This window comes from Bacillus luti (assembly GCF_001884105.1).
In the GTDB taxonomy this organism is placed as follows: domain Bacteria; phylum Bacillota; class Bacilli; order Bacillales; family Bacillaceae_G; genus Bacillus_A; species Bacillus_A luti.
Window position 1 is genome coordinate 1 of record NZ_MACI01000066.1, and the last position, 57,671, is coordinate 57,671.

The window sequence follows — 57,671 nt, forward strand, 5'->3', positions numbered from 1 at the left end:
CACATCGCAGATGCGGAACGCGTCATGACCTACCGCCTGCTTCGGTTCGCAAGAGGGGACCAGACGCCTCTGACCGGTTTCGATCAGGAATTGTTCATGCCTCCTTTCGGAAGCTGGACAACCGCGCAATTGGCCGAAGACTACCGGGCCGTACGGCAATCAACGATCACATTGCTGCGCGGACTACCGGCGGAGGCGTGGACCCGAAAGGGCACAGCCAACAACCTAAGCATTACGGCGCGCGCCCTCGCGTACGGCATCGCAGGACACGAACTTCATCACATGGGGGTCATCCGAAACCGGTACTTGAGTTAATCGTTGGCTGAGGCCTTTGGAATGGAACAAACACCGCTCATACAACCTTAGATACCGTTCTTATTGGGGTCCCGCCCCACAACGATCAACTTAAGGATTTAGACTATTTTTGAAATTAAAAGCACGTTACTATTCTCTTATGTTAATGAGAAAGGGTAACGTGCTTTTTATGAATATGCATCAAAAACAAGAGTTATATCGATTTTTCTCATTTTGTGGTATTTGTTTTTCTTAGATTGAGGGTGATGGGGCATTACTCTATAATTATCAAATTAAAATTTAAAACAGTTATAGAGACTCCATTCCTCAGAAGTATTTTGACTATTAAGTTGTAAAAAGTAACGTAGTTTTTCATTTTTGAAAAGGCTATGGTCTTTTTAATTGTAGCAAAGATATGATGCTAGGAAGTTTTTTATTAATCAAAAAAAATTGATTAATGAGTTGCATAAAGAACTAAACAGCGTATATACTATAAATATCAAAAAAAGTTGATGAAAGGAGAGTGAACTACAATGGCACAAGATTTTCAGCTCTATGAGAAAAAGTTTAAAGCGTTGGCTGATCAAAAGCGTTTAGAGATTATGTATGAACTTTGTCAGCGAGGCCAGACGTGTGTATGTGATTTAACAGAGATTTTTGAAATGACGCAATCCAAGTTGTCCTATCATTTGAAGATTTTATTAGAGGCAGGTTTAATTGTAAAAGAAACAAAAGGTACGTGGAGTTATTATGATTTAAATGATGCGGAAGTGAATAATTTATTATCAGAAGAATTGTGCTGTATCTTTAGAAAAACAGGAAAAGGTAGTTGTTGTTAAAATTTTGAGCTATTAATCAAAAAAAATTGATTAATGATATATAAAGAGGAGGAATAAGGTATGAGATATGTTCACGTCGGTATAAACGTTACGAATTTAGAGAAGTCTATTGAATTTTATGAAAAGGTATTCGGTGTATCACCAGTTAAGGTGAAAACGGATTATGCAAAATTTTTATTAGAAAACCCAGGTCTTAATTTCACGCTGAACGTGCGAGATGAAGTGAAGGGAAATCAAGTAAATCATTTTGGTTTCCAAGTGGATACAGCTGAAGAAATTACATTACATAAAGAAAGGTTAGAAAAAGAAGGTTTCTTTGCGCGTGATGAGATGGATACGACTTGTTGCTATGCGGTGCAAGATAAGTTTTGGATAACAGATCCTGATGGTAACGAGTGGGAGTTCTTTTATACGAAAGCAGATAGTGATGTTCACAAAATAGAAGAGTCATCTTGTTGCACGACTTCTAATGAGGTAGATAAAAATTCTTGTTGTTAATAGGAGATGGAAAAAAATGAAGCGTTTATCTTTTCTAGACCGATATTTAACACTATGGATTTTTCTAGCGATGGCTGTTGGGATTGGTTTAGGGTTTGTATTCCCTAGTGTAGTAGATGGACTAAATGCATTACAAGTTGGTACGACGTCTATTCCGCTCGCTGTTGGTTTAATTGTAATGATGTATCCACCATTAGCGAAAGTTCGCTATGAGGAAATGGGCCGAGTATTTAAAGATGTAAAAGTGTTAGTGCTATCTTTAGTGCAAAACTGGATTATTGGGCCGGTACTTATGTTTGTTTTAGCAATTATTTTTCTTCCTGATAAACCAGAATATATGGTCGGGCTCATTATGATTGGATTAGCACGTTGTATTGCAATGGTAATTGTTTGGAACGATCTAGCTGATGGTGATAAAGAATATGCAGCAGGTTTAGTTGCTTTTAACTCGGTATTCCAAATGTTATTTTTCTCAGTTTATGCATACGTGTTCGTAACAGTAATTCCGGAATGGTTAGGAATTGAAGGTGCTATCGTTAGTATTACAATGGCAGAAGTGGCAAAATCAGTGTTTATCTATTTAGGAATTCCTTTTATTGCAGGTATGTTGACACGATTTGTATTCGTGAAGTTAAAAGGAAGACTATGGTATGAAAAGGTATTTATACCTAAGATTAGTCCGCTTACACTCATTGCATTGCTATTTACGATCATCGTTATGTTCTCTTTAAAAGGGGAAATGATTGTGAGTGTACCACTAGATGTAGTAAGGATAGCGATTCCGTTATTCATTTATTTTATCGTGATGTTTTTCGTTTCTTTCTTTATGGGAAGAAAAATTGGTGCAAGTTATCCGGTAACAACAACGTTAGCGTTTACAGCAGGTAGTAATAACTTTGAGTTAGCGATTGCGGTAGCGGTTGGTGTGTTTGGTATTCATTCGGGCGCAGCATTCGCAGCTGTCATTGGACCGTTAGTCGAAGTACCTGTCATGATTGCACTTGTAAATGTCGCTTTTTGGTTTAAACGTAAATATTTTAATGATCAATCAACTTAAAAACAAAGGTGGAAAACAACATGGAAAACAAAAAGACAATCTACTTTTTATGCACAGGAAATTCATGCCGAAGCCAAATGGCAGAAGCTTTGGGAAAGAAATATTTAGGAGATAAGTGGAATGTATATTCTGCAGGCATTGAAGCACATGGAGTGAATCCAAATGCGATTAAAGCAATGAATGAAGTAAATATCGACATAACAAATCAAACATCAGATATAATTGATGCAAACATTTTAAATAGTGCTGACTTAGTTGTTACGCTTTGTAGTCACGCAGATTCTGTCTGTCCTTCGACACCTCCGCACGTGAATCGTGTTCACTGGGGATTTGATGATCCAGCAGGAAAAGAGTGGTCTGAGTTTCAACGTGTTCGTGATGAAATTGGTGAACGTATAAAGCGATTTTCTGAAACAGGGGAGTAAATATAAAAAAGAGTCAACTCACACGAGTAGGCTCTTTTTTTATGTACTACGAAACTTCACAATAGAACGATATTACGGCGATAGAATGTGTAATAAACGCCTATCTAATCAAGAAAATAACGGTTCCATTCACGTTTTTCAGGTTATCTGATGAATAGGTGTATTTTTGTAGAAAAAATGTTTATAAAAAGCCTTGAAATATTCTGAAAATTAAATTATTATTATCCATGTAAACTACTAAGTAATCGTTTACATGGATAGATTAAGGGTTTAAGCGAAACTGAAGTAAACGATTTCTTGAAAACTTAGAAAGAGTGATGAAATGGCAAAGTCTACAATTAAAGATGTTGCAATGGAAGCGAATGTGTCTACAGCTACAGTATCTCGTGTGTTAAACGCAAGTGGATTTGTAAGTGACGACATTAAAGATCGTGTTCATTTAGCTGTGAAAAAACTTAATTATCAACCAAATGCGATTGCTAGAAGTTTAAAGCAAGATAAAACATACACGATTGGTGTTGTGATTCCAGATATCACAAACCATTATTACATGACAATTTCAAAGGCGATTGAAGATATTGTGCAACAAAAGGGCTATAACCTTATTTTCTGTAGTAGTCACGAAAATCCTAAGAAAGAGGATAAATTATTGCAGCTACTAGTGGAACAACGGGTAGATGCTATTGTGTTGGCGACTGCTGGAGGTTGTGAAGAAAGAGTGAGAAGTATTCATCAAGCGGGTGTACCAATTGTTTTGGTTGATCGGACCGTTGAGATTGGCGGACCAAAATTAGATTCGGTTGTAGAAAGTAATTTTGAAAGTGCTTATAAATTAACGAGCTATCTTTTAAAACAAGGACATCGATCTATTGGTCTTGTGAATGGATTGTTAAACGTTAGTACAGGTAAAGAGCGATATGAAGGATATAAGAAGGCTTTGGAAGAATTCGGGGTTCAGGAAGATGAAAATTATACGTATAATAGCACTTTTACAAGAGAGGGTGGAATGAAAGCAGTTGATTATTTTCTTAATTTCACCGAGAAACCGTCAGCTATTCTATCCTTAAACAATGAAATGGCATTGGGTGTTCTTCTTGAATTAACGAGGAGAGGCTACTCAATACCAAAGGACATAGTGATAGCTTCTTTTGGTGATGTTGAAGCAGCGCAATTATTACAATCACCTGGCATTATATCAGTAGCTCACAAACCATATGAAATGGGGGAAAGGGTGGGTGATATTTTATTGAAGCGTTTAAATAATGAAGAAGGTCCCTTTCATGAAATATTTACACCTCAGTTACTAATAGATGCACAAAGTATACGTAGTTAAAATGATTCGAAATAATGATTTTCGTTAAGATAAAAATTGGAAGGGAGATAGAAATGCTAAAAGGAATACCGAAAATAATTAGTCCGGATTTAATGAAAGTTCTTTTAGAAATGGGGCATGGGGATGAGATTGTTTTAGCCGATGGAAATTTCCCTGCTGCCTCTTGCGGGGCGAGGCTAATTCGATGTGAAGGACATGGGGTTCTTGAAGTATTGCAGGCAATTTTGCAATTCTTTCCACTCGATACGTATAGTAATCATTCTGTTTCGTTAATGGAGGTTGTAGATGGGGATCCTACCATGCCCTCCATTTGGGAAACGTATGACACAGCGATTAAAAAATACGATCATCATTTTGATGGTTTTGAAATGATTGACCGCTTTGCATTTTATGAAAGAGCAAAGAAAGCTTATGCAGTTGTTGCAACGAGTGAGAGTGCTCTCTATGCCAATATGATTTTAAAAAAGGGAGTGGTTACTGATTAACGCATTATGAAATTAATATATTGTTTGAATAAAAAATTGATAAGGTAGTAGGTGATAGGATGAGTGAATTGCTACTGAAAATGGAGGGAATTAGTAAAGCATTCCCTGGCGTGCAAGCGCTTTCTGGTGTTCGGTTTGAATTAAAAGAAGGCGAAGTTCACGCACTTTTGGGGGAGAATGGAGCTGGAAAATCCACATTAATGAAAATTTTAACCGGTATCTATCAAAAAGATGCCGGAACCATTGTGTATCAGGGGAAAGAAATAGAGGTTCCAGATACAAAAGCAGCACAAAGGCTTGGAATCAGCATTATTCACCAAGAACTTAACTTAGCGCCGGATTTAACGGTTGCACAAAACATTTTTATTGGAAGAGAGCCTAAAGGTTTATTTAATCTATTTTTGGATGAAAAAGAATTGAATAAAAGGGCAACAAAACTATTTGAAAGATTAAATATTAAGCTAGATCCTAAAGAATTGGTAGGTGATTTGACAGTTGCGAAACAACAAATGGTTGAGATTTCCAAAGCTCTTTCCTTTGATTCGAAAATATTAATTATGGATGAGCCAACCGCAGCTTTAACGGATACGGAAATCGATGCATTGTTTGTTATGATTCGAAAATTACGACAAGATGGTGTGGGAATTGTATATATCTCTCACCGCATGGAGGAGCTTAAGAAAATTACTGACCGTGTATCGATTATGCGAGACGGTACATATGTAGGAACGATGAATACGAAGGACGCAACGATTGAACAAATTATTTCCATGATGGTTGGAAGAGAAATTGATAACAATCAAAAACCAGAAATAAAAGAAAAAACGCGAGAAAAAGTGCTGGAAGTAAAAAGTTTAAATAGAGGGAAAACGATAAAGGATGTAAGTTTTGAACTTTATAAAGGAGAGATCATCGGTTTCGCTGGATTGATGGGAGCTGGAAGAACGGAAGTAGCCCGTGCCATATTCGGGGCAGATTCACTTGATTCAGGTGAAATTTTTATTAAAGGGAAAAGACAGAATATTAAGAATCCTTCTGATGCAGTGCAACATGGAATTGGATATTTATCTGAGGACCGAAAACAGTTTGGTCTTTTAGTTGGGATGGATGTAAAAACAAATATTGCAATGGCATCTATGAAAGATTATGTAAATCCTTTTGGCTGGATGCGTGTATCTAAGGTGGACCAACAATCTGAAGAACTCATTCAAAGATTGCGAATAAAAACACCATCAGGTAATCAATTAGTGAAAAATCTTTCAGGAGGGAATCAGCAAAAAGTTGTTATAGGCAAGTGGTTGACTAGAGATTCAGACATTTTAATCTTTGATGAGCCTACTCGCGGGATTGATATTGGGGCAAAAGATGAAATTTATAGGTTACTCAATGATTTAGCCCGGCAAGGAAAATCTATCATTATGATTTCCTCAGAACTTCCTGAAATATTAAGAATCAGCCACCGCGTGATTGTTATGTGTGAAGGAAGGATAACTGGAGAATTGAAGAATGATGAAAAAGCATCGCAAGAAGCGATCATGACTCTTGCGACAAAACGAATTATGTAAGGGATATTAACGGATAATAAAGGAGTGAACAAGAATGGAAATACAAAAGGCAGTCGAATTTCCAGTTGAAGGGAAGATAGGGAAAAGGATTAACTCAAACGCTCTTCAGCAGCTTCTAGCATTTGCAAGTTTAATTGTGCTTATTGTCATTTTTTCAATTGCTTCATCTAATTTTCTACAATTTGATAACATTATAGGAATCTTTCTATCGACAGCTGTTACGGGCATCCTTGCTCTAGGTGCAACGATGATTATTGTTACAAGTGGAATTGATTTGTCGTGCGGAACGGTACTGACCTTGACTTCGGTAATGACGGGTGTTTTTGCTGTCAACTTAGGTTTACCGGTTGGGGTAGCTGTTATCTTTGGGATTTTAATAGGTGCAGCAGCAGGGTGGATTTCTGGCTCTGTCATTGCGAAGCTGAAGATTCCGCCATTTATTGCAACGTTAGCGATGATGATGATTGCGAAAGGATTGGCACTTGTTATTTCTAAAGCTACTCCGATCTATTTCACTTCTATACCAAGCTTTAACAAAATTGCTATGGGTTCTATTATTCCAGGGTTTGCTATTCCGAATGCTGTTTTAATCTTTTTTGGAATGGCCATTTTCGCAAGCTTAATTTTAAATAAAACGATAATCGGAAGATATACATTTGCACTAGGAAGCAATGAAGAAGCAACTCGTCTTTCTGGAGTGAATGTTGATAAATGGAAAATAATCATCTATATGATTGCAGGTGTTTTTACTGGTGTTGCAGGGATTATTATGGCATCTCGTCTAAATTCTGCACAGCCAGCTTTAGGTGCAGGATATGAATTAGAAGCAATCGCAGCAGTCGTTATCGGAGGAACGTCCTTAAGTGGTGGTAAAGGAACGATTCTTGGTACTGTTATCGGTGCATTGATTATGAGTGTGTTAACAAATGGTCTTCAAATTCTTTCGGTACCTCAAGAATGGCAAACCGTAGTTGTTGGAGCGGTTATCCTATTAGCAGTTTACGCGGATGTGCTGCGAAATAAAAAAGCAAAGAATTAAATGCGATACTGTGTTTTAAATAAAACAATATATAGGGGGAATTTTGGATGAAGAAAGCAAAAAAGGGCATAGTTTTATCATCAATTCTCGCAATCTCAATGTTTATGGGAGCATGTTCTTCAAACAATGCAAGCACGGGAAGTAAGGATAGTGATGCACCTGCAAAAGATGACGGCAAACGTTATGTGGCTATCATTTCAAAAGGTTTCCAGCATCAGTTCTGGCAAGCAGTTAAAAAAGGGGCTGAGCAAGCAGCAGATGAGTACAAAGTAAATATTACATTTGTAGGTCCGGAAACGGAAGCGCAGGTTGATAAACAAGTTGAAATGCTTCGTAATACACTTGATAAAAAACCAGATGCGATCGGGTTTGCGGCATTAGACTCTAAGGCAGCACTTCCTTTATTAGAACAAGCAAAAAACAAAAAAATTCCGATTGTTGCATTTGACTCAGGTGTTGAGGGCGATATACCTGTAGCAACAGCTGCAACGGATAATAAAGCAGCAGCAGCTCTTGCAGCGGAGAAAATGGCTGGATTAGTTGGTGAAAAAGGGGAAGTAGCAGTTGTTGCTCATGACCAGACAAGTAAAACAGGTGTTGAGCGCCGAGATGGCTTTGTAAATACAATCAAATCAAAGTATCCGAACATCAAGATTGTCGATATTCAATATGGTAGCGGTGATCAATTAAAATCGACTGACGCTGCTAAGGCAATTATGCAAGCGCACCCAAATGTAAAAGGCATTTTCGGTACAAATGAAGGTTCTGCAATTGGGGTAGTAAATGCTGTTAAAGAATTGAACAAGAAGAGTGTAGTAGTTGTTGGCTTCGATTCTGGTAAACTACAAATCGATGCGATTAAGAGTGGAGTAATGGCAGGCGCGATTACGCAAAATCCAATTGGAATTGGTTATGAAACGGTTAAGGCCGCTGTTGAAAATTTAGATGGTAAAAAAGTATCAAAAACAATCGACACTGGTTTCTTCTGGTATGACAAAACAAACATTGATGATCCGAAAATTAAAGAAGTTCTGTATCAATAAGCTATAAAGCAATACTAATACGATAGAAATTGAGGTGTATAACATTGTCTAACGTAATAAATGATTTGAAATTATATGCAAATAAGATTGTCCAAACTGGTCTTGTAGTAGGAGCAGGTGGAAATTTAAGTATGAGAGACGGGAATATAATGTATATCTCTCCTAGCGGTTTTGATTTGCAAGAGATAGAAGATCACCAGTGGGTACGTGTCAATATTGAAACAGGCGAGATATTGGATGATTTAAAACCATCTTCTGAAATATTAATGCATCTAGAATGTTTTCGTAAACGTCCTGATATAACATCTGTTTTACATGCTCATCCAAGTTATTCGGTAGGTGTATCGTGTACTGGTCATACCATTCCGAGCCTATTCCCAGATTTTCCGGCAATGATCAAAAGCGTGGCTTATCTTGAATATATGATTCCGACTACAGAAGTATTGGCTAATGCGGTATCAGATGTGATTGAAGAAAATGACGTAATAGTAATGAGAAATCATGGCGTATTGACGGTAGGTAAAACAATGAAAGAAGCATATTTTCTAATGCAAATTCTAGAAGAAGCGGCAAAAGTATATACGATTGCATCAACAGTAGGCGTGCCAAGAATTCTTACAGAGGAAGAATGCCAGGAGTTAAGAGATCTATCTTCAGAGAAATATAGATTACAACTACTAAAGGACGCAGAATAATTAAGAATGCTTCCAAAGGGCGTGAATGAATGGAAAAAGTTTGGGCTTTTGATTTAGGGGCATCTAATGGGCGTTTAATGGTAAGTGGGTTTGATGGGAAACGCCTGTATCTTGAAGAGGTGCATAGGTTCTCTAATCGCCCTGTTTACGCAACAGGTCATTATTATTGGGATATTTTAAGGGTATTCCAAGAAATGAAGAATGGAATTGGGAAAAGTATTAGAGACGGTCATAAGTCGATTGAAAGTTTGTCGATCGATACGTGGGGCGTTGATTTCGGACTTCTATCTGAAACAGGTGAACTGCTTAGCAATCCGTATTCTTATAGAGATCCGCATACAAATGATAGTTTAAAAGAAATAATGGAAGTCATTCCGAGGGATGTTTTGTTCTCTCGAACGGGCGTCACGCCAGCAGCAATCAATACGATTTGTCAGCTTCATGCTATAAAAAAGCATAACCCAGATTTAATGGAAAAGGCAAAAACGCTTTTATTAACGCCAAACTTGCTTAGCTATTTATTTTCAGGTGTAAAGGCGAATGAATATACGATTAGTACAACGACATCGTTATTTAACATTCACGAGCGTAATTGGGATACTGCCCTCATGACAAAGTTGAGATTGCCTACAGAAATGATGGCACATATCGTGATGCCGGGAACCACTCTTGGTCCAACACTTTCTTCGATTCACAACGAGTTTGGCATGCAACCTGTTAAGGTTATTGCTGGTACAGGGCATGATACCGCCTGTGCTCTTGCTGCATTGCCTATAAAGTCAGAAAATTCAGTGTTTACGAGTTGCGGTACGTGGATTTTAATGGGTGTCCAAGTAAAGGATCCAGTAATAAATGAACAGGCTTTGGAATGGGGCTTTACAAATGAAGGAACGGCAGATGGCGAGTTTCGGCTACTTAAAAATATTATGGGATTATGGCTCATGCAAGAATGTAAAGCGGTTTGGGAGAAAGAAGGTAAGGTTTTTACTTACGAAGAAGAAGCAGCGTTTATTCGAAATACAAAACCATTTGCACACTTCATAGACCCAGATGATCCTGCTTTCTTCAACCCGGAAAATATGCCAAAACAAATCCGGGATTTCTGTATAAAGAGCGGTCAACAGCTTCCTGAAACGGAAGGAAGCTTCCTCCGTTGCATTTTGGAGAGCCTTTCACTCAAGTATAGGTGGGTGTTAGAGAAACTTGAAATTTTAACTGGAAAATCGATAGAAGTTATCCATATGGGCGGCGGGGGTATTCAAAATGATTTATTTTGTCAATTCACCGCAAATGCGACTAACCGCCTTGTTGTAGCGGGACCAGTTGAAGCGAGTGCGATTGGAAATGCATTATCGCAATGGATCACACTAGGAAAAATAAAAGATTTAAAGGAAGGTAGAGAGATTGTTGAAAATTCGTTTACTGTTAAGCACTATCAACCTCAAAATCAATTAGAATGGCAGGAAGCATACGGACGTTTTTCTGAAATAATCGACCAAAATGTAATGAAAAAGGGGTTTTAAAATGAAAACTGTTCATAATAGATTTTACAATAAATTACCGAAAATAGGGATTAGACCAACTGTTGATGGTAGAAGAAATGGTGTACGTGAATCGCTTGAAGATATGACAATGAATCTCGCAAAATCGGTAGCAAACTTATTAACCGAAAATTTGCGTCACTATAATGGCGAGGCAGTAGAATGTGTCATCGCTGATACGTGTATTGGCGGTGTGGCCGAATCGGCTCAAGCGGCTGAAAAATTTGCGGTAGAGGGAGTCGGTGTTTCCATTACTGTTACACCGTGCTGGTGTTATGGTTCGGAAACGATGGATATGAATCCAGATATTCCAAAAGCAGTATGGGGATTTAATGGAACAGAACGTCCAGGGGCAGTTTATCTTGCGGCGGTGCTAGCAGCCCATAATCAAAAGGGCATTCCAGCTTTCGGCATATACGGGAAAGATGTACAGGATTTAAGTGATACGTCTATTCCTGAGGATGTACAAGGGAAACTACTTCAATTTGCAAAGTCTGGCCTTGTTGTTGCCTCTCTAAAAGGAAAATCGTATCTTTCGATGGGATCTGTATCTATGGGGATTGCCGGTAGTACCGTTAACCCTGAATTTTTCCAAGATTATTTAGGAATGAGAAATGAATACATTGATATGTCCGAATTTGTAAGAAGGATAGATGAAGAGATTTATGATAAGGAAGAATATGAAATGGCTTTAAATTGGGTGAAAGAGTATTGCCCAGAAGGTGAAGACAATAATCCGGAAGAAATGCAAAGATCACGGGAGCAAAAGAATAAAGACTGGGAAACGAGCGTCAAAATGACATTAATTGCAAGGGATCTTATGGCAGGAAATCCAAAACTGGCGGAACTTGGCTATGGTGAGGAAGCGTTAGGATATAATGCCATTTCCGCAGGTTTCCAAGGTCAGCGTCAATGGACGGACCATTTCCCGAATGGTGATTTTATGGAGACAATTTTAAATTCCTCCTTTGATTGGAACGGAATTCGCCCGCCATACATTATGGCTACGGAAAATGATAGCTTAAATGGAGTGACGATGCTATTTGGTCATCTATTAACAAATACAGCGCAAGTTTTTGCTGATGTAAGAACGTATTGGAGCCCGGAGGCAGTAGAACGTGTGACAGGGCATAAGCCTAAAGGATTAGCTGAAAAGGGATTTATTCATATGATTAACTCCGGTTCAGCTGCACTTGATGGGACAGGACAACAAACGAAAGATGGAAAGCCTGCTATAAAACCGTTTTGGGAAATTACAGAGGAAGAAGTTCAAAATTGTTTAGCAGCTACTTCTTGGAGACCGGCTTCAACAGGATATTTCCGCGGGGGCGGATTCTCAAGTGATTTCTTAACAAAAGGAAATATGCCTGTAACAGCAGCCCGCCTCAATCTTGTTAAAGGCTTAGGCCCTGTTTTACAAATCGCAGAAGGCTATTCAGTTGAAATCCCAGAAGAGATGCACGACATATTGGATAAGAGAACAGATCCAACTTGGCCAACAACTTGGTTCGTTCCAAATATTACGGGAGAAGGTGCTTTTAAAGATGTTTACACCGTGATGAATAATTGGGGTGCTAATCACTGTGTAATAAGCTACGGTCATATTGGTAGTGATTTAATTACGCTTGCTTCGATGCTCCGAATTCCTGTAAATATGCATAACGTCAAAGAAGAACAAATCTTTAGACCGAGTGCATGGGGCATGTTCGGAACAAACGATCCAGAAGCAGCAGATTACCGTGCCTGCCAAAACTTTGGTCCATTATACCATTAAGGAAAAAAGTTCCCCCTGATAATATGTCGGGGGGTTACTATAGAGCATATTTTTCCGCATTGGAATGAAAGTGTTTTACATGTAACAGAAGTGCAAGTAATAGCAAACTCTTGAACATACGGATACTACTATTTTAAAGAGTTTAGTATCCGAAATAATAGAACAATAAAAAATAGCGGGGGTAAAAAATATGGTGAAAAGTTTATGGGAAGATGCAAAGGCATCTCAATTATCGCAAGGATTGGAACAATTAGTGTATCGTTCAAATTTAATTGGAACAGACCGTGCTGTATGTAATTGGGGCGGCGGAAACACATCGGTAAAGACGGTTGAAAAGGATTTTCGCGGTCATGATGTAGAGGTCATGTGGGTGAAAGGAAGCGGATCTGATTTAGCGACTATGAAGGCGCAAAACTTTACTGGTTTAAAAATGGAAGACATTCGTTTATTGATGGAGCGCGAAGAAATGCCAGACGAAGAAATGGTAGAGTACTTATCTCATTGTATGATTGACAGCAAGCATCCGCGTGCATCTATTGAAACGTTATTACATGCTTTCTTACCTTTCAAACATGTGGATCATACACATCCCGATGCTATTATTAGTCTTTGCTGCGCACATAATGGAAAACAAATTGCGGAAGAAATTTACGGTAACCGTTTCGTTTGGGTTCCGTATGTACGTCCTGGATTTACATTATCTAAAATGATTGCAGAAGGCGTGAAAAATAATCCGAATGCTGAACTAGTGTTAATGGAAAAACACGGCTTAGTCGTTTGGGGAGAAACGGCGAAAGAAAGCTATGAAAAAACAATTACGTTTATTAATGAGGCAGAACAATATATTAATGAGCGAGTGAATGAAAGCACTGTATTCGGAGGTCAAAAATATGAAGCACTTTCGGCAGAAGAGCGTAGAAGCATTCTTGCAAAAGTAATGCCGAGTATTCGCGGGGCAGTTAGTGATGAAAAGAAAATGTTATTATCCTATGACGATACAGATGAAGTACTTCAATTTGTAAACAGCTACAATGCACGCGATCTTTCTCAAGTTGGAGCGGCTTGCCCTGACCATTTAGTTCACACAAAGCGCAGTCCTCTGTATATCGACTGGGATCCGCAAACGAAAGATATTGAAGAATTAATAGAGAGCATAAAAGCTGGTGTTGAAGGCTTTAAAGAAGAGTATAAAGCTTACTTTGAACGTAACAAATACGAAGGAGACAAAATGTTTGAATCTGCACCACGCGTTATTTTAATTCCTGGTATCGGCATGGTGAATACCGGTAAAAATTTGGCGATGTCAAAAGTAAGTGGGGCGCTGTATCATAGGGCGATTGCGGTAATGAAAGGTTCCACAACACTTGGACGCTTCGTTTCTTTAAATGAGTATGAATCCTACAATGTTGAGTACTGGCCATTAGAGCTATATAAATTATCGTTAGCACCAGCTGAAGCAGAATTTTCCCGCAAAGTTGCCTTTATTACAGGTGGAGCAGGCGGAATCGGAAGTGAAACGGGACGCTGCCTCGTTTCAGAAGGTGCGCATGTCGTGCTTGCTGACTTGAATTTTGAAGGAGCAGAAAAAGTTGCGGCTGAAATTAACGAGAAGTATGGCGAAGGTCGTGCCACTCCGGTGAAAATGGATGTAACAAAAGAAGGAGAAGTGAAGGCGGCATTTGAGAAGGCGGCCCTTACTTACGGAGGAATTGATTGCATCGTGAACAATGCAGGGCTTGCGACGTCTAGTCCATTCGATGAAACAACGCTTCAGGAATGGAATTTAAATATGAATGTGCTCGGAACAGGATACTTTTTAGTAGCACGTGAAGCATTCAAGCAAATGAAACAGCAAGGTATTGGCGGGAATATGGTATTTGTCGGCTCAAAAAATTCTGTGTATGCCGGGAAAAACGCTACAGCATACAGCTCTGTAAAAGCACTCGAAACGCATTTAGCAAGATGTATTGCAGCTGAAGGCGGTGAGTATGGTATTCGTGTAAATTCAGTTCTTCCCGATGCGGTTCTGCAAGGATCAGCTATTTGGGGTTCAAAATGGCGTGAAGAACGTGCCGCGGCATATGGTATTGAGCCTGATCAGTTAGAGGAGCATTACCGTAAACGCACAACATTGTTGGTCAATATTTATTCGAAAGATATCGCTGAATCGATTGCTTTCTTTGCCTCTTCAAAGGCGGAGAAAACAACGGGATGTATGATTACAGTTGATGGTGGGGTAACAGCGGCATTTACTAGATAATTATTTCGTTTTTAAAAAGGAAAAAGAGGTGTAATAGGCAAGTTTATATTTGCCTATTATGCTTCTATATAAAAGAACAGCGAATTTCAAGGGGAGAATAAAATAAGTCAATGCGTAGAAGGGGACACTTTACATTCGCTTTTCAAAAGGGGATGGAAACTTGAAACTTAAAAACCTATTAACAGGAGGATTGCTTTTTAGTACTGTATTATTCTCTTTAGGAAGTACGGGAGAGTTTAATAAGGTAAAGGCAACATCACCTATTACGATTGAAACTCCAAAACCAGAGGGAAAGAAACTATCGCTCTGGTACAATGAGCCGGCAAAAGATTGGGAAAAACAAGCATTGCCAATCGGTAATGGTTATATGGGCGGAATGGTATTTGGAGGAGTACAGCAAGAGCGTATTCAGTTTAATGAAAAAACGCTTTGGACTGGCGGACCAAGCAGTACGAGTGAGTATACGTATGGGAATCGCGAGGGAGCAGCGAGCCACTTAGGTAGCATTAGGGAAAAGTTAGAAAAAGGTGATAAATCAGGGGCAGAAAGGGAATCCACGCAATTTCTTACAGGTATTCAAAAAGGGTTTGGTTCCTATCAAAATTTTGGAGACATATATTTAGATTTTAATATGCCAGATGCATCTTCATTTTCCAATTATCGCAGGGAATTAAATATAAATGAAGGAATCGCTACTGTGTCTTATAACTATAAAGGTGTTCAATATAATAGGGAATATTTCACAAGTTATCCTGATCGCGTTATGGTTATGCGTTTAACGGCTAGTGAGTCTAAACAGCTTTCATTAGATGTTAGACCAACGAGCGCGCAGGGAGGGCAAGTAACGTCCAAAGATAATAAAATCACTATTAAAGGACAAATAGCGAATAATGGAATGAAATATGAATCAGAATTTAAAGTATTGAATGAGGGCGGTACATTAACAGCAGAGAATGGAAAAATTAAAGTAGCGAATGCAGATAGCTTAACAATTATTATGACTGCAGCTACTGATTATGAAAATAAATACCCTACTTATAAAGGGGAAGATCCACATCAAAAAGTTGAAAAAATCATGTCTGCTGTTTCTAACAAGAAATATGAGGTTTTAAAATATACGCATATTAAAGACTATCACTCTTTATTTAATCGTGTTTCTTTAAATTTAGGAGGAGAAAACCCATCTGTTCCAACAAATGAATTACTAGCATCTTACAGTAAACAAAACAGTAAGTATTTAGAAGAACTATTCTTCCAATATGGAAGATACTTGCTCATTTCTTCTTCAAGACCAGGAACGCTTCCTGCAAATCTACAAGGTGTATGGAATAATTCAAACACACCACCGTGGGAAAGTGACTATCATTTCAACATTAACCTGCAAATGAATTATTGGCCTGCAGAAGTGGCGAATCTGTCTGAAACAGCTGAGCCATTAATGGATTATGTTGATTCATTAAGAGCACCAGGAAGAGTTTCGGCGGAAAAACATTTCGGTGTTACAGGCGGTGGCTGGACTGTTAACACGATGAATAATCCATTTGGATTTACTGCGCCTGGCTGGGGATTAGGCTGGGGGTGGGCACCTAGTGCGAACGCTTTTATCGGTCAAAACCTATGGGAACATTATAAATTTACGGATGATAAACAATATTTACAAGAAAAAATCTATCCGATACTGAAAGAAGCGGCAGATTTTCATAGTAAGTTTTTAGTAGAAGATCAAAATAAGAAGTTAGTTGTTTCTCCGTGCTGGTCTCCAGAGCTTGGTGGTATCTCGAATGGATGCGCCTTTGACCAACAGTTAGTGTATGAGTTGTTCTCAAATGTAATTGAAGCTAGTGATATTTTGCAGATTGATAAAGGATTTCGAGACGAATTAAAGGCGAAAAGGGATAAATTATTCCCGCCAATTCAAATTGGTAGATATGGTCAAGTGCAAGAGTGGAAGGATGATATAGATGACCCTGGCGAAACGCATAGGCATATATCTCAGCTAGTTGCACTATATCCAGGAAGTATGATTAATCACAATACACCGGAATGGCTTGAGGCTGCTAAAGTTACTTTAAACCATCGTGGTGATGAGGGAACAGGCTGGAGTAAAGCGAACAAAATTAATTTATGGGCACGTTTATTAGATGGTGACCATGCTTATAAAATTTTGCAAGGGCAACTTACAGGAAGTACGCTTAGTAACCTGTTTGATACGCATCCACCGTTTCAAATTGATGGAAACTTTGGCGCAACATCGGGAATTGCTGAAATGTTAATTCAAAGTCATACCGACTCCATTCAATTATTGCCTGCACTTCCGAAAGCTTGGAAGGACGGTTCTTATAAAGGACTAAGAGCACGCGGTGCGTTTACAATTGATGCGAACTGGAAAAATGGTATGCCTACAGTCATTCAGGTGACTTCTGATCACGGAAACGATGTAAAGTTAAAAAGTCCAATGTTCAATACACCAGTTACTGTGACAAGAGTCGGAACGAATACACCGGTGAAATTTACGAAGGATGGCGATACGATTTCATTTAAAACGGAACAAGGTAAAAAGTATAAAATTGAGTCTATGCTCAATTTCGATTTAGAATCTCCGAATAATGTAATTGCAGGAAATACAGTTAAGGTAAAGGCACATGTATCAAACTTTGGTACATCGAAATCTTCTTCAGGAGAAGTGGTTGTAAAGGCTCCAGAGAGCTGGAATGTTACACCGATTCAAGTAGCTTTTGAAGGTGTTGAACCAGGGCAATCGAAAACAATTGAGGTAGATTTACCTGTCCCTATTGATATAGTTGCTAATAACTATTCCATTGAAGCTGAAGTAAATACAGATAGCGGGACGGTTCGTAAATCCAATCAAATAGAAGTAACGCCAGCAGTAAAGCTAATTTCAGCAAATGTTGAACCAAATCCAATTATTGTTGAAGGTGGTTCGACTACATTAAAGGTAAAGGTTCAAAATGAAATAAAGGAAAAAGTGACACCTGGTAAAATTGAATTGCAACTACCAGAAGGCTGGAATGCGCAGCCATTAGCAACAGACTTTCAATTACCGGCAGGAGGAGAGGACACATATTCGTTTGTTATTACTCCGCCAGCCCAGTTTAAAGGAGTGAAAGAAGTTGGAGTTTCTGTAAAATTGGGGAATACGGTAGTAACTTCAACGAAAGCGCAAGTTGCTTCTGGCGGCATCTACCTGAGTGATATTTCATGGGTAAAAGCAACTGCTGGCTGGGCAACGGTTCAAAAGGATAAAAGTACCGACAAAAATCCAATTTCATTACTCGGAACGACAGGACCGATTACGTACAAAAAAGGAATCGGAACGCATTCGAAGTCAGAAATTACCTATGATATATCAAATTCAACTTACAAACGATTTAATTCATACGTAGGAATCGACCAGGAGCCTGGTGGTAAAGGCGGTTCAGTCGTATTTAAAGTGCTACTTGATGGAGCTGAAGTATTTAATAGCGGCACAATGTATTATAATACGCCAGCAAAATTTGTTGATGTAGACCTTACTGGTAAAAAAGAATTAAAACTAGTCGTTGATGATGCAGGTAACGGTAACGGAAATGATCATGCGGACTGGGCAGATGCTTGGTTGAGTTTTAAATAGTGTTGATTTAGTCGTTACTCTTTGTAATTATACGGATTATATATGCCCAACTATACCCTCACAAGTTCATTGGGGATTTGATGATCCGATAGGAAAAAGGGTAGTCTGAATTGCAATGTGTGAAACAATTTTTTTGACTTGGTGAATAAAGAAAAGAGTCAATCTACTATTGCATAGGGGATTGGCTCTTTTTTTACTGTATATTTCATTTATTGTATCGCTTTAACCCGTTCTTGAATTAAATTGAGAATATTCTGTTTAAGTGATAAGGTTAGAATGGAACGGTTTAAAGAAGGTGGTGTATCGTATGATTTGTGAACTAAGCAAGAATGATTTTTATAAATGTAGTGGTTTAATAAATGAACACGGTCAATTAGAAGTCAAAGCTGTAATTGCAGGAGTGAATCCTGGTCGTATATTTGTAGATAACGTGTCTTCTCCTAATTCGGGACTCATTTGGTTAGGTAATAATGATGGCTTCTTCTTTATTGGAGATGCTGAAAACGCAGAATTCAATAATGTAATAAATGATTTTATCGATAAAATGATAATACCTGAAGCAAAGAAGGTTGGACTCGATTGTTTTGAAGCAATTGGTAATCATTCGAACTGGAATAAAACCATAGATGGGATATTTCAGCACCGTAACCTAAAGAGTTGGAATCAAAGAGTGTATACACTAAAACAAACGGACTATGAAAATCATCATGAACCTGAAATTGAACAGGAATATACTGTGCTGAAAATGAGTAAAGCTCTCTATGAAAATAGTAATAATACATTTAAGAATATTGATTTTTTACAATCAAAAATTTTAGAGTTTTGGTCTTCATCGGATCGTTTTTTCAATGAGGGGATTGGCTATTGCATTGTTTATGACGATTTAATTGTGAGTGTTTGTTTTTCAGGGTTTGTATTTGAAAATATACACTGCATAGATATTGAAACAATAGAGGGTTATCAGGGGAGAAAATTAGCTCAAAAGATAGCTCATAGTTTTGTGAAAGATTGTTTGGAGAATGATATTATTCCATATTGGGACTGTATGGAATTGAACAAGCCTTCTGTTGCGGTTGTGGAAAATGTAGGGTTTACAAATGTTTTTAATTATGTAGGATATTATTTTCTATTTGAATAATTTGTTGAATATAGAAGTGGTTTTCTAAATTCATACATGTAAGAAAAGGACATTCAGATCCGATTTTACGAAAAATCTAACGACTTAAAATTCATACGAGGTGAAAATAATGGTAATAAAACAAGACGAAATGAAAGTAGTAGTAGCAGCTGGGGCATTTAATAACAATCCGGGCTGGATTCAAACGCAAGAAGATGATCTTAACTTATTAGTTGAAACAATGTGGGAAGAAAGATTTGAACATAACTCCATTTCAGCTATTTTAGCAGAACATGTATGGGAGCATCTTACTTTTGAAGAAGGGGTAAAAGCAGCTAGCATTTGTTATAAGTTTTTAAAACCGTCAGGTCATATTCGGTGCGGTGTCCCTGATGCATTTTTCCAAGATGAAACATATCAAAATATAGTGCAAGTAGGCGGACCTGGCCCGAAAGACCATCCAGCTGCAAGCCATAAAATCGTTTATAATTATAAAACATTAACGAAAATGTTTGAAACAGCTGGATTTGAAGTAGTTTTACTGGAATATTGCGATGAAAATGGGCAATTTTATTACAAAGAATGGGACGCAAATGATGGCGTTATTTTCCGATCAAAAAGATATGACCCTAGAAATCAAGGAGATAAACTTGGTTGCCCATCGTTAATTGTGGATGCGATTAAACGGTAAGGCATGCGTTAGTTAAATAAGATTATGAGCCGCAAATGCGGCTTTTTTGTTTGTATTGTAATTATTGCTGGGGGTCTTTTTCGAAAAACTGAATGATTTTTTTAGAATTATCTTCACGTAGACCATAACCTTCACCGTGCGTTTCATCGCTCGGTTTTGCTATTACGATGTCACCATCAGACTCTATCCAAACAAAGAATTCTTGTATAGAATTATCTTGATAAGTAACCTTCATTTTTGAATGCATATAGTTTTTGGCCTCTTGATCTAGAAGTAGTGTTTTTTTCTCTGCGCTTTCCATACTTGTGAAAATTGTTTTCATATTTTCTTTATTTACTACTTGATTACTACTTTTTGAATTCACAGGACTAATCTCAAGTTTTTTCACTTCTTTTTGTTCAAACATAACGTTTTCATATACAATTTCTTTTTCTTTCACTGTTGTGGATGCTTCTTTATTGGAAGCTTTCGTTTCATTTGAATTACTTGTACATCCAATTAATAAGGTGATACTTAATGCTCCAATTATACCGAATGTTAATCTCTTCAATAATAGGCCTCCCATCTACTATTTTCTATAATTCTATTTCCTATTTGAAATATCCTAGCTATGCTTAATGAAGTGAAATACATTTTGTTATGGGGAGCGCAATGAATTACATGCACCCTAATTTTTTGTATGAAAGGAGAGAACGGGGTGAAACACATAATAAGAAATGTAGTAATGAATTATTTTAAAGAGATTCATTCATTAGTAGTGGAAGAAGAATTGCATAAGAACAGTTGGCATACAGATTTACACTATAAAATCATGGTGAATGGAAAGCGATATTCGGCACGGTTTATGAATAGCAATCGAATAACCAATCCAGCTTTTGGAACGTTATCAAATGAACAATTGAAAGAGCAAGTACGGTTTACATATTATTTACGAGAGCATGGAATTCCTTTTATGAAAATTAACAAGAACAGGTCAGGGCAGTCATTTACATTAGTCACTTGGAATGATGAACAGTACCGATTTGTATTGGCAAATTGGATTGAAGGAGAGCATCTTACACACTGCACAGAATCTATTGCAGAATCGTTTGGAAAGAAGGCAAGAAAGATTCATGATATTTCTCGTACGTTTCAAAGCTCAATTTTTCAAAGGAAATCTCATTTGGATGGGTATGCCCAGTTTATTGTTATGTTAGAAGATAAGAGTTGGAAATGTAAAGAGTTGCAGGAGTATATTGATCTCGCTAAAACTCATATAAAGTGCGCACGTACGAGTGATTTACAGTGTATTGTACAAACAGATTTAAATCCTTTGAATGTTTTATGGGACTCAAGTCAACAGGTAAAAGGAATTGTAGATTTTGAATCTATTAGCTATGTAGACCGCATTGAGGGATTGTCCTTTTTAATAAAATGGTATTCTCGAACAGAAGGAATACATTCGCATGAAGTATGCTCAAGTGTTGCTAGTTCATTTTTAGAAGGGTATAAGGCTCATAATATTTTAACACCAAATGATTATAAGAGACTTTCTTCATTGTTATGGTTATCCGGTAGTTTGAATTGGAATTTTGTGAAGAAAACGCTAAGTATGTTAGATGATGCAGGTGGATTGGAGGAACATTTGAAAGTTTATAGAGTAAGGGGAGGGAAATTGTCGTTATTAATAAGTAGTGAAAGAGCCAACTCATAAGAGTGGCTCTTTTATTTATCTACTATTCTCAATTATTTTCTTTGAAATATCCTTTTCAGAAATAACTTCGTAGGAATATATATTTTCCTTTTTCATGAATTTTTACGGGTGTTGTTCGTGCATCTGTTACCTGTTTCGTTTTAGTTAAATATGACTTTACTTCTCCTACAAGGATTTTTTATGGTCGGCCAACCCCGATATAATGTAAACCACTTTTTACTACTTCATTTCGTTCAAGACAATTGCGGCCATCAACGATTTTACATCCTCGCATTAATTTTTTTACTCGTTGCCAATCAAGTGCTTTAAATTCATCCCATTCTGTGGCAATAACTATACAATCCGAATCTGTAATAGAGGACTCCAATTCAGTATGTTGTGTGACTTGTTTTTTTACATGAGCAGGGAGAAGGGCTATTGGATCATAAGTATGAATCTCGTAACCGAGCGGAATTAGCTTTTCAATAAGTGTGACAGCGAGAGAGTCACGTGTATCATCTGTATTTGGTTTAAAGGAAACCCCTAAAATTGTTAATCTGTTTGAAGAGGGATTTTTTAAATGATTTCTAATTTTTTCAATATAAAGATCTACTTGTGTTGAATTGATAGATTGCACAGCTTGTAAAATAGGGACGGATACTTGTTTACTATTTGCTGTGTAAATTAATGAATTCAAATCTTTTGGAAAGCAGGACCCTCCATAACCAAGCCCTGCTTGAAGAAAGTTGGGATTGATTCGGAAGTCATACCCAACCCCTTTTGCTACTTCAGTAATATCAATATGATAAGCGTCACAAATTCTAGCAATTTCATTTATAAAAGATATTTTCGTAGCTAAAAAAGCATTAGATGCATATTTAATCATTTCCGCGCCGTCTAAACTTGTATGAAAAAACGGTGCTTGAATACCTTTATAGAGTACTTGCATAATTTCTAGTGACTTTGTGTCATTGTTTTGTAAACCTATGACGGTTCTATCCGGAAAGAGCATGTCATGAACAGCTGAACCTTCACGAAGAAACTCTGGATTAGAAACGATATTAAAAAGTGAGGATTCTACACCTTTTTTTATAAGCCTTTCGCTCATGAATTGGTTAGTACCTGGTGGAACCGTACTTTTCGTAATGATAGTTTTATATGATTTTATATTTTGAGCTAACATATCAATAACAGAGTAAATATATTTTAAGTCTGTTTTTCCATTGGACATGGCAGGAGTTCCTACAGCAATAAGAATAACTGGTGTTTGTTGAATAACTTGACCAACATCACTTCGGAATTGTAACCGATTGTGATTTTTGTGCATAAGTTCTGTTAAACCTGGTTCATAGATAGGATACTCTCCTTTTTGGAGAGCGTTAATTTTATTTTGATCTTTATCAACACAAATAACATGATGTCCTAAATCGGCTAATACTACTGCTGATGTTAGTCCAACATAGCCAGAACCTATAATACATATATCCATAAAATAATCATCCTTTTGAAATTAGTGCTAGTTTTTACTTTGAAATAACGATGCAAAAAGAAAAACGTCTCGAAGCTTTTTATCTATTGTAAAAATTATATGAAGATGATTCGATTCACCTGAAGTACGTCTTCAGAAAGAATCTTACTCCAAAGTGTTTGGAAGTATTCTTACACCATATTTGATTTTAAATTGTTCCAATGATTATGTCCATCGAAGAAAATATGTTTTAGTGTATTCGATTCACTGTCTAAAAACTATTACAACCTGAATAGCTACGGTTGTTCCAAAATTTGTATGATACCTTCTGTGTGACATGTATTCTTGAGTGCTTTCGAAGCTTTTGAAAGAAAGGAAAAACGTCTATTTAGTAGGAATTTTCGAATTGGTCGAAATTACCACATGAAAATATGACAACTGATAATAGATTTGTGTTGACACTTATAGTAAGCGCTTTTATAATCAATTTGACAATAATGAAAATCACTATCACTTAGGGGTAACAGGGGGAAGTAATTCATGACATTCAAGTTAAAAGTATTATCTGCAGCTGCGGTAACATCTCTTCTTTTTACAGGTTGTGCAAAAGAGGAAACAAAAGCATCGGAAGCACAAAATAAAAAGACAGAACAGACAGTGAAAAAAGAAGAAACAAAACAACAAGAAGTGGATTTTGTACAAGCTTACAAGGATGGAGTAGCTGAACTTGAAAAAGCGAAAGAGGGAAAAGAGGTTGACTTTGATAAAGTAACAAAGTTATATAAAGAAAAATTACAATCTCTTGTTCAAAAGCGAGATGGTGAATTCAGTGAACAAATCGACCAAACAATTACAGCTGCATTAGAAGCAGGAAAAAAGAAAGAAATGGAACCAATGGTTGTAAAGCAACTATTTGATAAATTAATGCAAAAAGAGTTTTTCCAATCGATGCGCCACGAATTTAAAGAAATCGATACGAACTGGGGCAAAAAAGATGTTGTAAAAAAAGAGATGGATGAAGCGCTAGCTTTCTATAAAGGTGTAGAGGGCACAGTTGGAAAACGCGATACAGCGTACGGTACACAAATGGCTTCTCAAATTAAAGGCGGCTTTGATGAAATGCAAGCTGCAATTGATAAAGATGACAAACTTGCATTTGCACTTGGTAAGCAAGTTGTAGATAAAACGATAATGAAAACATTCTACCTAGCGACAGGTGGAGTTCCACATGGCTATGCTACAAAGATGGTAGAAGCAGCAAAAACTGATGAAAAAACAGCGAAAATTGAGCAAGCAGAAGGATGGGCATTTTATCAAGCGATCTATCCGTATATAAAAAAAGCAGCTCCTGAAGATGCAGACTTTATCTTAAAGCAGTTTGATCTAAAAACGGATGTGAAAACAGTTGATGCAAAAGCAGTTAATCAAGCATTTGTACGTGGTTTCGCAAAAGTTGCATTAGGTGAGTATAAAGAAAGTCAAGAAAACTTCGGAAAAGATAAAGGTCCTATTACAGCATTAGAAGGCGCGTTGTTCATTAATATCATTGAAAATGATTTGAAAACAGTACTTGGTGAACAGCAAACAGTAGAGTTAACAAAAACAGCACAGTCTTATTTAGAAGCAGTAAAAGCGAAGAAGAAAGAAGATGCTGATAAATTGTTACCACAACTTGAGGGTGCGTTAAATAAAGCTGTTGAAGCAGCAAAATAATCTGCTCATACGTATGCCTTTTTGAAGAAACCTTGTCTTGACAAGGTTTCTTCTTTTACATAGTGTAGCAAAGGTTGGTGAAATGAATGAAAGTATTAATTACTGGAGGGGCTGGTTTTATCGGGAGTCATCTTGCTTTAAAGTTGTTAGAACAGGGAAAGCAAGTTGTACTACTTGATAATTTCCACTCCTATTATGCGAAATCACGAAAACAGTTTCAGCTTGAACAAGTGCAGCGATCTGGAAATGTACCATTTTATGAGTGTGATATTTTGCATAAAGACGATGTGAAAGCTGTTATGCAGCAAGAGAAGGTTGATGCAGTTATTCATTTAGCTGGATTTCCAGGCGTGAGACCGTCACTTGAAATGCCAGGTGCTTATATTGATATTAATATAAAAGGGACAAGTAACGTATTAACATGCGCAGGAGAAGAAAATGTAAAAAAAATCATTGTGGCATCCTCTTCTTCTGTGTACGGAGAGCAAACAGGAATGCCTTTGAAAGAGGAAATGGCAAACGGCCGTGTCTTATCTCCTTATGCAGCATCGAAGTACGGGATGGAGTCACTTTGCCATGCGTATCAATATATGTATGGATTTCAAATGAATATTTTACGATTCTTTACCGTATATGGTCCGTGGGGGCGCCCTGATATGGCGATAGCAAGCTTTATTCGGAAATTATTACGTGGTGAAGAAATTGTTGTATATGGAAAGGGAACAGGAAGAGATTACACATACATTGATGATATTACAGAAGGGATTGCTCTTACGTTAGAGTCGAATGGAAGCGATGTCTACAATCTAGGTTCAAATGCACCAATTTTAATGACTGAATTGCTTGCACAGCTAGAGAAGCACTTCCCACTTATGCGTGTAAATAGAGAGGCACATCGTAAAGGAGATGTGACATCGACGTGGGCTGATATTTCGAAGGCGAAAAATCAGCTAGGATATGAACCGCGTGTATCATTTGCAGAAGGGTTGGAGCAGACTATTGCTTGGGCGAAAGAATATCCGGATACTGTTTAATCTTTGTGGGATTTTCTTGTTATGTGTTTTTTTTGTTATATCGTGGCAGTCATTTGAAATGTCTTCTTTGTGGGGAAAACTATATGAATTATGGAAACATCCTTATACCTTAATAGTTATTATTGTGATGTATGGCATTGCATTTTTCTTTCGTGCATACGCTTGGAAATTGTATCTTCATCATCGTATTACAATGAAAGAGGCTCTATATGGATTGTTTTATAGTTTGTTTATTAATCATGTTTCTCCATTGAAAGTAGGAGATGCTGTTCGCATTGCGATCATTACAAAAGAGAAGAAAGTGACACTAGGAGAAGCGACACAATCGGTTGTTATTCTTCGTATATTAGATTTACTTATTCTTGGTGTATTTGGAGCAGTAGGAATGTTTGTATTGTGGGGGAATGTTTTACTGAACGTTCCTGTTATCCTTGCTTGCATATGTATCGGAAGTGGAGCGTTGTTTCTTTTATATAAGAAAGTACCGCAATTTGTCGAGGGACAATGGAAGCAACTAAAGGCCGTTTTGTTTACAATACAAGGCGTTATCATTATCTTACTAATTGTAATGAGCTGGATTTGCGAAGCTTTTGTCATTTATGAGATTGCGAACTCACTTACATTCCTACAGGCTGTTTGGGTGAATAGTGTGACCATAGCAGGACAAGTATTTCAATTAACACCAGGTGGTCTTGGGACATATGAAACGGTAATGACGTTTGCGCTAAGAGCGCTTGGCGTAGGAGAAGTGGCAGCATATGAATGGTCATTAATGAGTCACGGTTTTAAATTTATATTTTCTTACGGTGTGGGTGCAATTCTGCTCGTCTTATATCCAATGGAGTTGCGTTCGCTAGTCAGTCAGAAGGGGGAAAACATCCGGTGGAAGAAGTGAAAAAAGCATCAAAGTTTGAAAAAGTTGCAGCCCGCTGCTGGAACTTACTGAATGAAGGAAAACCGTTTACGCCTATTTTTGTATTCGGTACATTTTTATTGTTTTCTATCTCGCAGTTTGGACAAAATGGTTTTATCTCAGCATTTTTTAGTAGTTTTGTCCTCATTGTACCTTTACTTGTTTTATATTATTTGTTTGATTTTCCATTGTTTTTAAGAAATTATTTATGGTTTCCGTTTATTGCCTATTTAATTGTATTTAAGACGGTCCATTTACCATTATTCTTTTTTGCATTAGGATTATATTTCTTCTTTACAATTCTATTTTGGGGAACTTTATATTATCATTTGCGAATTGGTACATCATGGTTGAACTTCACACGGTTTTGGAAGCTGGTTTTAAAAAATAGTGATTCTACAAGTGGGAATGCACAAGAACAGATGCCAAAATTCTTACTATTACTTTCGCTTTGGTATTACTATTACGATTTCTTTCAAGAAGGCGGTACATTTAACGGGATAGATTGGAAAGTGCTGTGCATATTTTATGGTGCCCTTCTTATATATACGCTTATTTTACACCGTAATTTATTTGATTGGCAGCCAAAGGCAATTGCTAGCTATACAGAAAATATGCCTGAAAATCAAGAGGCATTAAATGAAAAAGTAGTTGTAATTGTGATAGATGGTATGCGAAAAGATCGTTTTGAGGCGGCACATACACCGTACTTAGATTCCCTTCGAAAACAAGGGACAGAGTTTTTAAATATGGAAACTGTATATCCAGCTCGTACAGTTGTATGTTTTTCATCTATGTTTACAGGAACGTATTCCTTTGAGCATGGGATTAAATCGAATATGGTTTGGAAGCATGGAGTGAACGTAGAGAGTATTTTTGATTCTCTTCGTAAAGTGGATAAAACAGGGAAGATGTTGGCGGTTGCTCATCTTGTCGACGCGTTTGGCGATGATGTGGAAACATTTACTGCTGTGATGAACAATGATGTTGTTGACTCGAAAATTATGGAGAAAGCAAGAAAGATTATGGATGAACAAGATCCAGATCTATTTATCGTCCAACTTATTTCTACAGATCAAACAGGTCATAGCCGTGGCGTACTATATGATGAATATTTACAAAAAATTCATGAAGCAGATCAGCATGTGAAGCAATTTATTGAGCATTTGGAGAAAACAGGAAAAGCAGAAAATACGACATTTATCATTTGTGCAGATCATGGGCAAGCGGATGGGATTGGTGGTCACGGTCATTTAGACGAAGGGGAACGCTTTGTACCATTCTTTATGTACGGCCCTCATATTGCTCAAGGTATAAAAGTAGAAGAAAAGAAGAGTCTTGTTTCTATGGCCCCTACAATTGCTTATTTATTAGGAGCACCGTATCCATCTCATAGTCGGGGTCCTGTCTTAGTAGAAGCGCTAAAGGAGCAGGAAAGAGAATGAAAGTAATTGTTTTTATACCCGCATTAAATGAAGAGGATTCTATTGCACATGTCATTCAAAAGGTACCGCGTCATTTTCATCCAAGTGTAAAGGTAGAAGTGCTTGTTATTGATGATGGATCAACTGATAGAACGGTAGACGTTGCAAAAAAGGCCGGGGCTGATCACATCGTTTCACTTGCAAAAAACGGAGGACTTGGTGCAGCCGTTCGAGCGGGTTTGCAGGAAAGCTATCGTCTTGGAGCTGACATTAGTGTAATGATTGATGCTGATGATGAGTACCCAGCTAATGAAATTCCGAATGTACTTGAACCTATCTTTACTGGAGAAGCAGATTATACGATGGGTTCTCGTTTTCGGGGAACCATTCAAGGAATGAAATTACATCGACGTCTTGGGAATTATTGTTTTACGACGCTGCAATGCTTGTTATTGCGAAAGTGGATTCGTGATGGACAATCAGGTATGCGTGCTTTTTCTAGACAAGCGATGGAGCATGGGGAAATTATTCATGATTATAACTATGCCCAAGTTATTACTTTGAATTTAGTACGAAAAGGCTTTCGAGTACAAGAAGTACCGATTACTTATAAAGTACGAAAAACAGGTGAGTCTTTCATATCGTTTCGTAAGTATATGACACGTGTATTTCCAGCGATTTGGAGAGAAATGACGCGTCCAGTAGAGAAAGTTAGTATTGACTATACGGCTCATGTATTAATAGAGGATAAGAGGTGCTCATAGCGAGCGTTTCTTATCTTAATAATGAAAGTAGTAATAATTATCGTTAACCTCGGGAGGAACGTTCATGAAAAGAATCATTGCATCATTATTTGTTAGTATTTTCTTACTATTCTCAGTGCAACCAACTGCATTTGCTTATTCGTATGGAAATCCGAACGAAGAAAAAGTAGCTGAAGCATACAAGCAGATGGTTACTAAGTTAGATGAAAATCCGGCAAACTTTAAAGAAGCAAAGAAAGCATATGAAAATGTGCAAGAAGAAATTGATCAGCATATGGGAAAAGAACCCTCTAAGGCAATGATGAAGGACTTTGATAAACAAAATAAAGGAGATATTATTGCTGATATGCAAAAAATTCTTGCGCTTAATATTAATCGTCGTTTAACAAATGTAGGCGAAAATTTTAAAGACTATGATACAAGCAAACGTTTATTAGCTAAAGCATTTGCTACATATGAAGCGTTATCACCAGCTGTTGGTGAGCACAATAAAGAGCTGGATAAAACATTAAAGGATGAATTTAATAAAGCGTTAGAATCATTAGGAAATCCAGGCTTATTTGGAGTAGGTCAAAAAGAAGCAAATCAAGAGGCTTTCAAGAAAAGCAAAGATGCTATTTTAACAGGTTTACAAAAAGAGTTTAAAATTAAAGACTTTAAAGTTGGACACTTTAGTGCAAATAGTCAAGAAGATCAAGCAGCTTCTGATAAAACGGGGAAAACAGAGTGGACAGATTTAAGCAGCCTGAAAAACTGGGCTCCAATCGTAGTGATTGTACTTATACTTGTTGGGGTCATTGTATACGCTGTAAGAAAACGCAAGTAAGGGTGAGGGGGAAGAGTAATGCAACTTCAGGCATTTCTCATTACATTTCGTGAAGTATTAGAAGCGCTGCTTATCGTTGGGATTATTACAACGTACTTAAAGCGCACAGATAGTAAGCAGTATGTGAAATATGTTTGGTTAGGAGCAGGGCTTGCGGTTGTAGCAAGTTATATTGTCGCCCTAGTCTTCCAAGTTGTATTTACTGGTTTTGCTGCTATGGGGAGTGAAATGTATTTAAAAATATCCATTATTTTCATTTCAGCCATTTTACTTACACAAATGGTATTTTGGATGGCAGAACATAGTAAGAATATGACAGCTAACATGGAAAATAAAATGAATCAGTATATTACGGCTGGAAATATAATTGGAATGGTCGTGCATTCTTTCCTTGTTGTACTTCGAGAAGGTGTAGAAACTGTGTTCTTCTTCGCAGCTATTACTGGTGGAAATATTGGAGAAGCGATGAAAGGCTGGGGAGCTATATCTGGTCTACTCGTTGCAGCAGTTGTTAGCTTCTTATTCTTTAAAGGAACGATGCGTATTTCACTGAAAGTATTCTTTAAAGTAACAGGTGCATTTATCGTATTAATCGCAGCAGGACTTCTTGTACAAGGTGTTTCTATGCTTCAAGATTTAAAGATACTTGGCAGTGTAATGCCACATGTATATGATATTACTTGGCTACTACCAGAGCATCCTATTGATTATGATCATTATCTTCGTGATCATGGTACTGCACCACTTCTTTCTGGTGATATCGGCATTTTCTTAAAAGCATTTTTAGGATATTCCTCAATGCCATCTATTGAAGAAGTACTTGTGTATATCGGATATTTTGTTGTGTTGTATATGTTAATTATTTTTAAAAAGCCTGTTAAAAAGAAAGAAATAATGGAAGAAAATAAGTCAGTTAGTTAAAGTACAAGGTGTTTTCCTTGTACTTTTTTTGAAGAAAGGAAATGAGATGAAACAAGTACTACGTATATGGGCAGTTATCCTTATTATTAGTGTGATTTGTATTCGTTTTTTCTATGCAAGTCCGTTTGCAGCAACGTGGGACGAAGTCGATTTTACACTTGCATTAAAGCAATATGACATATTAGCGATGCAGCCCCATTTCCCAGGGTATCCTTTTTTTATTTTAGGGGGGATGATAACGCATATTTTTATAGAAAATCCTGTGCAATCGTTAGGGATTTTTAATGCCATCATGGCACTTGGCGCAGCTTTTCCAATGTATTGGATTGCACGCCATTATGTAAGTAAAACGAGCGCTCTTATTGTTGTAGCTTTCTTACAAACGAGCGGGTATTTCTCTATTTTAGTAACGCAGCCTATGTCAGAAGGCGCAGCGTTAGTAATCGTGTGGTGGTATATATGGAGTATAGAACGTGCTTTTCGTACAAAATGTTTTCAAACTCAATTCTGGCCAATTTTCTGCTTTGCGCTATTAATGGGTATAAGGTTATCCTACGCACCGTTTGGAATTGTACTTATTTTATTATTATGGCAACAATGGCATGAAGAGAAATGGAGATTTATAATCTTATGCTGTACAGCTGTCCTTTCGCAACTAGTTTGGGTCAGTGCCCTTATTTGGAACATTGGTGGCATCAAGGGATTGTGGGAAATTTCTTTTGGATTTGTAGAAGGGCATTTTACCGAATGGGGTGGAGCAGTTACAGATACGAGTGAACCACTCATTTCACGCCTCTATCGTCTACTTTCTGAAAACATCATCTTTGCAGGAATAGGTATCCACTCTTATTATTTGGTAGGTTTCTTTTTGTTCTTTTTGTTTCTGTTTGCTTTACAATGGAAAAATATACGTTGCTATCCAAAGGTGTTGATTGCTCTTGTAGTTTTCTATTTTCTTTGGAATTTATTTGGACAAAATATTGATAAACCTCGTCACTCTTATCCGATTGTAGCGATGTTACTTTGCATACTTGCTATTTCATGGTTAAAAAACAATCGTGGTATTATCTTGCTTTTGTTTGCAACGAGTCAACTTATGATGAGTATACCGCTCATGAAAGAACAACATGCGGAGGTACCGGCAACATATCAACTCGCGTCATATTTGGAGGGAAAACAAGAGCCGTTTATTGTATACACTTGGGAAGAGACGAGGGTTATAGAATATTTACAAATGCCGTATGAACATAAACGTTTTTACACATATTCATATTTTTTACAAGATAAAAAATATCATAAAAATGATAATATATATGTTACCAATCATCTAATTGAAGGATTTCAAAAACAAGGAATTCATATAGAAGACCAAGTTGAAAAGGAAGCCGTCTTTTATTCAAACCCATTATTTGATCCTGTTTATCATGAAATAGTTTTATACAAATGGAAAAAGGATTCTGTTGTAAAGTAAGTTAAAACGCAAGGAATATTGTGATAATTTATACTTTCATTAAGTGTGGGGGCAGTATTTTTACCTGTATCGTTTATACTATTTGTTTTCAGAACGATAAATAAATATTGAACGGAACATTAAAATTCAACGTAAAAATCGTCCAGCCCTCTTCTATTACAAAAAGGGATGGATTTCTTTTATAACTTATTAAAATATCCTGCCCTTTAACTTAATAAAAGTCATTTCAAAGTTCTGTAATTTGGACAATTATATTATTACAATGTATGGTGGTATTGAAGTTGAAAATCATATTACTAAACTAGCAAAGTACATGTAACATTATTATTTTTTTGTGGTTTTTGATACGATGTATAGTAAAAGAAAGAACCTTACGCCTTATACCTTATTGATCAAGAGATGAGCTGTAAGGATGCTGAGGAGAGAGCCAAAATCTTCAAAATGACATTGTATCCGAAATTAAAAAATAATGGGGATATCCAATAATCTATTGGGGGAAAGTAACTAAAATTTCAGTAGATTACTTTATCCCTGGTTGCATGGACACTGGTATTACCCTAACGTGGAGAAACTTCAAGAGCTATAGTTGTACAAGCAAGGACATTACAGTTCTATGCCCATTCGTTTTTTTGATATAATAGATGTGCAGCAGGAAATAGATAGAAAGATACTGCTAGTAATTTATACTTAAAATGTAGGGAGATTGAACAGAGTTATGGGGAATGAAAAAGAAATTAGTTCCGCTAAATTAATATGGAAGATGACGCGCCCGCATACGTTAACGGCGACGTTTTCTCCTGTAATTTTAGGGACAGTGGCATCACTTTATGTTGCCAAAATTGATTGGCTTTTATTTATTGCGATGATGAGTGCATGTTTAGCATTGCAAATAGCAACGAATTTATTTAATGAGTACTATGATTTCAAACGTGGATTAGATACTGCTGATTCTGTTGGAATTGGTGGTGGAATTGTCCGTCATGGATTGAAGCCAAAAAACGTGTTAACAGTTGCGCTTTTATTGTATGTCGTAGCAGCCTTTATTGGCATTTATATTTGTATGAATAGTAGCTGGTGGTTAGTCGTCATTGGTTTAATTGGAATGGCGGTTGGCTATTTATATACAGGTGGTCCATTACCAATTGCGTACACTCCGTTTGGAGAATTAGTTTCTGGCTTGTTAATGGGGACATGTTTTGTACTCATTGCTTTCTTTATTCAGACGAATACTGTAACAGTTGAAAGTGTATTGATTTCTATTCCAATTGGAATTTTAGTTGGTGCAATTAACATGGCGAATAACATCCGAGATATCGATGAAGATATTAAAGGTGGAAGAAAGACATTGGTAATCCTCCTTGGGAGAGAGAAAGCAGTTGCAACACTAGCTGTAGCCTTTTTCATTGCTTATTTATGGATCGCTGTAATTGTATTGATGGGTTATATAAGCCCTTGGGCATTAGTTATGTTCCTAGGTTTGAAAAAGCCAATCTCTGCAATTCAAAGTTTCCAAAAAGGGGCAAAGGATCCCGGGTATATGCGCATCGCCATGAAATCAACAGCGATGACAAATACGATTTTTGGTTTCTTATTATCAGCCGGACTATTAATCAGCTATTTGTTTTAAATAAAAAATGAGTGTTAAGTAATCAAACCCAAATTTCTCAATTTTAATATAGAGAAATTCGGGTTTTTATTTTTGGCATGAAGTTGCAGCTCCGATAGGGAAGAAGAAGCCGTGATGGAAGTTAAGTTCTAGTAAGAATAAGATGTTATTGGACAAATGTACAAGCTAAGTTACTTAATTTGAATATAAATAATTATATTAAATCTCAAGTTAAGGTGGTGAATTATTTTGAACTCATATTTTTCAAAATCTAAGGGATGCTGTGGTAAGTTTCTTCCCGCTAATCCACCTGCTGTCCACTCGCTAGAATTTTCACCAGCTTATCGTAATTTCTGGCAAAATACATTTGTTACGGTATCTAATGGACAGAGCATTCCATTTAACAACCAAAGTATAGCTAATGCAGGAGGAATTGTTTTACTTTCTCCTACTACGGTACTCATTCCGTTAGCTGGAGATTATGAAATTAACTATGTAATTACAACTGCTGTTTTGACACCAATAAATCGAGAACAACAAGTAACGGCTATCCTAAACGGAGCGCCAGTACCTAATTTCCAAACATCTTTTGGAACGATAACAAATACTGGAGAATCATGTGACCAATTTTCAGGAACAGCTATTTTAAGAGTACCAGCTCAATCCACTTTTTCATTAAGAAATACAAGTCTGAATGGAAGTTCTCTCTCTCTTTGTAATCTAGTTGAAAGTGGCGCAGCACTAAACATTAAAAAATTAAGTTAAAATCTTTTAATAAGGCCAGAAATAACAGCTTTTCTATCAGTTATTGCAGTCTGCATAGTAATGTGGCATAAACGAAAATCCCCTTCAAATCCTCTGAAGGGGATTTTCTAGTTTTTTAGATTGACTGCTAATAACGATAATTATGTAAATGGGCTGGTGATGGAAGTTCTGGTGAAGCAGGGTGTATAATCAATTTCCTAATTGAAGAATTAATTTAACTGTATTAGAGAAATTTTATAAAGACTACACATAATACATCATTCTTTAACTGATTTCGACATTATCTGCATTTCATCTGCACCTTCCTCTATTAATCTATTTATTGTAAATATCAGCTGGAGTTAATGATTCAGTCGAGTAAAGGATCAGCTGTATAAATAATGAATATGAAAATTAGTAGGGAAGGATCGAAACATCATGAAAGAATCGCAAAATAAGAAAAAAACAAGTGGAGCAACTAAGGCAATACTATCTCTAGGAGTTATTTTAGCAACGACCTTCTTCACGTTCTTTTTAATTGGAGAGTGGAACGCTATCCCAGCGAAGGGAGTAGTGAATGAAAATATGAATCAAGTAAATATGCAACAAGAGAGGAAAAAGGGAACATTATCGACAAAACAAAAAAGACATGATGGAAAGCCGGTAGGAAAGGTTGTTTATTTAACATTTGATGACGGTCCTAGCGAATTAACTGGGGAGTTTTTAGATGTACTAAAAGAGCAAAATGTTGCTTCGACATTCTTTATGCAAGGGAGCAATTTACAAAATACAAGTTTTCAGGAAAATGTAAGACGAGCAGTAAAAGAAGGACATTATATTGGTGCACATAGTATGACGCATAATAGTGATAAGCTATACAAAAAAGGACAATTTGTACCGGAGATGAAAGAAACGTTAGCTCTTATTCATAATATTACGGGTACAACTCCTAAACTAGTCCGTCCACCATATGGATCTGCACCAGGATTAAAGAGTGCGGAAATTCGTAATCAAATTGTAAGAGCAGGAATGAAAGTTTGGGATTGGACGATAGACTCAAATGATTGGAGATTAAAAGGTAATCCAAAGCAAATTGTAGAGGATGTAAAGCGTACAACAACAGAAGATGTGGAAGTAGTTTTAATGCATGAAAAGGCGCAAACATTACAAGCTCTTCCTGAAATTATTAAATTTTATAAAGAGCAAGGGTATGAATTTGGGGTATATAATGATGAGAATCATTTTCAACTAAACTTCCAGAAAGATCAACGTCTATAGTATAAAGATAGTTATCGTAACAAGTTGTGTTTTAGTACTATAACTAAGCCAAGAGCCGATTTCCTATACGATAAAGAAATCGGCTCTTTCTTTATAAAATTTTATTTAGTGTATGAAATCCACTTGTAGTATTTTTTCTAAACTTATTAGTTAAGATTATTCGACAATCATATTAATAATAATTAAAGTATAGAATATATACATCTTAGGGAGGGCATATATGTGAAGAAATGGATGAAAATTATTCTGTACTCTTTACTAGGTATTTTACTTATGGGAAGTATTACGTTTTTTGTTTGGTCTCAGTTTACTTATAAACCAACGAAAGAGGCTTTGTCGTTAGTGGATGATAAAAAAGATGAAGATACTATAGTATTTGGACAGAAAGATGCTAAAATAGGGGTTATTTTTTACCAAGGAGCTAAAGTAGAAGCCGAGGCTTATAGTTACTTAGGAGAAGCTCTTGCTAAAGATGGACATTTTGTAGTGATGCCTAAGTTACCATTAAACTTAGCGATACTTGGAATCAATGAGGTAGACAGTGTAATGGAAAAGTATCCTGAAGTTCAAAAGTGGTATGTTGCTGGGCATTCAATGGGCGGAGCTATGATTTCTAAGTATGCGTTTCAACATGAAGAAAAGATAGATGGGATTATTTTCTTAGGTTCTTATCCTGCAGATGATTTCTCTACTAAACAGACTCCAATGTTATCAATTTACGGGGAAGTAGATGCTTTAGCAACTGTCGAAAAAATAGAGAATAGTAAAAAGTTCATGTCAAAGAATACAACTATGCACATGATAAAAGGTGGAAACCATGCTAATTTTGGCATGTATGGTGAGCAAAAGGGTGATAATGCGAGTTTAATTACTTCAAAAGCGCAACGGGATGAAACAGTGAAAGTAATTGAACAATGGTTACTAAAACAAGGATAATATATTTACCGAAAGAATTCTCCTTCCCCAGCCCGATGGTAGGTGGGAGAGGTAAGAAAGAGCCAACTCATACGAGTAGGCTCTTTTAGTTATCTACTATTTTCAATTGTCCTCTTATTTTCTCCGGTATGTCCTTTTCAGAGATAACATCGTAAGAATACACATACTTTCCTTTTACATGAATTTTTAAGTAAGTTTTTCTTATAAAGTCATTAGGAGTGCTCGTTCCTACTGTATATTCTTTCTCATTTCTTAATTCATCAACACCTTTTATTGAGTACATAGCCCGGCCTTTATGATGGTAATCTGGAACGCCATATCCTTTCGCAACGGCGTATACATTTTTTTCTTCAGCAATCGGATTAAATCTGTCTAAATCACCGCGTAATATGAAAGGTAGTAAGTATATAGGAAAGCCTATTCCTAGTATGCAAATTACAAATTTCTTCATGGTCATTTCTCCTCTTGTTCATTTACAGAATTCAGTATAGAAAAAAATTCTTATAAATATAGAGGGAAATTCCTTAAAGTTTTCTTAATAAAGTTTAACCGTGTGAAAAAAACTAGCTTGAGCATTAAGCTTACGGAATGAATAACCAAATAACTTGTTTTCTTTATTTTTTGATATTTCTTAAGAACCTATCAAGAAATAAGTGAGTTTTAGGATTTAGAATAAATGTATCTTACAGTAATAAGAGAATTATCTAAATAAATTAGAGTGAAAACAATTAAAGAAAGTATCTTGTGGGTTGCTTTTTTCTTTAGGAATAGAGAATCACATGGGGCAGTTACATGTAATTCAGCGCTGTGCTTCTATGTCACTGAAAAATCCAATGATAAAAAAAGAGGGGGAAGGCATTTTTTATTGAAGTTTGTTAATGATAGATTTTTAACTAGTTAGGGGGGGATCGTAAAATAGATTATTAATCTCTTTGATAATTTTTATTTTCCTTATAGTTGGCATATTGTATTAGAAATTTTTAATTTTGAAGGGAGAATCGCTGAAGGATTATGTACTATCTTATCAATGTTTATATCTCACTATTTGCGAAAGGTTGACTACTTTGAAAACAATTTCAGAAATGTATTATGGGATTTTTATCATCATAATAACATAGCAGTTTTAGAAAGGATTTATCATATTCGTCATGAATTATTTATGAACACACATGTGTTTCGCTTAATACAAGAAGTGTTACAAGGCTTGGAGAAAGCTTGGTTAGAAAACCTAACAAACACCCTTTGCTATAAACAAACACACGTAAAATTAGAGCGTGGATTACAACTTGTTAAAGAGTACCAAGAAGAATTAGACACGATGATTCATTTGCAAGAAGTTGTTTCTTCTCATCGTGGGAATGAAATTATGAAAGCCCTTACTGTATTAACTGCTGTGGATACGCCTTTGACAGCCTTAGGAGCATTATGGGGTATGAATTTTAAATACATGCCTGAACTAGAATGGAAATATAGCTATTTAATCGCTCTCTTATTTATTATTTTCACAACAGGGGGTATGTATATGTATATGCGATTTAAAGGATGGACAGGTGACTTATTACGAGTAAAGAAAGAGAAATCTTTTTTTAAATCTAATTAATCATGTTTATAAAAAATATGATAGATATTAACCTAGATATATGGTTTGTAATATTTATTAATTGAGGTAGTGCCATATCCTCATCAAGTTAAAGTTTTGATGTCCCCGCAATGATAAAAATGGTGAATATTTATATGAAAGATTAGAGCTCTCCTTCTTGTAGGAGGGCTCTAATCTTTGTTTAAAAACTATATCATATACATGGGGGCAGACTCATCATCTGAAATTTGTCCGGATCCAATTTAGAATATGGCAAAAGAGAACTTGTGTTAGAAAACAAGCTCTCTTTAAAAGAAATAACGTAATTGAGATACTTATATATTAACAATTGTTTTCTTCTAATTCCATATGTCTTATGTTGAGAAATAAATTATAAGTGGCTTGATAAAGCTAAAATGGATTATTGACATAATATTTTGACGATAATATAATGAATCTCGAATTCAAGATAAGTTGTAAAGGATTGGTAATTATGAGCGTGATTAGCGATGAGAACTTATCTTTAAAGTTATTTGTTATATTATCAAGGGAATTACAGTCAATCACTAAACGTATTGAAAAGGATATAAAAATTTATGGACTTAATCCAACTGAATTTGCAATGCTTAAGCTACTATACAGTAAAGGTGATCAGCCTATACAAAAACTTGGAGACAAAACATTACTTGCAAGTAGTAGTATCACGTATGTAGTGGATAGGTTGGAAAAGAAGAGTTGAAAACCATGTCCTAAAGACCGCCGTGTCACGTATGCATCAATTACTTCAGAAGGTATTGAATTGGGCATACTAATTTTTCCTCAGCATAAAGAGGGGATTCGGCGAATATTTGGTAGTTTGGACTATATTGAGAAAAAATGATAATTAAACAGTTGAAAAAGTTAGGATATTACGCACAGAAATTGTAAGTTTTTAGAGGATATTTCTGTTTAGTAATATCCTAATTAAATATAAATTAAATAAATAGGAGGGAAAATTAATAAATAGTAGTAAATGTATTGTAGTACAAAATAAAGAAATTATGTAATTGCAATTGATATAGTAGGAAAGATAGTTGTTCTGTTAACGTATACATATTGTCCTTTTCATTATAAATCTTTCATAAAGCGGAGAGTGGGTATCAAGAATGGAATTACGTCATTTAGAGTATTTTATTCAAGTTTGTAATAATAATAGTTTTACTAAAGCTGCGGAAGTTCTAGGTATTTCACAGCCGACTTTAAGTCAACAAATCCGTGTGTTAGAAGGTGAACTTGATACACCTTTGTTTCATCGAGTTGGAAGAGGTATCAAAATGACAGAAGCGGGTAAGCTGCTATTTGATAAAGGAAAATTTATCATGCAACAATTTGATGACGTTTATAATGAAATTTTTGAATTAAAGGGTGTAAAAAGAGGTGTGATTACTATAGGAGGTTTATTAGAGGATCTCACTTATTTAACACCTTATATTATGAAGTTTCAACAACATTATCCCAACATTGTAGTAAAGATTATAGAATCCGAAGTTGCTGTAAATCAAATCGTTGACAAAAATATTGATTTCGGGATTACACGTAGTGCTCAAATTCCAGACATATTAACAAACACCCTTTTGTATAGTGAAGAGCTCGTCCTTGTAATTCCAAAAAAACATCCTTTGAATGAAAAATCATTTGTTTCTTTTCGAGAATTAGTAGGGCTCAGTAGAGTAATGGTTTCATGTAGTTGTCGTGAATCTATTAAGATATATTGTGAGAGTTTAGGGCTATCTTTATCTGAAGCAAATATAGAAACAAAATCTTCTATTTCTCTATTGAGCCTTGTATACAATGGACATGGGGTTGCCATAATACCTCTTTCACTGGTTAACTTTGTTAATAATGATACTTTGAGCATAGTTCGTATTACTGATCCAACACCAAGTCAAGATATTAATCTTATACACTTTGATGATAAATTTTTAAGTTTTGCAGCACGCATCTTTATGCAGAAGTTAAATGATTCTCAAAAAGTATCAGTGTAATAGAAATAATAATGATCCTAGTGTAACAATTGAAAAAATTAAAATCTATATTAAAGTCGAAGGACAGTGGATTTATATGTGTGGTGTAGTCGATCAAAAAGGGGGATACCATTGACTTTTAATTAAGGAAAAAAGGACAGACTTTGCAAGGAGAGAAGGCTATCAAAAACAAGTTAAGTTAATCAATCAATTCTTCGGTCTTATCGCATAGTAACAGATTCCATGTAGGGATATACACTGCTATTTTGAATCTACATATCCTTATTGTAGAAAGAAAGCCACCGGCATTATACCGGTGGTTTTGATTTAGAAAGCAAAGCAAGTACAACCAATACCCCATTTAGTTCCATCTTTTCCTATTACGGTATGAGTGTGTTGATGGAGAGGGTTACTACAACTATGTAACTTGTTATCATGGGAATCGTGAGAAAGTATAGTGTTGGCTAGGTTAGCACCACCATAACCATAAACGCCCGTCGGTGACCAATCAGGTGATGCTGGCGGCAATTCAGGTGATAAGTTTTTAAATTCATTATTTCCATAAACAACCTGCCCACCCATAATGGTGAGTAATGATTCAAGGTCTTTGATTTCTTCTTCCGGCACAGTAAAGTAGTCAGCAGACAATACAGCAATATCAGCAAACTGACCTACTGCCAGGGTTCCTTTTTTACCTTCATCACCAGAGAACCACGCACTTCCTTTTGAATATAATTCCAGGGCTACTTTTCTATCAAGTTTATTTTTTTCATCGTATATGGAAAGCCCACCAATGGTTTTTCCAGCAACCATCCAGTAAAGAGCAACCCAAGGGTTATAGCTGGAAACCCTGGTTGCATCACTACCGGCGCCAACAGGTATACCAAGGTCTAACATACGATAAATCGGAGGAGTATGCTTTGCAGCTTCCTTTCCGTATAAGTCAACAAAGTATTCACCTTGAAAAGCCATGCGGTCTTGGATGGCAATACCGCCATTTAAAGCCTTAACACGTTCCATACTACGATCTGAGATTGTTTCTGCATGATCAAACCACCAGCGTAGCCCATTAAAAGGAATTTCTCTGTTAACTTCCTCAAATACATTTAAGAAACGTGTGATTGATTCGTCATAAGTTGCATGTAAACGGAATGGCCAACGGTTTTCCACCAATAGAGAAATTACTTTCTTTAAGTCGGCTTCCATTACTGTAGCTAGTTCGGGCCGTGGCATTTGAAATTTTTCAAAATCGGCTGCCGAGAATACTAACATTTCTCCGGCACCATTCATTTTATACTTATCATTTCCTTGACCGGGAGAAACAATTTTTGCCCATGAAGCAAAGTCTTCATATTCATGATTAGGATTTTGCGTAAATAGATTATAAGCAATACGCAAAGTTAATTGTTCCTTCTCGGCTAAATGTTCAACAACTTTATAGTCATCAGGGTAATTTTGGAAACCACCACCAGCGTCGATGGCACTTGTAATACCTAATCTATTTAATTCACGCATAAAATGGCGAGTTGAGTTAATCTGGTCGTCAAGATTAAGTACTGGAGCTTTACCCAAACTTGAATAAAGAATAGAAGCGTTAGGGTTAGCAATTAAAAGGCCTGTTGGATTACCTCTTTTATCCCGCTGAATTAAACAGCCTGGAGGGTCTGGGGTATCTTTCGTGTATCCCAGTGCACGTAGCCCTGCACGATTTACAAGTGCTCTATCGTAAAGATGTAGCACAAAGACAGGTGTGTCTTCAGAAACAGCATTAATCTCTTCTAATGTTGGCATCCGTCTCTCTTTAAATTGAAATTCAGACCAACCTCCAACTACTCTTACCCACTGAGGAGCAGGTGTACGCCTTGCCTGTTCTTTGAGCATTTCTAGAGCAATAAAAAGTGATGGCACGCCTTCCCAACGTAATTCCATATTATAATGCAGACCACCACGAATAACGTGTATATGGGAGTCATTCAGGCCTGGAATAGCTCTCTTTCTTTTAAGGTCTATTTTTTTTGTTTTTTCCGTGGCACTATTAAGAAGCTCATCTCCACCTACTGCAGTGACTAAACCATCAGTTATGGCGATAGCAGATACCTCAGGCTGAGATGGATCAAGGGTAGTAATTTTTCCGTTATATAAGATCATATCCGGTAAATTCATGTTCACACCTCGTCTACTTTCTATTATTTTGTAACCATGGATGAAATAATTTACCGAAAATCGGCATGACTACCCATGATAGCAAGGACACTATACATACAGAAACAAAAAAAGCTGACATAATAGGATTCATATGTTTTATAATAGGTCCTATCACTTTAGGAACTAACATGCTAAGAGGCCATACACCCAGAAGGGTAACGATAGACATTTTCCATTTTGGCGGTGGAACTGGCGTTTTCGGAGTAACAAACCAATAAGCCAAACTGCTTTCAGTTTTATAAGTTGGATTAGTGGCTTGAAATTGTTCTGCTGTTTTTAACAAATCCCGGCGAACATCTGATTCTTGCCAAGCACGTAGATGCTCATACGTATCAAAGCGAAAAATAACAGTATACTCTCTGGATTCGTTACTTGGGACTATTAGATTTACACCTAAATGTCCTGGGAATTTAGTAGCTGCAGCCTCAATTTCATGTCTCCATGTTTCAAACTGTTTTTCTCTACCTTCTTGAATTTCCCATGTAACAATCGTTGTTACTGGATTGCCAGCATCCATCGTGTTCCCTGTATAAGTCTCTTCGATAGCTACTCCTTCTTGTTTCATATTTTCCTGCTTGGAAGCGCGCCATGCACCATAGTATATGCGTATTCTACACCTTGACCATAAGCACCAGTGTGTTCCTTTACAATCTCCATTACAGCATCATAAGTGTCTTTGTGTGCCCAGTCACGTTGGTATTCAAGTAAAACTTGAATTGCTGTCACTGGAATTGCACCAGCTTGTTCTACACGACGCATAGCAGCGTTATGTGCTGTCAAACTAGTACCACCTGAAGCATCATCAACTGCATACACCTCATAGCCAGCTTTAATTGCTTCAAGCACAGGGAATGCAAGGCAAACTTCAGTCCAAAGTGCTGCAAATATTAATTTCTTTCTACCGGTTGCTTTAACTGCCTCAACAAATTTCGGATCTTCCCAAGAGTTCATTGAACTACGTTCTATAATTTCATGGTTTGGGAATATATCAAGAATTTGTGGCCAAAAATAACCAGAAAAGCTGCGTGTTTCAACTGTAGTAAGAATAGTAGGTACGTTAAAAGTTTTTGCTGATTTAGCAAGTAGCATAACGTTATTAATCAATGTTTGTCTATCAATACTTGCAACTCCAAAAGTCATTTGAGGTTGAAAGTCAATTAAAATTAAGGCACTGTTCTCCGGATTTAACAATTCTAAATTACTCATAATAAAACGCTCCTTTTTCAATTGTTTATTGAAAGTAATGTATCTTCTGTCAATTAAAGCTCTGTCATACTTTTTAATTTAAATTTAGTGCTGATTTAATCAGCACTAAATTTATACTATCTACTTTAAAAAAGGTGATTTAAAGCTATTTCCTTGAGATACATTTATGCATTTTGTTTACTAAGATCTCGCTGAGCTCCCCTATAGCTTCCAATTATATTTTGATAGCCTGGAAGATTGCTAGCAAGCAAATTGCCAAAACCTTCGACATCGTTGCGCCAATCGCGTTGTAATTCGCAAGCTACGCTAAACCAGTTCATAAGTTGCACGCCACTATGTGCCATACGAGTATTGGCAGCATCTGCAACTTGTTTACTGAAAGTTCCTGAAGCATCAGTAACAGCAAATACTTCATATCCAGCTTTTATAGCGGAAAGTGCCGGGAAAGCAACACAAACGTCCGTAACTACGCCCGCGATGATAAGTTGCTTTTTTCCAGTTTCTTCGATTGCTTTTACAAAATCATCATTATCCCATGCGTTAATTTGTCCAGGTCGAGCTATTTTTGGTGCATGAGGAAAGAGATCAACCAATTCTTGCATTAAAGGTCCGTTGGGCCCGTTTTCAAAACTTGTTGTTAAAATAACTGGTAAATCAAAAAACTTAGCAGTATGAGCAAGAGCTAAAACATTGTTCTTGAATTCATCAACACCATAGTCACGTACTAGTCCGGACATAAGACCAGTTTGATGATCTACTAAAAGCACGACAGCATCATCTTTGTTAATACGAGAATAGAGATCAGTCATTATGTATTCCTCCCAAAAATTAAGTAATCGAAGAAAGTTTAAATAGTCGGATACTATCATAAGTTTCTTCGTTTATAACTAAGCTGACCAATAATATTGGTTATAGCAGCATTCACAGAACATGAAGTGCTATACAGATTTATAGTATTTGAAAACTGATTCGTTAATCAATTCTAAATTATCTATAATTCGTATAGGTCGTAACTATAGTTGTTTTCACTATAAAATAGATTGGTTTTACCTATACATCCTATAGGTAGAACAATATTGATAGTCACCTATTTTTGTTATTACAATTGAATAGGAGTAATGTTCAGTAATTATTTTATGATGAAAAAGGTATTAGAGGGGGGAGTGTTCCAAAAGGAGAAAATGAATGCATTGGAACAATAGAGTTTCATACTTAGAGTTCACAACATAAACGTGCATGAATAGGTTATGAGATTCATCCGAATTATTGAAGAAAAGGATACATATTAGAATATTTTTTGGAGGTAGAAGCATGGCTAAAATTACTGTAGGAACCGAAAATCAAGCACCAATTGAGATATATTATGAGGATCATGGCACAGGAAAACCAGTTGTACTAATTCATGGTTGGCCGTTAAGTGGTCGATCTTGGGAATACCAAGTTCCCGCTCTTGTTGAGGCTGGATACAGAGTTATAACATATGATCGTCGAGGATTTGGACAATCATCTCAGCCGTGGGAAGGGTATGAATATGATACCTTTACTTCTGATTTACATCAACTATTAGAACATTTAGAGCTTCAAAATGTCACACTTGTTGGTTTTTCTATGGGTGGAGGCGAAGTAGCCCGGTATATTAGTACGTATGGAACAAATCGTATTGAAAAGGCTGTTTTTGCTGGAGCAGTACCTCCATATTTATACAAATCAGAGGATCATCCTGAAGGGGCATTAGATGATGCAACAATTGAAGCATTCAAAAGTGGTGTGATAAATGACCGCCTTGCATTTCTTGATGAATTTACTAAGGGATTTTTCGCGGCTGGTAATCGAACAGATTTAGTTAGTGAGCCATTCCGTTTATATACTTGGGATATTGCAGCCAGTGCATCACCTAAAGGAACACTTGAATGTATTACCGCCTTTAGTAAGACAGATTTTAGAAAAGACTTGGAGAAGTTTAATATACCTACTCTTATTATTCACGGTGATTCTGATGCAACTGTACCATATGAATATAGTGGGAAATTAACACATGAAGCAATTCCTAATTCTAAAGTAGCCTTAATAAAGGGTGGTCCACATGGGTTAAATGCAACGCATGCTAAAGAATTTAATGAAGCACTCCTATTATTTTTAAATGACTGATTACAACTATATAATTGTTAATTGATAAATTATAAACAAGTAAAAAATAAAGCTTTATAAAAGATGCTCTTGGATAAATCCAGGAGCATCTTTTTAAATGGTGATATTGAGATGTTAGGTTGATAAATCTCCATTAATTTTGGATTGAATACTCTTCTTAACAGCTAAAATATATTGATTAGAGTTTTTTAGATTTCTTAGAAGTATTGTTATATTACTATCAAGATAATATTTTGAATAATCCTCAAAACAAAGAAATATACATTTTTTTGAGGAAGAAATATCTTGTCAGAAAACAATAAAATCTTATTAATTTTTATAATTGGTAGAATTTTTGTGGAAATAATTCTCTTAATATATTAAAATAACATCGTATTATGTCAGATTTTAATTAGGGGAGAGAAATTTTATGTTGAAAAAAATCATTCCAGTTGCTTTAGCATTAAGTACAGTTACTTTTACTAGTGTATTTGCTGCGCCTTCAATCCAAGCAAGTACAGAACAAAACCGCTACATAGATGTACAAATGCTCGGTATTAACGATTTTCATGGGCAACTAGATACTGTAAAAAAAATTAACAATAAAGATGCAGGGGGAATTGAGTACTTAGGGGCTTATTTACGTGATCGTGAAAAACAAAATCCAAATACATTAAAGGTACATGCCGGCGATGTTGTTGGAGCAAGTACTCCTGTTTCAGCATTATTACAAGACGAACCTACAATTGAATTTCTAAATGATTTGAAATTCGATGTTGGAACGATAGGAAATCATGAATTTGATGAAGGTGTTGAAGAAATGAACCGCCTTATTTATGGTGGATACCATGAGAAAACAGGAAATTTTAAAGGAGCAAAATTCCCATATGTTGCTGCAAATTTCTATAATAAGTCCACCGGGCGTTTATTTTTACCACCATTCACTATAAAAAAGGTACAAGGAGTTCCTGTTGGATTTATTGGAGTTGTAACAACGGATGTTCCTAACCTTGTTATGCCTACTATGCTAAAGAATGTAGAAATTACAGATGAAGTTGAAGCTATTAACAAATCTGTAAAGCAATTAAAAAAACTAGGTGTTAAATCTATCGTTGTTCTTGCGCATAACGGGGGGACAACAGATGGAAATGGCGTAACAAATGGTGATATCGTCCGATTAGCAAATGAGACTGATCCAGAAGTCGATGTTATTTTTGGTGGGCATAGCCACACTTATGTAAATGGAACTGTTAATAATAAACTTGTCGTACAAGCAAATTCTTATGGTATGGCTTTTGCTGATGTTGATGTAAAGATTGATCGTAAAACACAAGATATTGTTGAGAAAAAAGCAGAAATTGTTACAACTTACCATGAAGGTATGGAGCCTGATAAAAAAATAAAGAAGAAGATGGAGAAATATCAAGCAAAAATCGCACCTCTTGTTAATGAAGTTGTAGGTAAGTCTATTGCTCCACTAGATCGCAAACTAAATACGGCTGGTGAATCTACTCTTGGAAATTTAGTTGCTGATGCCCAGCGTGCAACAATGCAATCTCAAATTGCACTTATGAATCCTGGTGGTATTCGTAATGACTTAGATGCTGGTGATATTACATGGGGAGAGATATATGGTATTCAACCATTCGGAAATCAATTAATAAAAGTAAATTTAACAGGTCAAGACATTCGTGATATTTTAAATCAACAATGGCAAAAAGATATAACAAGAATGCTTCAAATTTCGGGGATCCAATACACTTGGGATGCGAACAAGCCTAATGGAGAAAAAGTAACAAGTATTCGCTTAACAAATGGAGAAGAAATTATTCCTTCTAAAACTTACAGCGTCGTTGCTAACGCATTTCTAGCTTCAGGTGGAGATGGATTTGTATCCTTTAAAAACGGTAAAGATGCTGAAACAGGACCAACTGATTTTGAAGCATTAGTAGATTATATAAAAAAATCAAAAGAACCAATTCAGTCTGTTATTGATGGAAGAATTCAAAAAATAAATTAGTTTTTTATTAATCTCAAAAACAACTAGATTACCTGTGCGCTATACTTTTTAGTGTGCAGGTAATCTATTTTTTGTGGATTTGAAATAAATCTTACAGTGGCCAATTAATAGTAACGGTGAATTTGGCCCCTATGGAACATTAAAATCAGATGATCCAAACAGTTAAAACTACATCTTTGGACAAGTTAAAAAGATCAATTTATATAAATTATGTTTTGATAATAAGGGTCTAATTGGTTTGTTTTAGTAGTTGTATACTTATGAGTTATTTGAAATTCTAGCGGTTTTGTATACATAGTTTTTCCTGCCTTAATTGATAGCGCATAGATATGACGGTTATTTTAACCAAAATTTTCATGAAAATACCTTTTAAAAGAACAAAAGTTCGTATATAATGAGAACAAACGTTCTTTTTAGGAGTGATTACCTTGTATGATTATTTTCTTTTACCTAATCGTATTATTCTTTGCGTAGATCTTCGTAGCTTTTATGCGAGTGTATCATGTATTAAAAAAGGACTGGATCCACGTTATACAAAATTGGCTGTCGTAGGGGATGTGAATCAGAGCGGATCAATTGTATTAGCAGCAACACCGCCATTAAAAGCGCTAGGAATAAAGAAGATGGCCAGATTATACGAAATACCGAAGCGACCAGATATTATTATTGTGAATCCAATTATGCATACGTATATGAAGTGTTCAACTTTCATAACAGGTTTAGCTTTACAATATGTCGCGCCGGAAGATTTTCATCAATATAGTATTGATGAATTTTTCATGGATATGACCGCAAGTATTCATTTGTTTGCGAGTAATCCGCACGAGTTCGCATTAAAGTTCAAACGAGAAATATATGAACGTACACGGATTGAAAGTACGATTGGTATTGGTCCGAATTTATTATTAAGTAAAGTAGCGATGGATGTGGATGCAAAAAAGAATAAAGATGGAATAGCGCAGTGGACGTATGACGATATACCCGAGAAGTTATGGGGCATTAGACCGCTCAGTAAATTTTGGGGTATATCGTATAAAACGGAAATGAAATTGAACCGAAAAGGTATACATACAATAGGGGAGTTAGCGCAGTACCCTTTGAAATATTTAAAGCAGTCGTTCGGTGTAATAGGAGAAGAATTACATTTACACAGTAACGGGATTGATTTTAGTAGAATAGCAGAAAAATACGTTCCTGCAACAACATCTATAGCGAAAAGCCAAATATTATTGCGTGATTATTCGATAGAAGAATTCATCGTTATTTTACTAGAGCACATAGAAGAAATTTGTTACAGGTTGAGACGAGAAAAGAAATGCGCGCAAACAATTCATTTTTCGGTTGGATATAGCAAGGAATACGGCGGGGGAATAAAAAAGGCACATACGTTAAATAGAGCAACAAATTTAACAATGGATATATATAATGTTTGTACATATTTTTTATACGAGAGACATACAGGAGAACCGATTCGATCAATAAGTATTTCGCTAACTAATTTAATACATGAAGGGGAAGAGCAAATTTCGCTTTTCGATAATATTGTACAAAGAGAAAAAGAAATGCGATTAACGAAAGTTATGGACGAAATTCGAACACGGTTTGGTAAGAACAGTATTTTACGAGGGATTTCCTACACAAGCGTCGCAACAGCAAGATATAGAAACACATTATTAGGAGGGCACAAATCGTGATGAATGCTAACATGCCAAAAGGAAGAGGAATGGTGAAGTGGCAACCGTTTGCTAGTATGCCAGAGCAATTTGCAGTTATTAAAGAAATGATACAGGAACAAACAAAAATCCCGCGTCCAATCTTAACGCAAGATGCAAAAGAAAGGATTGAAAATAAGCTGTTAATTTCATATTTAGGTGAGGAAGAGGTTTTACTTACATATTATAAAAATGGCTATCTATATAAAAATTACATAACAGTAGTTAGTATGAACCCAATAAATGAGACGATTATTTGTACTGATGCTTTTCATAATCAAAGAATGTTTAAGTTTGGTGATGTAATTGAAGTGAATTAGAGGGGGAAATAAAAGTGATGATCTCTTCCTAACTTAATTATACCACGTAAATAAAGTTCGAAATAGACTGTTTCTTCTCATTTACTACTGCTACAATCAAGAACACATGCAAAATAAGGAGAGATGTTACATGAGTTCTTTCGTTCTCAATTTTCAGGAAATAGAAAAGATGCAGCTTTCGCTCGTTGGTGGAAAAGGATTGAATTTAAGGGCGTTATCAAACATGCAAGGGATACAAGTGCCAGAAGGTTTTTGTGTTACAACGGTAGGGTATGAAAAGGTCATCGAACAAAATGAAACATTCCAAACTTTGTTGCAGCAGCTAACAAAGTTGAAAAGTGAAGACCGAGCTCAAGTTGGTGAAATTAGCAGGAAGATTAGAGAAGTCATTATGGCAGTAACCATTCCTTTTGATGTTGAGAAAGCAGTTACTCATTATCTCTCACGTTTTGGCGATGAGCATGCTTATGCAGTACGTTCGAGTGCGACTGCTGAAGATTTACCACATGCCTCGTTTGCAGGTCAACAAGATACGTATTTAAATGTGATTGGAAAAGAAGCTATTTTGCAGCATATTAAAAAATGTTGGGCTTCTTTATTTACAGATCGAGCGGTTATATACCGCATGCAAAACGGCTTTGATCATAATCAAGTTTCTATAAGTGTTGTCGTTCAAAGGATGATATTCCCGGAGGCATCGGGCATTTTGTTTACTGCTGATCCGATTACTTCTAACCGAAAGGTGTTATCAATTGATGCCAGTTTTGGACTTGGTGAGGCGCTAGTATCAGGACTCGTCTCTGCCGATAATTATAAAGTAAAAGAAGGCGAAATTGTCGATAAAATGATTGCAACTAAAAAAGTAGCTATTTATGCCTTAAAAGAGGCCGGAACAGAGACGAAACAGATTGATCCTGCTCAGCAAAAGCTTCAAACATTGTCTGAACAACAAATATTACAACTAGCACGTATCGGAAGACAGATCGAAGCTTATTTTGGTTGTCCGCAAGATATCGAATGGTGTTTAGCTGGGGATACATTTTATATTGTCCAAAGTCGCCCAATCACGACTTTATATCCAATTCCAGAAGCAAATGATGGGGAAAATCATGTGTATGTATCGGTTGGTCATCAGCAAATGATGACAGATCCTTTGAAGCCATTAGGAATGTCTTTATTCCAGTTAACATCTTTTGGACAGAGGTTTCATGCAGGGGGAAGGTTGTTTGTTGATGTTGCACAAAGATTGGCTTCGCCAACAAGTAGAGGACTTTTATTAAATACGATAGGGAATTCGGAACCGCTTATTAAAGATGCATTAACGACTGTAGTCGAGCGAGATGATTTTATTAAATTGTTACCGGATGATGAAACAGGAAAGAGTGTTGGTAAAAGTGGGGCACCTGTAAGCTCACAACCAGAAATCGAAAACAATCCGGCAATCGTTACGGATTTAATAAAGAAGAGTCAAGCATCAATCGAAGAGTTAAAACGAAACATGCAAACGAAATCAGGGGTGGATGTACTTGATTTTATTTTGGAAGATATTCAGCAATTAAAGAAAATACTATTTCATCCGCAAAGTATGGCTGTCATTATGGCAGGTATGAATGCTTCAACATGGATCAATGAAAAAATGGAGCAATGGCTAGGTGAAAAGAATGCAGCAGACACGCTTTCTCAATCTGTACAAAATAATATTACGTCAGAAATGGGTTTAGCATTAATGGACGTTGCAGATGTGATTCGCCCTTATCCAAAAGTCATTGCATATTTACAGCACGTAAAAGATAGTAGCTTTTTAGATGAACTCGTTCAGTTTGAAGGCGGGGAAAAAGCACGGGATGCAATCGATGCTTTTCTAAATAAATACGGAATGAGATGCAGCGGAGAAATTGACATTACGAAAACGCGCTGGAGTGAACAACCAACTACAATTATCCCGATGATTTTAAATCATATAAGAGATTTCGAAGCCGGTGCTAGTAAGCGGAAGTTTGAAGTAGGACTGCAGGAAGCTTTGAAAAAAGAAGAAGAGTTAGTAGAGCGATTGCAGCATTTACCGGATGGAAAACAAAAGGTAGAAGAGACGAAGCGTATGATTCGTAACATCCGGAATTTCATCGGTTACCGTGAATACCCGAAATACGGCATGATTAATCGTTATTTTGTATATAAGCAAGCGTTACTGAAAGAAGCTGAGAAGCTTGTACAAAATAACATTATTAATGAAATAGAAGAGATATACTATCTAACTTTTGAAGAACTTCACGAAGTTGTTCGCACGAATAAACTAGATTATGAGCTTATTCATAAGCAAAAAAATGATTACAAATTATATGAAAAACTAACGCCACCGCGTGTAATGACGTCTGATGGAGAAATTATTACAGGTAAGTATAAACGAGAAAATCTTCCAGCTGACGCGATTGTAGGTCTCCCTGTTTCTTCAGGGGTTATAGAGGGAAGAGCTCGCGTTATTTTAAACATGGAAGATGCGAATTTAGAAGAGGGAGATATATTAGTTACTGCTTTTACTGACCCTGGCTGGACACCATTGTTTGTATCAATAAAAGGGTTAGTAACAGAAGTTGGTGGGCTTATGACGCACGGGGCAGTGATTGCACGTGAGTACGGATTACCAGCAGTCGTTGGAGTAGAGAACGCTACGAAATTAATAAAAGATGGGCAACGAATTCGAGTACATGGAACAGAAGGGTATATTGAAGTGCTGAAGTAGTATTTTAGATAAATAAAGAAATCGTCCACTAAATATAGTGGACGATTTCTTTATGATTTTAATTGAAACGGAAAACCGAAATAAAAAGGAGCATATGACATATAGAGATTTTAATAGTTTTATCAAATTTCATCAATATTTCCTGAAACATTGATGAATCAGAATGTATGTTCATCTAAAATAAAGGATTTTTTCAAAAATATTACAAATTCAGACAATATATTGTTAATTATCTGAATTTTCTATAATATATAAACGTTGTATCGTATTTAATATTGGGGAGGAATAGGGATGAAGAAAAAGCCTTTTAAAGTGCTGTCTACGTTTGCGGCGGCAGCAGTGCTTAGTTGCACATTTGGGTATGGGGGTCAATCTGCTTATGCGGCAACGCCGTCTAATGCAGGAACTTTAAGTCCAATTGATGAAAATTTAATTCAAGAGGAGCGTTTAGCAGATGCGCTCAAGAAACGCGGTGTAATTAGTGAATCTACGTCGAAAGAAGACACATTAAAAGCTGTTGAAAAATACGTAGAGAAGAAAAAAGGAGAAAATGCGGGAAAAGAACCAGCAGCAGGGGATAGTGTTACGAGAGAAGCTGCTGACTTTTTGAAAAAAGTTAAAGATGCAAAAGCAGATGAGAAAGAAAAAGCAGATCAACCTGCTAGTGGCCCAGTAGCGGGACAAGAGCCGATTAAAGGGGGATTAAACGGCAAAGTACCAACTACTTCAGCGAAGCAAAAACAATATAACGGTGATGTTCGTAAAGATAAAGTTCTTGTATTGCTAGTAGAGTTTGCTGACTTTAAGCATAACAATATTGATCAAGTACCAGGTTATATGTATTCAAATGATTTTAATCCAGAACATTATCAAAAAATGTTATTTGGTAATGAGCCATTTACACTCTTTGATGGTTCAAAAGTACCAACATTTAAACAATATTATGAAGAGCAATCTGGTGGTAGTTATACAGTAGATGGCACAGTAACAAAGTGGTTGACAGTTCCTGGTAACGCGGCAGATTATGGCGCAGATGCAGGAGATGGCGGTCATGATAATATGGGACCAAAAGGACCGCGTGATTTTGTAAAAGAGGCATTAAATGCGGCTGTAGAAAGTGGTATTGATTTATCTGAATTTGACGAATACGATCAATATGACAATAATGGTGATGGCAATAAAAATGAACCAGATGGTCTGATTGATCACTTAATGGTCATTCACGCTGGAGTTGGGCAAGATGGAGGCGGTGGTAGACTAGGTGATGATGCAATTTGGTCACATCGTTGGAATCTTGGAGCACCATATCCAATTGAAGGAACAAAAGCAAAAGTTAATAACTGGGGCGGTAAAATGGCAGCATACGACTACACAATTGAGCCAGAAGACGGAGCAGTTGGTGTATTCGCACATGAATTTGGTCATGATTTAGGTCTTCCAGATGAGTATGATACGAAGTACTCTGGAGCAGGTGAGCCAATTAACTCTTGGTCTGTTATGAGCGGCGGCAGCTGGGCTGGTAAAATTGCAGGAACAACGCCACCGAGTTTCTCTCCGCAAAATAAAGAGTTCTTTCAAAAGAACATGGGTGGAAATTGGGCCAATATTGTAGAGGTTGACTATGATAAATTAAACCGCGGTATCGGCTTTGCGACGTACTTAGATCAAAGTGTAACGAAATCAAATCGTCCTGGGCTAATTCGCGTTAACTTACCAGATAAAGAGGTAAAAGGTATTCAGCCTGCGTTCGGTAAGAAGTACTACTATAGTACAAAAGGTGATAATCTTCATACAACATTAGAAACGCCAGTGTTTGATTTAACAAATGCAACAAATGTGAAGTTTGATTACAAATCATTGTATGAAATTGAAACGGATTATGACTTCCTTGAAGTACATGCAGTAACAGAAGATGGTACGAAAACGTTAGTGGATCGAATTGGTGAAAAGAGTGTAAAAAATGGTCTAGACACAACAGATGGTAAATGGGTAGATAAGTCTTATGATTTAAGCAAATTCAAAGGTCAAAAAGTAAAATTAGTATTCGAATACATTACAGATGGTGGTTTAGCGCCGACCGGTTTTACTTTTGATAATGCTACATTAACTGTAGATGGAAATGTTGTATTCTCTGATGATGCAGAAGGCGAAACGAAATTTAAATTAAATGGTTTCGTTGTAGCAGACGGTTTTGATAAGAAGAAGCATAACTACTATTTAGAGTGGAGAAACTATGCTGGTGCTGATCAAGCGTTAAAATATAGCAGTGGTGTACCGTATAATACAGGTCTTCTAGTATGGTATGCAGACTCTAGCTTTACAGATAATTGGGTTGGTTTACATCCAGGTGAAGGTTTCTTAGGAGTTGTTGACTCTCACCCAGAGGCAATTGTTGGAACGCTAAACGGCAAACCAACTGTAAAAAATAGTACGCGATACCAAATCGCAGATGCTGCGTTCTCCTTTAACCAAGCGCCAGCATGGAAAGTTGTATCTCCAACACGCGGAACATATGATTACAAAGGATTACCAGGTGTAACGAAGTTTGATGATTCTAAAGCGTATATGAACGACTTAATCCCAGATGCAGGGCGTAAAGTACCGAAGCTTGGATTGAAATTTGAAGTAGTTGGACAAGCAGATGATAATTCTGCAGGTGCAGTTCGTTTATATCGTTAATAATGGAAAAGCTGTTGAAGAGGATTCCTCTCAACAGCTTTTTTCATATCCATAAAAATTACATAGCTGACTTATTTCTTTAAACCAGCCGCATAAAAAGGTCCATGAACTGCGATTGTTGATAAAATACGAGCAATTTCCTCAGGTGTTTCTTTTTGACCACTATTTAACCATTGCTGGATGACACCTATATGAGCGGATGCCATATAAGAAGCTAAGTATTGACTTGGAACAAGTAAATTTTCTTTATTAATGAGAGCACCGTTCGTATCTTCAAATAGTGTTTTCCACATAAACTCTTTCAGTTTTGTTTGGAATGATAAATCTCCTTTTGGGCTAAGTACAGCTTTTATAAAACCACTATTTTCGTTTAGGAATTCAAGAATAGAAGTGATAAGTAGAAACGGCATTGTTGGGGAAGGGTTTGATCCAAGATCTGCAATCACTTCTGGAAATTTCTTTTTTGCAATGCTAGACATCTCATGCATAATTTCTTCTTGGCATTTTGTCATTAAATCAAATTTATCTTGATAATGCGTATAAAACGTACCACGATTTATGTTTGCTTTCGTTGTAATATCTTTTACTGTAATAGCGTCAAAACCTTTTTCCTCAATTAATTCCACCAATGCATTTCGTATGGCAGTTTTCGTACGAATGACGCGTAAATCTAAATTACTATCACGCAAGGCGTGTCCCTCCTTTATTTTGTTCAACACATTTATAAATTGTGTCTTATAACCGACACATTCACGATTTTTGATTATTGAATAAGGCTTAACTCAAACATATAATTCAAAATATAAATAAACAACACGTTGTCCGCTTATTGTAACTGAAATTAAAGGAGGAGAAAAGAGAATGGTGAAAAACAAACTGTTATTTTTATCACCAGTTATTGCACTACTTATTGTTTTTATTTTTTCATTAACATTATTTCCGACAGTTCAACCTCAGCCGAAAAACTTGCCAATCGCAATTGTAAATGAAGATCAAGGAGTAGAAATTCCGAATCAAGCGAAAATGAATATGGGGCAAACAATCGTTGATAATATGGAAAAAACAGCGAAATCAGAGGAAGAACCCGCAGTGAAGTGGGTAGAAGTGAAAAATAAAGAAGCCGTTCAAAAGGGGTTAAACAATCAAGAGTATTATGCGGCATTAGTCATCCCGAAAGAATTTAGCGCAAAACAAGCATCATTACGAACACCACAGCCATCTTCGCCAGAGGTAGAAATATTCATCAATCAAGGGATGAATACAGCAGCATCCACTATGGCAGGGCAAATGTTACAGGCGATCGTTGATAATATGAACAATACGGTTCGTACACAACTATTAGATGGATTGAAAGCGAAAGGAGCTACTTTAACAGCAGACCAAGTTTCAAATTTGGTAACACCTATTACGAAGAAAGTGACAAATGTAAATGAGGTCGGAAAAAATAGTGCGAATGGTAACTCGCCAATTTCATTATTCCAACCGCTATGGATTGCAAGTTTAGCGAGCGCAGCAATCATCTTTATTGCAATTCGTAAAATGCCAGTCGGCTCACGAAAAGAAAACTTTATATTAAAAGTAAAACAAATCGTAACAGGGGCTATTGCGGCACTTGTAATCGGATTTGGACTAACATGGATTGCGGACGGAATGGTAGGACTAAACATTTCGAACTTCACAGATACGGCACTGTTTTTATCTATTACATCCTTTAGTTTCTTCTTAATGATTTCTGCAGTGCTTTCATTAGTTGGACTAAATGGGATCGGTTTATTCGCTCTCTTACTGTTCTTCGGGGCACCGTTATTATCGTTAGCACCTGAAATGTTGTCACCATTTTATCAAAATTGGGTTTATTCATGGTTACCAATGCGATTTATGATCGAAGGTCTTAGAGAAATCTTCTTCTTCGGAAAAGGGTTAAGCTGGACTACACCTGTTACTGTGCTCGTTTGGATTGGGATAGTAAGTATGGTTATTATACTAGCAACGGCATTGAAACGCAGTACAGTAAAGGGACATA

Annotated in this window: 46 protein-coding genes and 3 pseudogenes (1 of these 49 running past the window's edge); 41 read left to right on the forward strand and 8 right to left on the reverse strand. The window is 36.5% G+C overall.

Annotated elements, in window-relative coordinates; all coding sequences use genetic code 11:
• The 18 genes and pseudogenes from BAQ48_RS15070 to BAQ48_RS15150 all read left to right on the forward strand — a co-directional run.
• On the forward strand, positions 1-315 hold a 315-nt coding region (locus BAQ48_RS15070; RefSeq protein ID WP_131800849.1), incomplete at its 5' end, for a DinB family protein.
• 512 nt (positions 316-827) lie between these two features.
• Positions 828-1,133 (forward strand): arsenical resistance operon transcriptional regulator ArsR, encoded by a 306-nt coding sequence (gene arsR, locus BAQ48_RS15075; RefSeq protein ID WP_000046016.1) that lies wholly within the window; start codon positions 828-830, stop codon positions 1,131-1,133.
• Positions 1,134-1,193: 60 nt separating this feature from the next.
• The gene (locus BAQ48_RS15080) at positions 1,194-1,631 is read left to right on the forward strand and encodes an ArsI/CadI family heavy metal resistance metalloenzyme (protein WP_071711686.1); all 438 of its coding nucleotides are present in this window, start codon (positions 1,194-1,196) and stop codon (positions 1,629-1,631) included.
• A 16-nt stretch (positions 1,632-1,647) separates the two neighbouring features.
• A complete protein-coding gene (gene arsB, locus BAQ48_RS15085) occupies positions 1,648-2,688 on the forward strand; it encodes an ACR3 family arsenite efflux transporter (protein WP_071711687.1) in 1,041 nt (346 codons plus the stop codon).
• A 20-nt stretch (positions 2,689-2,708) separates the two neighbouring features.
• Positions 2,709-3,113, forward strand: coding sequence for an arsenate reductase (thioredoxin) (gene arsC / locus BAQ48_RS15090; protein WP_071711688.1), 405 nt, complete (start codon positions 2,709-2,711; stop codon positions 3,111-3,113).
• Between the two features lie 322 nt (positions 3,114-3,435).
• Positions 3,436-4,446 (forward strand): LacI family DNA-binding transcriptional regulator, encoded by a 1,011-nt coding sequence (locus tag BAQ48_RS15095; RefSeq protein ID WP_071711689.1) that lies wholly within the window; start codon positions 3,436-3,438, stop codon positions 4,444-4,446.
• A gap of 53 nt (positions 4,447-4,499) precedes the next feature.
• Positions 4,500-4,931 carry an RbsD/FucU family protein gene (locus tag BAQ48_RS15100; protein ID WP_071711690.1) on the forward strand — a complete coding sequence of 144 codons (432 nt, stop codon included), beginning with the start codon at positions 4,500-4,502 and terminating at the stop codon, positions 4,929-4,931.
• 59 nt (positions 4,932-4,990) lie between these two features.
• The gene (locus tag BAQ48_RS15105) at positions 4,991-6,496 is read left to right on the forward strand and encodes a sugar ABC transporter ATP-binding protein (RefSeq protein WP_071711691.1); all 1,506 of its coding nucleotides are present in this window, start codon (positions 4,991-4,993) and stop codon (positions 6,494-6,496) included.
• A gap of 34 nt (positions 6,497-6,530) precedes the next feature.
• Positions 6,531-7,535 carry an ABC transporter permease gene (locus BAQ48_RS15110; protein WP_071711692.1) on the forward strand — a complete coding sequence of 335 codons (1,005 nt, stop codon included), beginning with the start codon at positions 6,531-6,533 and terminating at the stop codon, positions 7,533-7,535.
• A 47-nt stretch (positions 7,536-7,582) separates the two neighbouring features.
• The gene (locus BAQ48_RS15115) at positions 7,583-8,578 is read left to right on the forward strand and encodes an ABC transporter substrate-binding protein (RefSeq protein ID WP_071711693.1); all 996 of its coding nucleotides are present in this window, start codon (positions 7,583-7,585) and stop codon (positions 8,576-8,578) included.
• Positions 8,579-8,622: 44 nt separating this feature from the next.
• Complete coding sequence (locus BAQ48_RS15120; RefSeq protein WP_071711694.1) at positions 8,623-9,273, forward strand: class II aldolase/adducin family protein; 651 nt, start codon at positions 8,623-8,625, stop codon at positions 9,271-9,273.
• Positions 9,274-9,302: 29 nt separating this feature from the next.
• Complete coding sequence (locus BAQ48_RS15125) at positions 9,303-10,796, forward strand: rhamnulokinase (RefSeq protein ID WP_071711695.1); 1,494 nt, start codon at positions 9,303-9,305, stop codon at positions 10,794-10,796.
• Between the two features lies 1 nt (position 10,797).
• Positions 10,798-12,588, forward strand: coding sequence for an L-fucose isomerase (locus BAQ48_RS15130; protein ID WP_071711696.1), 1,791 nt, complete (start codon positions 10,798-10,800; stop codon positions 12,586-12,588).
• A 190-nt stretch (positions 12,589-12,778) separates the two neighbouring features.
• The gene (locus BAQ48_RS15135; RefSeq protein WP_071711697.1) at positions 12,779-14,848 is read left to right on the forward strand and encodes a bifunctional aldolase/short-chain dehydrogenase; all 2,070 of its coding nucleotides are present in this window, start codon (positions 12,779-12,781) and stop codon (positions 14,846-14,848) included.
• A 160-nt stretch (positions 14,849-15,008) separates the two neighbouring features.
• Positions 15,009-18,479 carry a glycosyl hydrolase family 95 catalytic domain-containing protein gene (locus BAQ48_RS15140; protein ID WP_071711698.1) on the forward strand — a complete coding sequence of 1,157 codons (3,471 nt, stop codon included), beginning with the start codon at positions 15,009-15,011 and terminating at the stop codon, positions 18,477-18,479.
• Positions 18,469-18,576: pseudogene (locus tag BAQ48_RS28570) on the forward strand (arsenate reductase); the annotation flags it as partial. The gene BAQ48_RS15140 and the pseudogene BAQ48_RS28570, both read left to right, overlap by 11 nt.
• Before the next feature lie 210 nt (positions 18,577-18,786).
• Positions 18,787-19,617 (forward strand): GNAT family N-acetyltransferase, encoded by an 831-nt coding sequence (locus BAQ48_RS15145; RefSeq protein WP_071711699.1) that lies wholly within the window; start codon positions 18,787-18,789, stop codon positions 19,615-19,617.
• Between the two features lie 109 nt (positions 19,618-19,726).
• A complete protein-coding gene (locus BAQ48_RS15150; protein ID WP_071711700.1) occupies positions 19,727-20,287 on the forward strand; it encodes a class I SAM-dependent methyltransferase in 561 nt (186 codons plus the stop codon).
• Between the two features lie 61 nt (positions 20,288-20,348).
• Here BAQ48_RS15150 and BAQ48_RS15155 read toward each other — a convergent pair whose 3' ends face one another.
• The gene (locus BAQ48_RS15155; RefSeq protein ID WP_071711701.1) at positions 20,349-20,837 is read right to left on the reverse strand and encodes a hypothetical protein; all 489 of its coding nucleotides are present in this window, start codon (positions 20,835-20,837) and stop codon (positions 20,349-20,351) included.
• A gap of 129 nt (positions 20,838-20,966) precedes the next feature.
• Here BAQ48_RS15155 and BAQ48_RS15160 point away from each other — a divergent pair, with 129 nt between their 5' ends.
• On the forward strand, positions 20,967-21,980 hold the full coding sequence (locus BAQ48_RS15160; protein WP_071711702.1) for a phosphotransferase enzyme family protein: 1,014 nt from the start codon (positions 20,967-20,969) through the stop codon (positions 21,978-21,980).
• Between the two features lie 178 nt (positions 21,981-22,158).
• Here BAQ48_RS15160 and BAQ48_RS15165 read toward each other — a convergent pair whose 3' ends face one another.
• Positions 22,159-23,448, reverse strand: coding sequence for a UDP-glucose dehydrogenase family protein (locus BAQ48_RS15165; RefSeq protein WP_071711703.1), 1,290 nt, complete (start codon positions 23,446-23,448; stop codon positions 22,159-22,161).
• Positions 23,449-23,967: 519 nt separating this feature from the next.
• Between BAQ48_RS15165 and BAQ48_RS15170 the strand changes: the two genes are divergently transcribed.
• From BAQ48_RS15170 to BAQ48_RS15225, 12 genes are all read left to right on the forward strand, one after another.
• Positions 23,968-25,140: a hypothetical protein gene (locus tag BAQ48_RS15170; protein WP_071711704.1), complete on the forward strand. Its 1,173-nt coding sequence runs from the start codon at positions 23,968-23,970 to the stop codon at positions 25,138-25,140.
• An 86-nt stretch (positions 25,141-25,226) separates the two neighbouring features.
• Positions 25,227-26,174 carry an SDR family NAD(P)-dependent oxidoreductase gene (locus tag BAQ48_RS15175; protein WP_071711705.1) on the forward strand — a complete coding sequence of 316 codons (948 nt, stop codon included), beginning with the start codon at positions 25,227-25,229 and terminating at the stop codon, positions 26,172-26,174.
• Positions 26,140-27,069: a lysylphosphatidylglycerol synthase domain-containing protein gene (locus BAQ48_RS15180; protein ID WP_071711706.1), complete on the forward strand. Its 930-nt coding sequence runs from the start codon at positions 26,140-26,142 to the stop codon at positions 27,067-27,069. Before BAQ48_RS15175 ends, BAQ48_RS15180 begins: the two co-directional genes overlap by 35 nt.
• Positions 27,057-28,532, forward strand: coding sequence for an alkaline phosphatase family protein (locus BAQ48_RS15185; RefSeq protein ID WP_207544839.1), 1,476 nt, complete (start codon positions 27,057-27,059; stop codon positions 28,530-28,532). Before BAQ48_RS15180 ends, BAQ48_RS15185 begins: the two co-directional genes overlap by 13 nt.
• Positions 28,529-29,275 carry a glycosyltransferase family 2 protein gene (locus tag BAQ48_RS15190; RefSeq protein WP_071711707.1) on the forward strand — a complete coding sequence of 249 codons (747 nt, stop codon included), beginning with the start codon at positions 28,529-28,531 and terminating at the stop codon, positions 29,273-29,275. The genes BAQ48_RS15185 and BAQ48_RS15190 overlap by 4 nt, the downstream gene beginning before the upstream one ends.
• Positions 29,276-29,339: 64 nt before the next feature.
• Entirely contained in the window at positions 29,340-30,101 is a 762-nt protein-coding gene (locus BAQ48_RS15195; RefSeq protein WP_071711708.1) for a hypothetical protein, read from the forward strand.
• Positions 30,102-30,119: 18 nt separating this feature from the next.
• Positions 30,120-31,022 carry an FTR1 family iron permease gene (locus tag BAQ48_RS15200; RefSeq protein WP_071711709.1) on the forward strand — a complete coding sequence of 301 codons (903 nt, stop codon included), beginning with the start codon at positions 30,120-30,122 and terminating at the stop codon, positions 31,020-31,022.
• A gap of 46 nt (positions 31,023-31,068) precedes the next feature.
• Positions 31,069-32,493 carry a hypothetical protein gene (locus BAQ48_RS15205; RefSeq protein ID WP_071711731.1) on the forward strand — a complete coding sequence of 475 codons (1,425 nt, stop codon included), beginning with the start codon at positions 31,069-31,071 and terminating at the stop codon, positions 32,491-32,493.
• A gap of 715 nt (positions 32,494-33,208) precedes the next feature.
• Positions 33,209-34,120: a 1,4-dihydroxy-2-naphthoate polyprenyltransferase gene (gene menA / locus BAQ48_RS15210; protein ID WP_071711710.1), complete on the forward strand. Its 912-nt coding sequence runs from the start codon at positions 33,209-33,211 to the stop codon at positions 34,118-34,120.
• A gap of 228 nt (positions 34,121-34,348) precedes the next feature.
• The gene (locus BAQ48_RS15215) at positions 34,349-34,864 is read left to right on the forward strand and encodes a BclA C-terminal domain-containing protein (RefSeq protein WP_071711711.1); all 516 of its coding nucleotides are present in this window, start codon (positions 34,349-34,351) and stop codon (positions 34,862-34,864) included.
• A gap of 417 nt (positions 34,865-35,281) precedes the next feature.
• Positions 35,282-36,121 carry a polysaccharide deacetylase family protein gene (locus BAQ48_RS15220; RefSeq protein ID WP_071711712.1) on the forward strand — a complete coding sequence of 280 codons (840 nt, stop codon included), beginning with the start codon at positions 35,282-35,284 and terminating at the stop codon, positions 36,119-36,121.
• Positions 36,122-36,343: 222 nt separating this feature from the next.
• The gene (locus tag BAQ48_RS15225; RefSeq protein WP_071711713.1) at positions 36,344-37,057 is read left to right on the forward strand and encodes an alpha/beta hydrolase; all 714 of its coding nucleotides are present in this window, start codon (positions 36,344-36,346) and stop codon (positions 37,055-37,057) included.
• Between the two features lie 85 nt (positions 37,058-37,142).
• Here the strand turns inward: BAQ48_RS15225 and BAQ48_RS15230 are convergent, their stop codons facing one another.
• The gene (locus BAQ48_RS15230; RefSeq protein ID WP_071711714.1) at positions 37,143-37,508 is read right to left on the reverse strand and encodes a YxeA family protein; all 366 of its coding nucleotides are present in this window, start codon (positions 37,506-37,508) and stop codon (positions 37,143-37,145) included.
• Positions 37,509-38,057: 549 nt separating this feature from the next.
• Here BAQ48_RS15230 and BAQ48_RS15235 point away from each other — a divergent pair.
• From BAQ48_RS15235 to BAQ48_RS15250, 3 genes and pseudogenes are all read left to right on the forward strand, one after another.
• Positions 38,058-38,657 (forward strand): annotated as a pseudogene (locus BAQ48_RS15235) (magnesium transporter CorA family protein); the annotation flags it as partial.
• Between the two features lie 472 nt (positions 38,658-39,129).
• Positions 39,130-39,563: pseudogene (locus BAQ48_RS28495) on the forward strand (MarR family winged helix-turn-helix transcriptional regulator).
• Between the two features lie 218 nt (positions 39,564-39,781).
• Entirely contained in the window at positions 39,782-40,660 is an 879-nt protein-coding gene (locus tag BAQ48_RS15250) for a LysR family transcriptional regulator (RefSeq protein WP_071711717.1), read from the forward strand.
• A 306-nt stretch (positions 40,661-40,966) separates the two neighbouring features.
• Here the strand turns inward: BAQ48_RS15250 and BAQ48_RS15255 are convergent, their stop codons facing one another.
• From BAQ48_RS15255 to ycaC, 4 genes are all read right to left on the reverse strand, one after another.
• Complete coding sequence (locus BAQ48_RS15255; protein WP_001052854.1) at positions 40,967-42,802, reverse strand: amidohydrolase; 1,836 nt, start codon at positions 42,800-42,802, stop codon at positions 40,967-40,969.
• 13 nt (positions 42,803-42,815) lie between these two features.
• Positions 42,816-43,409 (reverse strand): antibiotic biosynthesis monooxygenase, encoded by a 594-nt coding sequence (locus tag BAQ48_RS15260; RefSeq protein WP_071711718.1) that lies wholly within the window; start codon positions 43,407-43,409, stop codon positions 42,816-42,818.
• Entirely contained in the window at positions 43,406-44,050 is a 645-nt protein-coding gene (locus BAQ48_RS15265) for a hydrolase (protein ID WP_000067162.1), read from the reverse strand. The genes BAQ48_RS15260 and BAQ48_RS15265 overlap by 4 nt, the downstream gene beginning before the upstream one ends.
• Before the next feature lie 164 nt (positions 44,051-44,214).
• Complete coding sequence (gene ycaC, locus BAQ48_RS15270) at positions 44,215-44,859, reverse strand: isochorismate family cysteine hydrolase YcaC (RefSeq protein WP_000131214.1); 645 nt, start codon at positions 44,857-44,859, stop codon at positions 44,215-44,217.
• A 502-nt stretch (positions 44,860-45,361) separates the two neighbouring features.
• On the opposite strand from ycaC, the gene BAQ48_RS15275 reads away from it, so the two are divergent.
• The 6 genes from BAQ48_RS15275 to BAQ48_RS15300 all read left to right on the forward strand — a co-directional run bounded on the left by BAQ48_RS15275 (position 45,362) and on the right by BAQ48_RS15300 (position 55,648).
• A complete protein-coding gene (locus BAQ48_RS15275) occupies positions 45,362-46,198 on the forward strand; it encodes a bromoperoxidase (protein WP_071711719.1) in 837 nt (278 codons plus the stop codon).
• A gap of 409 nt (positions 46,199-46,607) precedes the next feature.
• Entirely contained in the window at positions 46,608-48,197 is a 1,590-nt protein-coding gene (locus BAQ48_RS15280; protein ID WP_071711720.1) for a bifunctional metallophosphatase/5'-nucleotidase, read from the forward strand.
• A 428-nt stretch (positions 48,198-48,625) separates the two neighbouring features.
• Positions 48,626-49,891, forward strand: a complete 1,266-nt coding sequence (locus BAQ48_RS15285; RefSeq protein ID WP_071711721.1) for a Y-family DNA polymerase — start codon at positions 48,626-48,628, stop codon at positions 49,889-49,891.
• Positions 49,888-50,229: a YolD-like family protein gene (locus tag BAQ48_RS15290; RefSeq protein WP_071711722.1), complete on the forward strand. Its 342-nt coding sequence runs from the start codon at positions 49,888-49,890 to the stop codon at positions 50,227-50,229. The genes BAQ48_RS15285 and BAQ48_RS15290 overlap by 4 nt, the downstream gene beginning before the upstream one ends.
• Positions 50,230-50,359: 130 nt before the next feature.
• Positions 50,360-52,969, forward strand: a complete 2,610-nt coding sequence (gene ppsA / locus BAQ48_RS15295; protein ID WP_071711723.1) for a phosphoenolpyruvate synthase — start codon at positions 50,360-50,362, stop codon at positions 52,967-52,969.
• Positions 52,970-53,260: 291 nt separating this feature from the next.
• Positions 53,261-55,648: an immune inhibitor A domain-containing protein gene (locus BAQ48_RS15300; RefSeq protein ID WP_071711724.1), complete on the forward strand. Its 2,388-nt coding sequence runs from the start codon at positions 53,261-53,263 to the stop codon at positions 55,646-55,648.
• 71 nt (positions 55,649-55,719) lie between these two features.
• Here the strand turns inward: BAQ48_RS15300 and BAQ48_RS15305 are convergent, their stop codons facing one another.
• Positions 55,720-56,337, reverse strand: coding sequence for a TetR/AcrR family transcriptional regulator (locus BAQ48_RS15305; protein WP_071711725.1), 618 nt, complete (start codon positions 56,335-56,337; stop codon positions 55,720-55,722).
• Positions 56,338-56,509: 172 nt separating this feature from the next.
• On the opposite strand from BAQ48_RS15305, the gene BAQ48_RS15310 reads away from it, so the two are divergent.
• Positions 56,510-57,671: the 5' portion of a YhgE/Pip domain-containing protein gene (locus BAQ48_RS15310; RefSeq protein WP_071711726.1), read on the forward strand. 20 nt of this gene lie beyond the right edge of the window; 1,162 of the gene's 1,182 nt are visible here — the first part of the coding sequence; its start codon is at positions 56,510-56,512; its stop codon lies beyond the right edge, outside the window.

What these genes read in the sequence shown, in the direction of transcription:
- BAQ48_RS15125 (WP_071711695.1), top strand. Translation starts at nt 9,303, where the DNA reads ATGGAAAAAGTTTGGGCTTTTGATTTAGGGGCATCTAATGGGCGTTTA.
- menA (WP_071711710.1), top strand. Translation starts at nt 33,209, where the DNA reads ATGGGGAATGAAAAAGAAATTAGTTCCGCTAAATTAATATGGAAGATG.
- BAQ48_RS15200 (WP_071711709.1), top strand. Translation starts at nt 30,120, where the DNA reads ATGCAACTTCAGGCATTTCTCATTACATTTCGTGAAGTATTAGAAGCG.
- BAQ48_RS15265 (WP_000067162.1), bottom strand. Translation starts at nt 44,050, where the DNA reads ATGAGTAATTTAGAATTGTTAAATCCGGAGAACAGTGCCTTAATTTTA.
- BAQ48_RS15165 (WP_071711703.1), bottom strand. Translation starts at nt 23,448, where the DNA reads ATGGATATATGTATTATAGGTTCTGGCTATGTTGGACTAACATCAGCA.
- BAQ48_RS15080 (WP_071711686.1), top strand. Translation starts at nt 1,194, where the DNA reads ATGAGATATGTTCACGTCGGTATAAACGTTACGAATTTAGAGAAGTCT.
- BAQ48_RS15190 (WP_071711707.1), top strand. Translation starts at nt 28,529, where the DNA reads ATGAAAGTAATTGTTTTTATACCCGCATTAAATGAAGAGGATTCTATT.
- BAQ48_RS15205 (WP_071711731.1), top strand. Translation starts at nt 31,069, where the DNA reads ATGAAACAAGTACTACGTATATGGGCAGTTATCCTTATTATTAGTGTG.
- BAQ48_RS15145 (WP_071711699.1), top strand. Translation starts at nt 18,787, where the DNA reads ATGATTTGTGAACTAAGCAAGAATGATTTTTATAAATGTAGTGGTTTA.
- BAQ48_RS15255 (WP_001052854.1), bottom strand. Translation starts at nt 42,802, where the DNA reads ATGAATTTACCGGATATGATCTTATATAACGGAAAAATTACTACCCTT.
- BAQ48_RS15100 (WP_071711690.1), top strand. Translation starts at nt 4,500, where the DNA reads ATGCTAAAAGGAATACCGAAAATAATTAGTCCGGATTTAATGAAAGTT.
- arsR (WP_000046016.1), top strand. Translation starts at nt 828, where the DNA reads ATGGCACAAGATTTTCAGCTCTATGAGAAAAAGTTTAAAGCGTTGGCT.
- BAQ48_RS15095 (WP_071711689.1), top strand. Translation starts at nt 3,436, where the DNA reads ATGGCAAAGTCTACAATTAAAGATGTTGCAATGGAAGCGAATGTGTCT.
- BAQ48_RS15230 (WP_071711714.1), bottom strand. Translation starts at nt 37,508, where the DNA reads ATGAAGAAATTTGTAATTTGCATACTAGGAATAGGCTTTCCTATATAC.
- BAQ48_RS15275 (WP_071711719.1), top strand. Translation starts at nt 45,362, where the DNA reads ATGGCTAAAATTACTGTAGGAACCGAAAATCAAGCACCAATTGAGATA.
- BAQ48_RS15260 (WP_071711718.1), bottom strand. Translation starts at nt 43,409, where the DNA reads ATGAAACAAGAAGGAGTAGCTATCGAAGAGACTTATACAGGGAACACG.
- BAQ48_RS15170 (WP_071711704.1), top strand. Translation starts at nt 23,968, where the DNA reads ATGACATTCAAGTTAAAAGTATTATCTGCAGCTGCGGTAACATCTCTT.
- BAQ48_RS15105 (WP_071711691.1), top strand. Translation starts at nt 4,991, where the DNA reads ATGAGTGAATTGCTACTGAAAATGGAGGGAATTAGTAAAGCATTCCCT.
- ycaC (WP_000131214.1), bottom strand. Translation starts at nt 44,859, where the DNA reads ATGACTGATCTCTATTCTCGTATTAACAAAGATGATGCTGTCGTGCTT.
- BAQ48_RS15250 (WP_071711717.1), top strand. Translation starts at nt 39,782, where the DNA reads ATGGAATTACGTCATTTAGAGTATTTTATTCAAGTTTGTAATAATAAT.
- BAQ48_RS15135 (WP_071711697.1), top strand. Translation starts at nt 12,779, where the DNA reads ATGGTGAAAAGTTTATGGGAAGATGCAAAGGCATCTCAATTATCGCAA.
- BAQ48_RS15220 (WP_071711712.1), top strand. Translation starts at nt 35,282, where the DNA reads ATGAAAGAATCGCAAAATAAGAAAAAAACAAGTGGAGCAACTAAGGCA.
- BAQ48_RS15160 (WP_071711702.1), top strand. Translation starts at nt 20,967, where the DNA reads ATGAAAGGAGAGAACGGGGTGAAACACATAATAAGAAATGTAGTAATG.
- BAQ48_RS15150 (WP_071711700.1), top strand. Translation starts at nt 19,727, where the DNA reads ATGGTAATAAAACAAGACGAAATGAAAGTAGTAGTAGCAGCTGGGGCA.
- BAQ48_RS15280 (WP_071711720.1), top strand. Translation starts at nt 46,608, where the DNA reads ATGTTGAAAAAAATCATTCCAGTTGCTTTAGCATTAAGTACAGTTACT.
- BAQ48_RS15110 (WP_071711692.1), top strand. Translation starts at nt 6,531, where the DNA reads ATGGAAATACAAAAGGCAGTCGAATTTCCAGTTGAAGGGAAGATAGGG.
- BAQ48_RS15115 (WP_071711693.1), top strand. Translation starts at nt 7,583, where the DNA reads ATGAAGAAAGCAAAAAAGGGCATAGTTTTATCATCAATTCTCGCAATC.
- BAQ48_RS15130 (WP_071711696.1), top strand. Translation starts at nt 10,798, where the DNA reads ATGAAAACTGTTCATAATAGATTTTACAATAAATTACCGAAAATAGGG.
- BAQ48_RS15300 (WP_071711724.1), top strand. Translation starts at nt 53,261, where the DNA reads ATGAAGAAAAAGCCTTTTAAAGTGCTGTCTACGTTTGCGGCGGCAGCA.
- BAQ48_RS15195 (WP_071711708.1), top strand. Translation starts at nt 29,340, where the DNA reads ATGAAAAGAATCATTGCATCATTATTTGTTAGTATTTTCTTACTATTC.
- arsC (WP_071711688.1), top strand. Translation starts at nt 2,709, where the DNA reads ATGGAAAACAAAAAGACAATCTACTTTTTATGCACAGGAAATTCATGC.
- ppsA (WP_071711723.1), top strand. Translation starts at nt 50,360, where the DNA reads ATGAGTTCTTTCGTTCTCAATTTTCAGGAAATAGAAAAGATGCAGCTT.
- arsB (WP_071711687.1), top strand. Translation starts at nt 1,648, where the DNA reads ATGAAGCGTTTATCTTTTCTAGACCGATATTTAACACTATGGATTTTT.
- BAQ48_RS15175 (WP_071711705.1), top strand. Translation starts at nt 25,227, where the DNA reads ATGAAAGTATTAATTACTGGAGGGGCTGGTTTTATCGGGAGTCATCTT.